Below are 56,077 nucleotides of genomic sequence, written 5' to 3'. Positions count from 1 at the left end.
CAGCGGCATCGGCCGCGCCGTCGCCATCGCCTACGCCCGCGAAGGCGCGGATGTGGCGATTGCCTACCTGGATGAGCACGAAGACGCCCAGGAAACCGCGCGCTGGGTCGAAGCCGCCGGCCGGCAATGCCTGCTGCTGGACGGCGACCTGGCGCAGAAACAGCACTGCCATGCCATCGTCGACCAGACCGTGGCGAAGTTCGGGCGCATCGACATCCTGGTCAACAACGCGGCGTTCCAGATGGCCCATGAAAGCCTTGACGAGATCGACGATGACGAGTGGCTGATGACCTTCGACGTCAACATCACCGCCATCTTTCGAATCTGCAAGCGGGCCTTGCCGTCGATGCCCAAGGGCAGCTCGATCATCAACACCAGCTCGGTCAACTCCGATGACCCCTCGCCCAAGCTGCTGGCCTATGCCGCCACCAAAGGCGCCATCGCCAACTTCACCGCCGGGCTGGCGCAGTTGCTGGCAGACAAGGGCATCCGGGTCAACAGCGTGGCGCCTGGGCCGATCTGGACGCCTTTGATTCCGGCCACCATGCCTGACGAGGCGGTGAAGAACTTTGGCTCGGGCTACCCGATGGGGCGGCCGGGGCAGCCGGTGGAGGTCGCCCCGATCTATGTGTTGCTGGGCTCGGACGAGGCCAGCTACATCTCAGGCTCGCGGTATGCCGTGACGGGAGGCAAACCCATTCTGTGAACGGCACTACCGCTCGACTCTGCTGCACAAGGCGGGTTCCCATCCAGGAGAGCCCGGGTTCACGATCCGCGAAGAGGTTGCCCATGAACGCCATTGAACTCCTGATCCAGGACCACAAACTGGTCAAGAAGCTGCTCGAAGAACTGTCTTCCACCACCGAACGTGCGGTCAAACGGCGCGCCGAACTGCTCCATCGCATCGAACAGGAGCTGCAAGTGCACACTGCACTCGAGGAACAGATCCTCTACCCGGCCATCAAGCAGGCCGGTGGCAAAGAGGAAGCGAAGATGTACTACGAGGCCAAGGAAGAACACCGCACCGTCGACTCGCTGGTGCTGCCTGACCTGCTGCACACCGATACCGGCACCCTCGAATTCGCCGGCCGGGTCAAAGTGCTGAAGGAGCTGCTCGAGCACCACATCGAGGAAGAAGAAGACGCGTTGTTCCCCACGGCCAAGACGTTGCTGGGCAAAGACCTGCTGGAGGAATTGGGGCAGACCATGCAAGCGCAGAAGAAAGTGCTCAAGGGTGAGCAACGCGCCGCTTGATCGGGGATCGGCGATGGGACTTTGCGCAGCTTTGGCTGCGCTTTTTTTATTCAGGCAGGTGGCGGCTCAATTGAACACCCAGAGCACGCGAGTAGGTTTGTCGGTGAGGTTGGCGTAGCGAAAGCTGGCGTGGGATTGCAGCTGAAAGCTGTCATTGGCGCGCAGGGTCACCGGCTCGCCTTCGTCCAGCCACACCGTAAGCTCACCTTCGAGCACGAAACAGCCCTGCTCGGAGCTGTCATTGAGAAACTCCTCGCCGCTGGTGGCGCCGGGTTCGAGGTGGCTGTCGAGCATGGAGAAACCACCGGTGATGGTGGGCGAAACCAGCACATCGGTGATGCCGCCGGCAAGGTGCAGCGTGCGCCGCTCGTGGGGGCGGGTTACCCAGTCCAGCTCGCGGGGCTTTTCCAGGTTGTAGAAATAGGCGGTTGACACGCCGAGCGCTTCGCTGATGGCGGTCAGGTCCGCCACGGTCGGGCGCGAGACGCCGCGTTCGACCTGGGACAGAAAGCCCACCGAACGGCCGATGCGTTGTGCCAGCTCACCGAGGGTCAGGCCTTTGAACTTGCGCAGGTCGCGAAGCAGGGTTGCCAGTTGTTCGATTTCTTCGTGAACCATGATCGAGCGCGGCCAGAGGTTGCGAAATTATTGGCATGGAAAATACCTGAATAATTCCACAAATCAAGCGCATGCCCGGCGGGCACCGCGGCAGGGTTTGGCGCCCTGCCGAGGTGCCATGGCCTTACTGGAGCGCCTGGTAGGTCAGGTCCAGGCACTTGCGGGCCTTTTCCACCAGCTCGTCGATCTCTTCGAGGCTGATCACCAGGGGCGGCGCGATGATCATGGTGTCGCCCACGGCGCGCATGATCAGGCCGTTGTCGAAGCAGTGCTGGCGGCAGATCATGCCCACGCCCTTGCCCTGGTAGCGGGCGCGGGTGGCCTTGTCTTGCACCAGCTCGATTGCGCCGAGCATGCCCAGGCCGCGCACTTCGCCCACCAGCGGGTGGTCGGCCAGCTCGCGCAGGCGCTGCTGCAGGTAGGGTGCGGTTTTTTCGTGAACCTGCTCAATGACCTTTTCCTCGCGCAGGATGCGCAGGTTCTCCAGGCCCACCGCCGCCGCCACCGGGTGGCCGGAATAGGTGAAGCCGTGGTTGAAGTCGCCGCCTTCGCTGATCACCTTGGCCACGCTGTCACGCACGATCACGCCGCCCATGGGGATGTAGCCGGAGGTGAGGCCCTTGGCGATGGTCATCAGGTCGGGCTTGAGGCCGTAGTAATCGGTGCCGAACCACTCGCCGGTACGGCCAAAACCGCAGATCACTTCGTCGGCGACGAACAGGATGTCGTACTTGGCGAGGATCTCCTTGACCTTCGGCCAGTAGGTCTGCGGCGGGATGATCACGCCGCCGGCGCCCTGGATCGGCTCGGCGATGAAGGCCGCGACCTTGTCCTCGCCCACTTCCAGGATCTTCTTCTCCAGCTGCTCGGCTGCCCACACGCCGAAATCGGCCTCGGTCATCTCGCCGCCTTCACCGAACCAGTACGGCTGCGGGATGTGCACGATGTCCGGCAGCTGGCCGCCCTGCTCGTGCATGCCGCTCATGCCGCCCAGGCCTGCACCGGCCACGGTGGAGCCGTGGTAGCCGTTGATGCGGCCGATGATGACCTTCTTGTCCTTCTGGCCCTTGATCGCCCAGTAGTGGCGGACCATGCGCAGCACGGTGTCGTTGCCTTCGGAGCCGGAGCCGGTGAAGAACACGTGGTTCATGCCCTGCGGGGCCACGTCGGCAATCGCCTTGGCCAGCTCCAGCGCCGGCGGGTGGGCGGTCTGGAAGAACAGGTTGTAGTACGGCAGTTCCTTCATCTGCTTGCTGGCCACCTCGGCCAGCTCGTCGCGGCCATAGCCAACCGCCACGCACCAAAGGCCGGCCATGCCATCGAGGATCTTGTTGCCTTCGCTGTCCCAGAGGTACACGCCTTTGGCCGAGGTGATGATGCGCGGGCCCTTCTCGGCCAGTTGCTTGACATCGCTGAACGGTGCCAGGTGATGGTCACGGCTCATGGCCTGCCAGGCCAGGGTCTGCGAGCTCTTGTCAGTCATTGTTCTCTCTCCATCAAGTCGAGCAGCCGGGCTGCGGGAAATGTCTGTTGTCTATTCAGGCGGTCTTCAACATCAGTTGGCGCAACACCGAGCGTTGCCGGCAGGCTTTGCCGAACGCCTGGAACATCTTCAGGTAATGCGGGTTGTCCATGACCTGGAACTCCGGGTGCCATTGCACGGCCAGGGCGAAGCTCTTGGCGTGCTCGACCGAAATCGCTTCCACCAGGCCGTCCGGGGCAATGGCTTCCACGCGCAGCCCGGGCGCCAGTACATCGATGCCCTGGCCATGGATGGAGTTGACATCGATGAGCGCCGGTATGCCCATGCGGTCCATCAAGCCGCCAGGCTGGATGTGCATCTTGTGGCGCGGGCCGTATTGCTGGGCCAGGGGCTCGTCCTTGCCTTCGCGGTGGTCCATGAACGTGCCGGTTTCATGCACCTTCTGGTGCAGGGTGCCGCCCAGCGCCACGTTCATCTCCTGAAAGCCCCGGCAGATGCCGAACACCGGCACACCGGCGGCGATCGCCGCACGCATCAGCGGCAAGGTCGTGGCATCGCGCAGGCGGTCGTGATGGGTGCCTGGCGCACTGGCCGGGCCGTTGTAGTGCAACGGTTCGATATTGGACGGCGAGCCGGTGAAGATCAGGCCATCCACCGTGTCGAGTATGTCGGCGGTATCCATCAACTCAGCGAGACTGGGAATCACGATGGGCAGGCCACAGGCCGCATTGGCGGCAGCGCGTGCGTACTTTTCGCTGATCGTCTGGGTTGCATGCTGCTCAATCATGCTGGTGCATGCAGTAATGCCGATAACAGGCACACGTGGCATATCAATCCTCCGGCAAATCACTCTTGCAAGTCAGGGTCAAACTTGTGGTTGGAAGGTGCAGCGCGGGTCACAGGAACCAGCGGTACTCGCGTGCATTGATTTCATTCAGAAAATCCAGCTGCTCCTGGCGCTTGTTCTCGCAATAGACCATCACGAACTCACTGCCCAGGCCTTGGTTGACCACCGGGTGGTGGCGCATGGCGGCCACTGCGCTCAGGGCATCCTTGGGGAAGTCGATGCCGCTCTGGCGGTTGTCGTTGAGCGGGGCGATGGGCTCCACGCCACGCTCCAGGCCGTGCTCCATGCCGGTCAAGATCGCCGCCAGCACCAGGTACGGGTTGGCATCGGCGCCGGCCAGGCGGTGTTCGATGCGCAGGTTGCGCGGGTCGGACTCGGGGATGCGAATGCACGCATCGCGGTCTTCGAAGCCCCAGCTGGCGCGGCTGGCGGCGTTGACCATGGCGCCGTAGCGGCGGTAGGCATTGTGGTTGGGGGCGAAGATCGGCATGCAGTGCGGCAGCAGCTCCAGGCAACCGGCCACGGCATGGCGCAGGTTGCGCTGCTCGCGGCCCGCCAGGAGGTTGTTGCCGTCGTTGTCGTACAGGCTCACATGCACGTGCATGCCGCTGCCCGGGGCGTCCAGGTAAGGCTTGCTCATGAAGCTGGCGCGGTGGCCGTGCTTCATCGCCACGCCGCGGGTGCTGCGGCAGAACAGCGCCGACCAGTCCGCCGCACTGAGCGGGTCGTCGCTGTGGGAGAAGTTGATTTCGAACTGGCCCGGGCCGAGCTCGGCGGTGATCACGTTGGCCGGCACGCCCTGCTCGTTGGCCACATCGACCATCTCGTGCAGCACCGACGAGAAGCGCGAGAGCCGCTCGATGTGCATGTTCGGCTGGTCGTCCTGATCCTCGGTGGCAGCATCGCGCGGGAACTGCGGCAGGCCGTCCTTGAGCTTGCGGTCGAACAGGTAGAACTCAAGCTCGAACGCCACCACCGGGCGGATGCCACGCTTGGCAAGGCGCTCGATCACCCGCGCCAGCACTTCGCGCGGTTCGAATTCGATGGGCTTGGCGGTGCCATCGGAGGTGATCAGCATCTGCGCGATCACTTCCTGCTCCCAGCGCACCGGCTTGAGGGTGCCCGGCACCAGGCGCCGCGGGGCATCCGGGTCGCCGTCGGCAAAGCAGTAGTCGCCAATCGGGTACAGGCCGCCCTGGGTGCCGAGCAGCACGCAGTTCTGCGGCAGCTTCAGCGGGGTGCCGGCGGCGACCTTCTCGAGCATGTCCATGGGGTAGCGCTTGCCATAGAAGTGCCCGGGGATGTCCAGTGCAATCAGGTCGACGTAACGCACCTGCGGGTATTTGGCGCGAAAGGCACGTACTTCAGTCAACAGATCCGCAAAGATGACACTCATCTTCTTATCCTTGTTATGTGAACGAATTCAATTGAAAACCCAGAGCACGCGGGTCAGCTTGTCCGTCAGGTTGGCGTAACGGAAATGCGCGTGGGGGTTGAGCTGGAAGCTGTCGTTGGCCTGCAGGGTCACCGGCTCGCCATCGTCGAGCCACACCGTCAGTTCGCCCTCGAGGACGAAGCAGCCCTGCTCGGAGCGGTCGCTCAGGTACTGCTCGCCACTGGTCGCGCCTGGCTCCAGGCGGCTGTCGAGCATGGAAAAGGCGCCCGCGATGGTCGGCGAGGCCAGCACGTCGGTGATGCCCGAGGCCAGGTACAAGGTGCGCCGCTCGTGGGGGCGGGTGACCCAGCTGACTTCACGCGGCTTGCTCAGGTTGTAGAAGTACGCGGTGGAAACACCGAGCGTTTCGCTGATGGCGGTCAGGTCGGCCACGGTGGGGCGCGACACGCCCCGCTCGACCTGGGACAGAAACCCCACCGAACGATCGACGCGCTCGGCCAGCTCGCCCAGCGTCAGGTTCTTGAACTTGCGCAAGTCGTGAATGAGGATCGCCAGGGCTTCGACCTCTTCGTGCATCGTCATCGCTCAGCACCACCGTGAAATTATTGGACTTATTTTTCATGAAAAAATACATGAAAAATTTCACGAGTCAAGCAAGGGATGCGAACACGCAGTGGCGAGCGCGCAATGGGATGCGGGCGCTCGCCACTAGGGTCATCAAGATTGTTTCAAGCGCGATGGGCTTGTGCCTCGTGGCTAAGCAGGGATGATCTGCAGGCACGAATGCAGGCCGTACACCTGGGCAGATGAAAATCTACCCGCAGCTAACGCCCTCTGTTTTTTTGCCACCGATTCAAATCTGCAGTGCACTCGGGCCTTTCAAACCAAGGATCTGACGAGCGTCATCGGGGGTGGCAATCTCTAAGGCCAACTCTTCTAGAATGCGCCGAATCTTCCGGACTTGATCGGCGTTCGATTGAGCTTTTACGCCCTTGGACAAATAGATACTGTCCTCCAGGCCTACGCGCACATGCCCACCCATGATCGCTCCGATGGTAAGCAATGGCATTTGATGGCGCCCTGCGCCGAGGATGGAAAACTCATAATTGGCCCGACCAAACAGGCGATCGGCTATACCGCGCATCATGACCAGGTTTTCCGGATCAGGCCCCATGCCTCCGAGAATCCCGTAAATTGATTGAATGAAAAATGGCGGCTTGATCAAGCCGGCGTCCACGAAATAAGCCAGGTTGTACAGATGGCTCACGTCATAACATTCAAGCTCGAACCGAGTGCCCGCCTCGCCGAGCTGTTGCATGATGCGTTTTATATCCTTGAAGGTATTGCGAAAGATCAGGTCTTCCATGCCTTCAACAAAGGGCTTTTCCCAGGCATGTTTCCAATCACGGATTTTCCCGGCGATGGGATGCAGCGAAAAGTTCATCGATCCCATGTTCAAAGAACACATTTCAGGCAGCAGCTTCAAGGGATAGGCAAGCCGCTCCTCGAGGGTCATTCGGGTACTGCCCCCGGTGGTAATGTTCACCACCGCCCCTGTGCGATTGATGATCTCTGGAACGAACTGATCGAACAATGCCGGGTCCGGCGATGGTCTTCCATCGCTGGGATCCCGGGCATGCAGGTGCACGATGGCGGCGCCGGCTTCGATGGCGCCGATGGCTTGTTCGGCAATCTGCTCGGGGGTGATGGGCAAGTACTCGGACATCGTGGGCGTGTGCATGGCCCCGGTAACGGCACAGGTGATGATGACTTTGCGACTTGGGTTGTTCATGGCAAGCTCTCTTCAGATAAGTCAAACCGCTTGAGACTTGATGGACTCGATGAGCTTCAGGGCCAGCATCCTGTGCACGCCCTGAACTTGCTCTTCGCTCCAGTTGCGAAGGCCTCGTCCGTTTTTCATGCCCAGGTGGCCCTGTTCCATCAGGCTCGTGACCCATGGATTGGGTACCTGGTCATTGCACAAATGGGGGAAGATCACTCCGTGTACTTGTTGCGTCAGGGTCAGGCCCACCAGATCGGCGTTTTCCAATGGCCCGAGGAAGGGCAAGCGCATACCAAAGCTTTGCTTGACCACGGTGTCGATGGTTTCAGCGCTGCACACCTGTTGCGAAACCAGGTGCAGCGCTTCTCGCCACATCGCGTGCTGTAGCCGATTGCCGATGAATCCCGGCACATCGCGCATGACTTTTACCGGGGTCTTGCCCAACGCTTGCACCAGGTCGAAGGTGGCCTCGAAAATCGCTTCGTCGGTAAAGTCGGTGCGGATGATTTCAACCAGCGGTATCAGATGCGCAGGGTTCCACCAATGCGTCCCTACCAGCCGTGCGCGCGCTTGCCGATCCAGTTTTTCACCGATGCTGGTGATCGGAATGACAGAAGTGTTGCTGGCCAGGATCGCCTCCGGCGGCGCTAGATGTGCCAGTGCCTGGAACAGCTGTTGTTTGAGTTCCAGGCGCTCTGGAATCGCTTCGGTCACGATATCTGCTGATGCCACCGCCTGTTCCAGCTCGGCGCATAGCGTGATATTGGCCAGTACCGATTCGGGCTGGACACCCATTTGCATCAGGTTGTGTGCAATCCGCGAGGGTGCCAGTTCGAGCGTATTGGCGTCGGGATCATGCAGCGATACCCGATGGCCGGCTTGTGCGAAGGCCTGCGCAATACCATGCCCCATCAACCCTGCACCGATGATGCAGGCATGAACTGTCTTGTGTGCCATGTTGAAGTTCTCCGCAGGTCTCAGAGCTTGATCCAAGTCGCTTTGAGCTCTGTGTACTTGTCGAACGCGTGCAGCGAGCGATCGCGTCCGTTGCCGGACTGCTTGTACCCGCCAAAGGGCGCCGTCATGTCACCGCCTTGGTATTGGTTGATCCAAACGCTGCCAGCACGCAGGGCCTTGGAAGTGAGCAGGGCCTTGGACAGGTCGCGGGTCCATACCGCCGCGCCCAGCCCGTACTGGGTGTCGTTGGCAATGTCGATCGCTTCCTGGGTACTGGTGAAAGCGATGACCGACAACACGGGACCGAAGATTTCTTCCCGTGCGATTTTCATGGCATTGGTGACGCCATCGAAAAGGGTCGGCTGCACATAGATGCCACCGGTCTCGTCGAGGATCTGTGCGCCTCCTATGAGTAGCTGAGCACCTTCGGCGTGGCCGGCTTCGATGTACGAGAGCACCGTATCCAGCTGTTGCCGGTCGACCAGGGCGCCCACGCGTGTCTGCGGATCGAGTGGATTGCCAACTCGCCACTGCTTGAGAGCCTCGACCACCATGGGCAGGAACGTGTCCTTGATCGAAGCTTCTACCAGCAGACGCGAGCCGGCGGTGCAAACCTCTCCCTGATTGAAGGCAATCGCCGTTGCGGCGGCTTCGGCGGCGGCTCGCAGATCTGGAGCATCGGCAAACACGATGTTGGGACTTTTGCCGCCCGCCTCCAACCAGACGCGCTTCATGTTCGATTCGCCCGCATAACACAGCAACTGCTTGGCGATTCGGGTAGATCCGGTGAAAACCACCGTGTCGACGTCAGCGTGCAGGGCCAAGGCCTTGCCGGCGGTATGGCCGTACCCCGGCAGCACATTCAAAACACCGGCGGGCAAGCCTGCCGCTACCGCCAGCTGGGCAATGCGTATCGCCGTCAGCGGCGACTTTTCCGACGGTTTGAGCACCACGCAATTGCCGGTTGCCAGCGCAGGGCCCAATTTCCAGCACGCCATCATCAGCGGAAAGTTCCAGGGCACGATTGCCGCCACCACGCCGACCGGCTCACGGGTAACCAGGCCAAGTTCGTGATGGGGCGTAGGCGCGACTTCATCGTAGATCTTGTCGATGGCCTCGGCGCTCCAGGTGATAGCGTCGATTGCGCCTTCGAGGTCAACGCCCAGGGCATCGCTGATAGGTTTGCCCATGTCCAGCGTTTCCAGCAACGCCAGTTCCTCGGCATGAGCGCGCATCAAGCCGGCGAATCGCAGCAATGTGCGTTTGCGCTGCGCTGGCGCCAGGCGTGCCCAGGCCCCGGAGTCGAATACCTGGCGGGCATTGGCGACCGCGTCGTTGACATCTGCTTCGTCACAGCTCGCAACCGTGGCCAGACAGCGTCCATCGATGGGGCTCAGGCATTCGAACGTGCCCGCCGAAAGCGCGGCCCGGTAGGTGCCGTTGACAAAAGCCCGACCTTCGATGACCAGCGCCTCTGCGCGAGCGCTCCAGTCTGCCAGTGTGGAATCGTTCATCTCGTGTTCCTTTTCATGATGGGTATTGGCTGCTGCAACGACCTCAATGGCGCTGCCCGAGAGGCCAGCAATCAAGGTCTGCCTGTTCTTGCGGGTGATAGGAACTACAGGCGTCGGGGCTCGTCAGAGGGGTCGACGCCTGCGCCGATCAGCCGATGAAGTGCCGAATCAGTTCGTTGACCACATCAGCCGCCTCCATCTGCACCATGTGCCCCTGATTTGGCAGGACCTTGACCGTGGCTTGCAGGTCATTGGCGTGGTGACAAGGAATGATCTGGTCATTGCTTCCCCAGATGATCAGGGTTGGCTGCGCCGCCACTACCGCGCGCAGGTTGTGAACCTGACTACCGGCGGCAAAGTTCTGCTCGATTATTTTCGCCAGAGCCTCATCCACGCCGTCGAGTCGCTTGTACTTCAGCAGGTCATCCACCAATTGCCGGCTGACCAGCTCCTTGTCGCAGAACAGTTTCAGCAGATGCGGCTTGAGTGCATTACGGCTGGCAGCTTGGGCGAAGCCATCAAGGTATTCTTGGTCGATCCGTTCGCCCAAGCCGGCACTGGCGATCAATACCAGGGCATTCACACGTGAGCCGAGATTCTGCGCGACCTTCAACGCAACGGCGCCGCCCATGGAGTGGCCAACCAGCGTTGCAGAGTCAATGCCCAGATAATCGAGCAACCCCACCACTGATTCAGCCATTTCATCGAGGCTGCCGCTGTGCAGCTGCTTGCCTGACTCACCGTGCCCTGGAAGGTCCAGGGAAATCACCCTGCGGTCCTGAGCCAAAGGCGCCTGATTGAACAACCAGTTGTTCAAGTCACCGCCAAATCCATGGATCAATAGCAGCGGTGCACTACCGCCCCCCTGATCGAGGTAACGGATCGACTTGCCAGCGATTTCCACCTTTTGCGTAGACTGGGCTGCGCCTTCTCCATCCTGCGAAACGTCATCGCGCCTTACCTCGAACCCGGAAATGAATGCATCGACCTCCTGATCCGACACATCGCCGTCGGTCAAGACCGCGAGCAACGCACCGATGGGCAGGGTTTCATCGCACTGCGCCACAATCCGACGCAGCACACCGCCATGGCTGGACTCCACACCACTGGCAATCTTGTCGGTTTCGACTTCAACGAATGCCTCGCCCTTCTCGACGTATTCACCTTCTTTCTTCAGCCACTCATCAACGCGGCCTTCCGTCATCGAAAGGCCCCACTTTGGCATTGTCAGCGAAAAAATCTGGCCCATGGTCAAGCCTCCATCGCACGCTGCGCGGCAGCCACGATATCCGCCGGGGATGGGATGAACAGGTCTTCAAGAGCGTCCGAGAAAGGCACCGGGCAATGCGGCGCCGTCACCATCTCGACTGGTGATTTGAGTGACCGGAAGCCTTTCTGGGCCACCAGCGCGGCAATATCAGTGGCAATCGAACAGCGCGGATGGGCTTCATCAACCACGATAAGTCGCCCGGTCTTTTCAACGCTTTCGAGAATGGTGTCCTCATCCAGCGGGCTGGTCGTACGCAAGTCGATCACTTCGCAACTGACACCCTTTTTGGCAAGTGCAGCAGCTGCCTCCAGCGCGATATGTACCATCCTGCCGTATGACACGATGGTCAGGTCACGCCCTTCACGAACATAGGCGGCCTCACCGAAAGGAATCGCATACATCTCCTGCGGCACTTCGCCCTGCATGCCATAGAGCATCTTGTGCTCGCAGAAAATCACCGGGTCGTTGTCTTTGATGGCCTGGATCAGCAAGCCCTTGGCATCGTAGGGGTTGGACGGGCACACCACCTTGATGCCGGGAATGTGCGTCCACATCGGTACCAGCGTCTGGGAATGCTGTGCTGCCGCGCGCAGCCCGGCGCCATACATGGTTCGCAAGACCAGCGGGGTTTGTGCCTTGCCACCAAACATGTAGCGGAACTTGGCTGCCTGGTTGAGGATCTGGTCCAGGCAGCATCCGATGAAGTCAGTGAACATCAGCTCGCAGATCGGACGCATCCCGCGCGTGGCAGCACCTACAGCGGTGCCGACGTAGGCGATTTCCGAGAGGGGCGCATCCAGTACCCTGCCCGGATACTTGTGATACAGCCCTTTGGTCACACCCAGCGGGCCGCCCCAGGCGTCCTGTTCGCCGGCGGCCCCTGTGCCCCCGGCAACGTCCTGACCAATGACGAAAATGCTCGAGTCACGCGCCATGGTCAGATCCATGGCTTCATTGAGCGCCTGTCTGTAAGTGATTTGCCGTGCCATAACACGCTCCTTCAATTGTTCTTGTCGGTTTAGGGGTAGGAGATGTAAACGTTTTTGAGCAGCGCATCGGCAGTGGGCTTGGGCGCCGCCTTGGCCTGCAGCACCGCTTCATCGATCAGGCTCAGCACCTCTTCATCGATGGCATCGAGTTGGCTAGCCTTCAGTTCTCCGCACGCCAGCACGCGCTCACGGAACTTCGTCAGGCAGTCGCGGGTTTCTCTGTAATGGCTCACTTCATCAGGGGCGCGATAGGTTTGCCCGTCCCCTTCGAAATGCCCGTAGTAACGGGGCACAGTCACTTCCAGCAGGGTCGGGCCTTGGTGACTTCTGGCACGCTCGACCGCCGCGCCGACGGCCTCATAGACGGCGAAAAAGTCGCTGCCGTCGACCGTGATGCCCGGCATACCGAAACCGATGCCTCGATCGGCGATACGCTCGCAGGAAAGCGCCCATTTCGAAGCCGTTGCCTCACCGTAGCCGTTGTCCTCGGCGACGAAGAGGCAGGGCAACTTCAGGATGGAGGCTAGGTTCATCGATTCCAGAACAGCCCCCTCGTTGGCGCCGCCGTCACCGAAGAACGCCACGCTGACGTTGTGGGTGTCTTTCATCCTGGCGGCCAGCGCAGCCCCCACGGCCAATGGCGCACCGGCCCCGACGATGCCGTTGGCCCCGAGCATGCCTTTGGACAGATCGGCGATGTGCATCGAGCCGCCCTTGCCTTGGCAAACGCCAGTAGCTTTGCCGTAGATCTCCGCCATCATCCCCACGACGTCGACACCCTTGGCGATGCAATGGCCATGACCCCGGTGGTTCGAAGCAATACAGTCGTTATCACCAAGGTGCGCCATGACACCGGCGGCGGCCGCTTCCTGGCCCGCATACAGGTGAACAAAGCCGGGAATATCACCCGTCGCAAACTCGGTATGAAGCCGCTCCTCGAAAACCCGGATGGTCTTCATGACGCGATAGGCACTCAATAACGTCTTACTTGGAATGTGCATTTTTATTTTCTCCAGAGTGAATTCAAAACTGATCTTTCAACACTCAAACTTCGGGCAAGCGAATCCCGCGCAGGGCACGCTGAATAGCGCCCCGGATATTGATGGGATCAAATCTTTAAAGCAGAACCGCTGACTACGCCACGCCACCTCGCCAGCAAACTATTACGCCAGCCCTTTCAACCCCTCAAAACGAAGCGGCGCCCAACGTTTGAATGAAGCGGCAACGAGATAGCCAAATGCAAAACCTGCCATCACCACCACGACCATTGCGATCGCCAGGGCATAGGCGCCCTCACCCCCAATGAGGTCAGGCAAATTCTCCAGCGCAATCCATAAGCAGATGGCCAATCCGATCAAGGCACCGACAGGGGCGATGCAGGTATGCCAGCGTGACCCACCGATAGCTTTGTTCCTGAAGAAGAGCACTACCGAAATACAGGTCAAACACAGCAGTACCATGTAACCCAATGTGCCTGCCGTCGCACCCCATGCATAAATCTGGGTAACGGGATCAACACCCAAAAGCAGAAACACTAACAATGTCACGGCCGAAGTGGCTGTTTGTACGAAAGAAGAAACATGGGGCGCACCGTGGTATTTGTGAACGCTCGCCAAGTGGCCGCTCAACACACCGAAGCGCCCCATTACATACTGATAACGCACGATCACGTTATGGAACGATAAGGCGCAGGCAAAGAGGCTGGTGACCAGCAGCACTTCCACAAGGTCGCGAGCGACCACCCCCACCACCTTCGAAGTCAGCTCGTGATACAAGTGAGCAGGATTAACAATGGCCGCCTGTTTCACCTGGGCAACGCCATAGCCATCGACCAGGCACCACATGGAGAGCGCATAGATCGCCCCGATGATCAGCACGGAGGCATAGGTGGCGCGCGGAATCGTCTTGTCTGGGTCGCGCGCTTCTTCCTTGAAGATCACCGTTGACTCCAGGCCGACAAAACAATAAACCGCGAAAAGAATACCCAGGCCTGGGGAGCCCGAGGTAATGACTTGTGGGCTGAACGCGGTGGTGTCCAGTGTTCCACCGTTGCCAATGATCACTGCCGCATCGACCACCACTACCAGGAGAATTTCCAATAGCAAGGCCACCCCCAGAAAGCGGGAACTCAACTCGATGTGCCGGTAGCCTAACAAGCCAATGATCGCTACCACACAAAGGGTATATACCCACCAGGCAATCTCGATGCCTGTCCAATAGCGAACCATGTCCCGTAATGCACAGCCTAGATAGGCCTCAATCGCCAACAGGATCAGAAAGTACGACACCAGTGCCAACGTCGCCGAGCCCAGGCCAACTTTCCTGCCCAGGCCCTTCTGGATATAGGTGTAAAACGCACCGGCGTTATCCACACACTTGGACATCGCGACGAAGCCCACGACAAATAGCAACATGATGGCCGTCGCCACCAGCGCGTCGAACGGAGCAGCGCCACCATTGCCGATGGCGATCAAGGTCGGGGTGTTGACGGCAACGACGCCTAACGGCCCCGCTGCGGCAATGACCATCAGCACGATGGAAGTAACACCCAGCGAACCTTTCAATTGCCTGGAGGGGCTGACCGTGACCTTACTATTATCGATTGAAGTATAAGTGTCGCACATGATGGCCTCTCAGATAGCCGAACGCTATTGTGATAATTGTTGCTTTCACGGTTTATCTTGGGCAAATCAGATCCTTCAGGGTCGCTTTCTATTATTCAAGCGACCGACCACTTACTTCCCTGGGTTGAGCCAACGAAATGATCAACTCCGCGCCGTCAGGTACTCCGGCAGATAAAGCCGCAAGTAAGCGATTGCTGCGCGAATCCCTTCCACCCGAAGTTCAGGCGTAATCGATCCATGCTTACAAAACGACAACGCCCATACGCTGTCGCAGATAACAACTGCAACGCTCAGGCGATTTTCCAGTTCCTCATGGAATGGAAATACAAAGCGACGCTGAAGCATGCGCCGGTAGGTCGCGGCAATATTGCTGTTACCCGTGAGGTCGGCATTCTTGATTTCCGCACTGACGCCTGGCCCGAGAAACAGCTTCATGACGCAAGCATGTGAAGTGTGATAATCGGCCCCCACGTTGAACACATAGGCCACCAGTTCCTGCCAGGAGGTGAATTGCTCTGCGTCACAGCGTTCCATGTGCGTCATCAGTTCATCATGAAAGCGCATGGCCAGTGCCTCGAGCAAGGCGGTTTTATTCGGAAAGAAGTTGTACACCGATGGCAGAGGTACTCCCGCTTTGGAGGCCACGTCCGCCAGGCTGATTTCATCAACGCTCAGCACGTCCAAGAGTGCCTCGGTGGTGCCGAGCAACAGGTTGATTCTTTCCAGACTGCGCTTTTGTTGCGACCGGGCAGTGGGCACTTTCTGAGCCATGGTATTTGCGTCCTCTTGGTCAAGCGATGGAGACACGTTACAGCGTCCGTTTCTTGGCGATTTCAATGAAGGCCTGTTCCGTCGCCTCCAGAGTACGTGCAATGTCGTCGGCCGAGTGAGCGGAAGACAGGAACATGTTGTGATAGGGGTGCAAGTAGACACCTTTTTGCATCGCCGCGCCCGTCCAGGCATTGCCAAGTTGCAGATCGGTGTCACCGGCAAACAGCATCAGCGGCATTTCCACGGGGCCGGTCTGGCGCAAGTCGAACCCATAGCGCTGAGCTTGCTCGCCAATGCCCGAGCGCAACTGCTGGGCCAAAGCACTGATGCGTTCAAGGTAATCCGTGGTCCTGATCAGGTTCAAGGTGGCAAGGCAGGCCGCCATGGGCACAGCGGAAAACCAGTAGGAACCCGTCACGAAAATGGCCTGGGCAGCCTGGCGCGCCTTCTCCGATCCCAGCAATGCCGAGATGGGATAACCGTTACCGATCACCTTGCCCCAGCAGCTCAGATCCGGCTCGACACCGAACATTTGCCAGACGCAATCACGCGACAAGCGAAAACCGGTACGCACCTCGTCCACCACGAGCAGTGCGTCATGCTCATCGCACAAGCGCCGCGCCGCTTGTGCATAGTGCGCTTTAGCCAGAACCTGGTCTTCGAAGACCTCGTGGCGAAACGGTGTGGCGAACACACCGGCGACATCCCCTTTAGCTTCGACAAAGGCTTGTTGCAGGCTGTCAGGGTCATTGAAGCGGAAATAGATAACATTGGCCCGGTCCTCCTGAGTGATGCCCTGAAGGATGGGTGTGTTCCAATGCGACGCCCCGTGATAGGTGCCGGACGCCACCAATATTTTCTTCTTGCCGCGGTAGGCACGTGCGCACACCACGGCCATCGAGGTGGCATCGCTGCCGTTTTTGCAGAACATGGCCCAGCTGGCGTGATTGATCATGCCGACAAAGGTTTCTGCCAGTGTGACCATGACTTCAGCAGGCCCCGTCATGGAATCGCACAGCATCTGTTGAGCCAATGCCGCACTGTCTACCTGCTGATTGCGATACCCAGCAGATTGGTTCCGTAGCCGCAGAGGTAATCGATATAGCTGTTGCCATCGACATCCCACAGCTTTGCCCCGTCTGCCTTGGCAAAGAATTGCGGAACCGATGAAGAGAGTTTCGCTACTGACTGATGACCATACATACCTCCAGGTATGACTGCCTGCGCACGCTCCATCAGCTCTGCATTTTTCTTGAAGGCCACCATTAGACCACCCCTAAAGTGATATGAATTTCGACTTAGCACCTCCAATTCTCATGCCAGAGCCGGAAGAATTTCGATTTTCATATCATTTTTTGAACATGAATTGAGATCTATTTGCATGTTCGCGTACGCTCGATGCGTCTATCTTGCCGTTCCGAGCAGCTGAGGGGGTAGTGAAGATGACTGGGCCTGGGACTCCAATGATTCGAGGCTTTACTCTCTATCCCCAAGAATCCGTTTGGTGGCTGAAGGTTCAGCGTTACCAATCGCAACGGCAGGGGATACCGTGACGGGTAAAAGGGTAGCAAACCGGAAGCGACAACCAAATTCGAATCCGATAAATTCGAATTTCATACCTATTAGCATCTATGTATCTTCCGTGTAACGCACCTTGTCGAGCAGCAACCGGAATGCCGGCTTCGGTTGTCGCCGGCTTGGGTAGTACAGGTGGTAGCCCGTAACGGTTGTGCACCAATCATCCAGCACCCGCACGAGGCGCCCCTGGTCCACGTAGTTGGCAACGACATCCTCAGGCAAATGCGCCAGCCCTACCCCCGCCAGGGCATATTCGACGATCAGCGATATCGAATTCCCGATCACATGGCCTTCAGGCCTTACCCTTACTTCTCGCCCTTGCTTCCTGAACGGCCAACCCCACAGCCCTCCCGATGTAGGCAATCGCAGGTTGATTCCTACATGGGCAGTCAAGTCATGCGGGGTCAAGGGTATTGGTTTATCTGCGAAGTAGGCCGGTGAACCCACAACCGCCATGCGAAAGTCAGGACCGATGCGCACGCTGATCATGTCCTGTGCCACTTGTTCGCCCCAGCGAACTCCCGCGTCGAAGCGCTCCGCGACGATGTCGACGAGCGCATAGTTGTCGTTGATTTCCACGGAGATTTGCGGGTAATCAAGCCTCAACTTGCATAACGCCGGTACCAATATGCTGGTTGACGCATGTTCCAATGACGAAATCCGCAAAGAACCCGCAGGTTTTGTGCTCATCTCAGAGAGTTCTGCGAGACCGGCCTCGATACCTTCGAAATGCGGCCCAATGGTTTCGAGCAATCGTAATCCTGCATCTGTTGGCGCGACACTACGGGTGTTGCGTATGAGCAACGTTACTCCCAAGCGCGCCTCGAGTTTACGGATGGTGCGGCTCAAAGCCGGTTGCGATATGCCCATCTGTGCAGCCGCTTTGGTAAAGCTGCGCTGGCGCGCCACTGCCAGGAACGCCAGCAGATCATTAACGGCGTCAAGCACGATTAATACCCTGTTGTTATAAGTCCATTCCTATCATACCCCCTAATCATGAATTGAAAAAGCCGATACATTGGTGCAGCGAAAGACGAGGCAATGCCTTTCGATTTTCTTACTGATGAAGGTGAACCATGACCAAAGTCTTGATATTGGGCGCGACGGGCAACTTGGGAACCGTCACTGCCAAGGCACTGACCGATGGCTATCCGGAAGTTAAGCTGCGCTTGGCAAGTAGTCGACCCGCAGGCGTCGCCAAGTTGCAAGCGGCTTTCCCACATGCCGAGGCGATTCAGGCCGACTGGTACGATCTTGAGAGCGTGCTGAAAGCGGTGAAGGGTGTTGATAAAGTCTTTATTGTTACCCCTGACTTTGTTACCAACGAACTGCAGGTGACGCCTAACATTATCGATGCTATCAACCGCACCGGCAGCGTCGCTCAAGTCATTCGTTTCATCGCCATCCCGCCTGGGCTCACAGCGGAGGATCTATCACCCGAGTTCCTCGCCACTCGCTGCGGGGCCAATCTACACACGCTGGCAAAGCCACTGTTGGACGCCAGTCGCTTACCGGTGACCTACATAAATGCCGCGTGCTGGATCATGTTTAACTTACCGTGGTTCGTCGCCGACGATGTCAAAAGCAAACGTGAGTTCATCATGCCTTCGGTCAGTGATGCGCCACGGTTATACCTCTCGGAGCAAGACATCGCCGACGTGGTCGCGCGCGTCATTGCAGATCCTGTCGAACATCATGTCGGTCAGCATTACCTGATGACCGGGACAGAGCGTTTAGATTATCGGCAAGTGACCGAACTCTTGAGCAACGTACTAGGTGAAACCGTCACTTATGTCGACAGCGACAGTTCGTTGCGTGAAAACCTTGGCGATCACTTTGCACCGCTAATGACCTACTATCGCCATGAAGTAGAAGCGTACAAAGAGGTTCCCGTCACCGACACCGTACAACGCCTTCTTGGTCGACCCACCACAACACTCCGAGAATACCTGGAAGCGAGAAAACATCTGTTTCTCTAACAGCCAAGTTTCCCGCAGGCACGCGTAAATTCCATTCAGCATAGTGGCACCTCCCTGCCGGCGAAATCTCGGCGCCGCCGGCATTCAGGCCCAGGCGCCATAAGATGGCATTGCTGACTATCGGATAATTCAATGAAGAAATTACTTGTTGTCATCAGCATTGCTTCAGCACTTACTGTTTCCAGCGTCGGCTATGCCGCGGATGGTGCAGAAGCGATCAAACGTTTTCATGAGCGTCACAAGGCATTGATGCAGCAGCAGAAGGCGGAGCCCTTACAAACCGATACTGTAAAGAAAGACACACTGGAGCCTGAAAAAGCACAGCCGGTAAGCACGCCTACGGAAGAACCTCAACGTTCAACATGAGCGAATGGGTAGCAACATCGGCGCGTTGGAGTGTGGCAAGCGCCGTCACCTGCATTGAAATACCCGGTACCCATACCCACTGAAAACTGCGTGAGATTTACAAAATACCGGCTTCACGCTCGATGATGCGGGTGATGATCGGCACCGGGGTCATCAGGTGCTCCAGCATCATCTTGCTGGCCTTGGCCGCATCGCGCCCGAGGATGGTGCCGACCAGTTCGGCATGTTCCTCGCGCTTGAGGCGCAAGGCCTCTTCCGACAGCACCGTGCGCTTGAGCCAGATCTGCCGGTAGCGCTCGGCCTGGTCCTGGAGGAACGCCCGCGCCTGCAGCAGGCTCTTGGACCCGCAACCACTGGCAATGGCGTTGTGGAAGGCCTTGTGCCGGGCATCCCAGACATCGACCATTTCCTGCGGGGTGTGCAGCTCGACCACCTTCGACAGCGTGTGCGAGGTGGCCACGATGGACGCCTCCCAGGCTTCGTCGCCCTTCTCCACCGCCAGGCCGACGATCAGCGCCTCCAGGTGGGCCCGGGCCTTGTAGACATCGACCATCTCGTCCAGCGACATGGTCGCCACCCGGTAGCCCTTCTGATTGATGGCGCTGACCAGCCGCTCGCCCACCAGCCGCGCCAGCACCTCGCGCATCGGCCCGACGCCGACGGCATAGCGGTCTTTGAGGGCGCTCATCAGCAGCTTTTCGCCGGGGCGGTAGGCGCCACGGAGAATGTCGCTCTTCAAGCGCGCATAGGCAGCATCGGAGGTGGTTTCAGCGAGATCGGTCAGGTCCATCCACAGGGCTCTCTTGCAAGGCGCGCCTATCATACCGAACTCGACCAGGCAACGCAGAACGTTAACAAAAACATTTAATTATTACGTTTTACGAAAATGTAGACATTTTGAATTTTCAGCGATATTTTGGCGCCATCACTTGACCAGTTGATCCCCAGGAGCCGCCATGAACGCCATCACCCGCATCGATATGCCTGTCCTCGAGCAACCTGCCCTGTTGCACGGTTTCACCCTGCAATCGACGCCGCAGTCCGACCGCCTGCTGGAGCTGCGTTTCAGCAAGCAGACCGTCGAGGCCTTCGTCGCGGCAGTCGCCGAGTGGCCGGTGCAGGCGCTGGAGTACAAGTCGTTCCTGCGCTTCCAGGTGGGCAAGATCCTCGATGACATCTGCCAGGGCACCCTGCGCCCGGTCATCGTCAACACCCTGCTCGACCGCGGCACCGGCGGCCTGCTGGTGGTGCCCGAGGGCCTGGACAGCGTTGCCCAGGCCGAAGACATGGTGAAGCTGTCCACCGCCGTGGCGCACCTGCTGGGCCGTTCCAACTTCGATGCCATGAGCGGCCAGTTCTATGCGCGCTTCGTGGTCGAGAACATCGACAACTCCGACAGCTACCTGCGCCAGCCGCACCGGGTGATGGAGCTGCACAACGACGGCACCTTCGTCAACCAGATCACCGACTACGTGCTGATGATGAAGATCGACGAGCAGAACATGGAGGGCGGCAACTCGCTGCTGCAGCACCTGGACGACTGGGCTGAGCTGGACACCTTCTACAAGCACCCGCTGGCGCGCCGCGTGATGCGCTGGACCGCACCGCCGAGCAAGAACACCCGCGAGGACGTGTTCCACGCGGTGTTCGACACCGACGCGGTAGGCCGCCCGACCATGCGCTACATCGACCAGTTCGTGCAGCCGGACAACTTCGAGGAAGGCACCTGGCTGTTCCAGCTGGGCGAATCGCTGGAGAACAGCGTGAGCAAGGTGTCGATCCCGGTGGCGGTCGGCTCGTTCCTGCTGATCAACAACCTGTTCTGGCTGCATGGCCGTGACCGCTTCGTCGCCCACCCGGGCCTGCGCCGCGAACTGATGCGCCAGCGTGGCTACTTCAGCTTCCCGAAAATGGAACACCACCGCGGCCAGACCTCCAACTAACGTGCCAGCTGGCCTCGGCGTAAAAGCGCCGAGGCCAGCTTCAAGGAACACACCCATGTACGATTTCGTGATCATCGGGGGCGGCATCGTCGGCATGTCGACGGCGATGCAGCTGGCCGACCAGTACCCGCACGCACGCATACTGCTGCTGGAAAAGGAAAGCGGCCCGGCGCAGCACCAGACTGGCCATAACAGTGGCGTGATCCACGCCGGCGTCTACTACACGCCCGGCAGCCTGAAGGCGAAGTTCTGCCTGGAGGGCAACAAGGCCACCAAACGCTTCTGCGATGAGCACGGCATCGCCTACGACGAGTGCGGCAAGCTGCTGGTCGCCACCAACGAGCTGGAGATGGAGCGCATGCGCGCGCTGTGGGAGCGCACCGCGGCCAATGGTCTGGAGCGTCACTGGCTGTCGGCTGGCGAGCTGCGCGAGCGCGAGCCCAATATCGTCGGTTTGGGCGGCATCTTCGTGCCTTCCAGCGGCATCGTGAACTATGCCGCCGTAACAGCGCAGATGAGCAAGGAATTCCAGAACAAAGGCGGCACGGTGCAGTTCGACACCGAGGTCACCGGCCTGGTCGAGCGCGCCGACTCGATCGTCGTCAGCAGCAACCGCGGCACCTACAGCACCCGCTACCTGGTGTCGTGCTCGGGGCTGATGGCCGACCGCATCGTGCGCATGCTCGGCGTGCAGCCGAGCTTCACCATCTGCCCGTTCCGGGGCGAGTACTACCTGCTGCCGCCGGAGCACAACCAGATCGTCAACCACCTGATCTACCCGATCCCCGACCCGTCGATGCCGTTTTTGGGCGTGCACCTGACGCGGATGATCGATGGCACGGTCACGGTCGGGCCAAACGCGGTGCTGGCGATGAAGCGCGAGGGTTATCGCAAGTCCGACATCTCCTTGAGCGACCTGGGCAGCATGCTTGGCCACCGCGGCATCCGCAAAGTGCTGCGCGATAACCTGCGCCCGGGGCTGATCGAGATGAAGAATTCGCTGCTCAAGGGCGCCTACCTCAAGACCGTGCAGAAGTACTGCCCGAGCCTGACCAAGGCAGACTTGAAGCCCTACCCGGCGGGGGTGCGGGCGCAGGCGGTGTCCAACGAAGGCAAGCTGATCGACGACTTCCTGTTCGTGAACACGGCGCGCAGCGTGAACGTGTGCAATGCACCGTCGCCGGCGGCGACCTCGGCGATACCGATCGGGGCGTACATCGTGTCCAAGGTTCAGGAGCAGGTGGGCGGTGACCTGAACAAGACCACGGTGCAGGTGCCGCACGCACAGGCGGTGTGAGCACCGAGCCGTTCGCCCGGTCGGCATTAAGACCGGGCGAACGGCGCGGCGGGTCAGTTATCCAGCTCGTCTTTGGTGATGGCCCCGGTGTGCGGGTCGACGTGGAATTCGTAGCGTTTGCCGTCCGCCTTCATGCCTTCCCCTTCCCAATGGCCGTCATCGGCTTCGATCTTGGTGATCTGGGTGTAGCCGGCGCCCTTGAGCGTGGCTTCGGCCTGGTCCTTGGTCACGGTCCAGTCGGCGCCGGGTTGATCGGCCCAGGCTGCAGAAGCGCCCAGTGCGCCGACCAGGGCGAGGCCGGTGAACAATCGAGTGATGGTTTTCATTGCCGACATCCTTTTTTTGCGGGGGTTAAAGGATGCGACTCGGGTGGGGTTGGGGCAGTTCCATTGCGTTGGGATTTGTGTTGGCTGGGCGGGCCTCATCGCCGGCAAGCCGGCTCCCACGGATACCCCAGGGCCGCAGAGATCCCTGTGGGAGCCGGCTTGCCGGCGATGAGGCCGGTACAGCCGCCTCAAACACTCCCCACCACACTCGCCTCATTGGCATCCTGGCAACCATTGCGGCATGCACAGTCGAACTCCGCTTCAGCACGCGTCGGGAAATTTAGGCTCAGGCGAACCTTGTCCTGCGTGTCATACAGGTCATACCCCTCCCCCAGCACGCTGGGAAAGCCGATGCGTCGCGGAAATACCTCCTTCTGGCGGGGTACGGCGGGCACCACAACGAATCGAATCTGCATGACCATCCCTCTTCCGGCAGTGCTTAAGTATTAGTCTGCTTATGGGAAACACTCAAGTTCACTCATGCAAAGATTTCATTTGCGGTTTCAAACAGTGCTGAAACGACCTGACGATCTGGTTATTACTGCGCTCGACCAGGTGATACAGGTAGGTTTCGGTGCAGACCGGGTCGCCCTCGATGCGGATCATCTTCAGCTGCGGGTCGGCGATGTACTCCGCCTCCGACACCGCCCCAATGCCCAAGCGCCGGATCACCGCCTCGCGCAAGGCCTCGCGGCTGCCGATTTCCATGGCCACCTTCGGCGTCACCTGGGCCCGCTCCAGTGCCCGCTCCAGCGCCAGGCGGGTGGTCGAACCGCTTTCGCGGCGCAGCAGGCGCTGGCCTTGCAAGGCCTGCAACGGCACCTGGTCATGGCGCGCAAACGGGTGCTCGACATGGGCGAACAGCACCACCGGGTGGCGCGCGTAAAGGTGCGCGACGAAGTTGGGGTCATCGTGCAGCCCCGCCAGCACACCGATGTCGATCACGTAGTTTTCCAGGTCTTCGAGCACCGAGGCCGAGTTGCCGATGCGGATCGAAACCTCGATCTGCGGGTACTCCCGGCAATAGTGGTCCACCATCTCGATCACATGAAACGGGCCCACCGCGCCAAGCTTCAAATGCCCGCGGTTGAGCTTGCCCGAGTCCTTGAGCAGCCCCGCCGCCTCGGTCTCGAGCATCGACAGCTGCTGGGCGATCGGCAACAGTGCCCGGCCCACGTCGGTCAGCTCGATGCGCCGGCCGCGCCGATGGAACAGCTCGACGTTGAACTCGCGCTCCAACCCCTGGATCTGGTTGGTGGCGGTCGGCTGGCTCAAGCCGATGGCTCTGGCACCGGCACTGAAGCTGGCATGGCGGGCAACGGCGAGAAAGGTGCGCAGGCGGGCCGTGGACATCCATAGATCCTTTGAATGGTTGGCTGGGAAAACCGATATTGAACTGATGCGGTGACTGTCACATGACAGCCCTAGTTTGGCGTTACCGACAACAACCCCTCCGGTAACCCCATGACTTCCTTCGCTCGTCTGTTCCGCTTTGCCCAGCTCGCCCTGGTTCCGCTGCTGCTCGCACCAGCGGTGCAGGCCCAGCAGGTGCTCACCGTCGGCCTGATCCCCTCGGAGGATTCCCAGGCGATGATCAAGAGCAGCCAGCAGGTGCTCGACCAACTGCAACAGCGCCTGGGCATGCCGGTAAAGCCCTTCGTCGCCACCGACTACAACGGCGTGATCGAAGCCCTGCGCGCCGGCAAGCTGGATGTCGCCTACCTCGGCCCATTCTCCTATGTGCTGGCCAACCAGGTCGCCGGGGCCGAAGCCTTCGCCGTGGCCGTGACCAAGAAAACCGCCAGCAGCGCCTACCACAGCCTGATCATCGCCCGCCAGGACAGCCAGATCCGCACCCTCGATGACCTCAAGGGCCATACCTTCGCCTTCGTCGACCCAAGCTCGGCCTCGGGCCACCTGTTCCCCAAGGCCGGCCTCGAGCAGGCCGGCCACGACCCGCAGGCGCTGTTCTCGCGGGTGATCTTCTCCGGCTCCCACGACGCCAGCATCCTCGCCGTGGCCAACCGCAAGGTCGACGCCGCCGCCGTGGCCGATCGCATCCTCAGCGGGGCGATCAGCAGCGGCCAGGTCAAGCAGGATGACCTGCGCGTGGTGTGGACCTCGCCCGACATCCCCGAGTCGCCCATGGTCTGGCGCAAGAACCTGGACCCCGAACTGCAGCAGAAGCTGCGCGGCGCCTTTGCCGCGATCAAGGACGTGCCGTGGGGCGACCAGGGCCTGCTCAATGGCTTCCAGCCCACCAGCGACGCCGCCTACAACGTGGTGCGCGACACCGCCAAGGTGCTCGACCTGAACCTGCGGAGCCTGAAATGATCCGCATCCAGCGCCTGAGCAAAGGCTACGCCGACAACCCGGTGCTCAAGGGCATCGACCTTGAAGTCGAGGCTGGCGAATTCGTGGTCATCCTCGGCCGCTCCGGCGCCGGCAAATCGACCCTGCTGCGCTGCATGAACCGGCTGGCACAGGCCGATGGCGGCCAGTTGCAGGTCGCCGGGATAGACGCCATGGGTACCGGCGATGTGCGCGAGCTGCGCCGGCGCGTGGCGATGATCTTCCAACACCACAACGTGGTGCCGCGCCTGTCGGTACTGAAGAACGTGCTCACCGGCCGCCTCGGCTACTGCAGCACCCTGGCCTCGCTGCTGCAGGTGTTCAGCCGCGAAGACGTGGCCCTGGCGCGCGACTGCCTGCGCCGGGTGGAGCTTGAGCACAAGGCGCCGGCCCGCACCGATTCGCTGTCTGGCGGGCAGATGCAGCGCGTGGGCATCGCCCGCGCCCTGGCGCAGCGCCCCCAGGTGATCCTGGCCGACGAGCCGGTGGCCAGCCTCGACCCCAAGACCGCGCACCTGGTGATGCACTACCTGCGCGACGCCGCCCGCAGCCTGGGGATCACCGTGGTGTGCAACCTGCACCAGGTGGACCTGGCCATGGAGTTCGGCGACCGCATCATCGGCCTTGCCAGTGGGCGCCTGGTGTTCGACGGCCGCCCGGCGCAACTGGACGAGCAGGCCCTGCAGCGCATCTACGAAAGCCCGGCGGCCAGCGAGCCGCTGCCTCAATTCACCGCCAGCGCCCGCTGCGCCGGTGCCGGAGCCTGAACATGAACCTGCAGACCCATCAATGGCTGGTCAACACCCCGCGCAGCGCGCGCGGCTGGCTAAGCAGCGGCGTGCTGCTGGTGCTGGCGCTCGGCGTGCTGCACTGGAGCGCCGAAGGCGCGCAACTGAGCTGGGCCGACCTGGCCAGCGGCCTGCCGCAGATCGGCGACTTCCTCGGCCGTTCGCTGCCACCGGACCTGAGCATCCTGCCAAGCCTGTGGCGCCCGGCGCTGGAAACCCTGCAGATCGCCCTCTGGGGCACCTTGCTGGGCATCCTGCTGGCGGTGCCGCTGGGCTTTCTCGCCGCCCGCAACCTGCACCGCAACCGCTGGCTGCACCAGGGCACGCGGCAGATGCTCAACGTGATCCGCAGCATCAACGAACTGATCCTCGCCCTGGTGTTCGTCTCGGCCGTCGGCCTCGGGCCGTTCCCCGGCGTGCTGGCCCTGGCGCTGCACGGGGTGGGCATGCTCGGCAAGTTCTTCGCCGAGAGCATCGAGGAGATCGACCAGGGGCCGATCGAAGCCCTGCGCGCAACGGGTGCCAACGCCTTGCAGGTGATCGCCTTCGGCGTGCTGCCGCAGGTGGTCACGGCGTGGATTGCCGTGGTGCTGTACCGCTTCGAGGTCAACCTGCGTTCGGCCACGGTGCTGGGCATGGTCGGCGCGGGTGGCCTTGGCTTTGAACTGGTGAGCAGCCTGAAGCTGTTCAAGTACCAGGAAACCGCCACCTGCATCCTGGTCATCACCCTCATGGTGGTGCTTGCCGACTTGCTTTCGAGCCGCCTGCGCTACGCCATCCAGGGCACTGCCCGTCACTGATCACGTGCCTTTGCCATGACCTCATCACTGCAAGCTAGACGCCCCGTGCCTCTCCCTATCGGCCCAGCCGATGGATACCTGCAAACAATCGATTTGAGCTATGCGAGGGCGGCCCCGACGATGGCGACAACCTCCAACAACAAAAACCAGGGAGTCGCCATGACTGCTCGTTTCCACAACCCGGTCGATACCCGCTTCGGCTGCGCCAGCCTGCTCGAGCTCGATGCCCTCACCGCCGGCCAGCAGGTCGCGCTGGTGATCTTCCCCGAGGCCCGCGGCCTGGGCCTGCTGGCGCGTATCCAGGCACTGCTCGGCGAGCGCCTGGCCTACATCGTCGAGGATGTCCAGCCCAACCCCGACGTCGCGCAGCTGCGCGGCACCTACGAACGCTTCTGGCGTGAGGCGCCGGGCTGTGAAACGGTGATCGCCGTCGGCGGCGGCAGCGCCATCGACACCGCCAAGGCGCTGATCGTCGGCACCGAGAACGGCAGCTTCGACGAGCTGCTGCGCGGCTTGTCGTCTGCCAAGCCGTTCGTGCCGGCGCGCTGCAAGGGCCTGATCGCCGTGCCGACCACGGCCGGCACCGGCAGCGAAGTGACGCCATGGGCGACGATCTGGGACAGCGCCAACCACAAGAAGTACTCCCTGCACCTGGACTGCACCTGGCCGAAAGTGGCGATCATCGACCCGCAACTGATGCTCACCGTGCCGGCCGGCGTGACCGTTTCCACAGGCCTGGACGCCCTGTCCCACGCCCTGGAGTCGATCTGGAACATCAACGCCAACCCGCTCTCCGACAGCTTTGCCATCTCCGCGATCGGCGACATCCTGGAGTGCCTGCCCAAGCTGCGCAGCGACCTGGCCAACCAGGAACTGCGCGCACGCATGGCACTGGCAGCGCTCAAGGCCGGCATGGCGTTCTCCAATACCAAGACCGCCCTCGCCCATTCCATCTCCTACGAAATGACCCTGCGCCACGGCCTGCCCCATGGCATCGCCTGCTCCTTCATCCTGCCGCTGGTGCTGGGGCTGGCCTGGGGCCGCGATGCAACCCGCGACCGCACCCTGCGCCAGGTGTTCGGCGACGACCTGGCCCTGGCCCAGGTGCAGCTGCGCAGCTTCCTCCATGGGCTTGGGGTGAAGACCGATTTTGCCGACTACGGCGTGTCGGCGGCCGAGGCCGAGCAGATCATCGCCTATGCCCTGCAAGGGGCGCGCGGCAAGAACTTCATCGGCGCCCAGGCCGCTTGAGGGCAAGGCAACCCACCGCCACGGCCTGCCGTGGCATTTCCTGATGCACCGCAAAAGAGTGCCCACCTGCGCGGCCTGGCCGGCGGGAACGAACAACAAGGAAAACCACCATGAACCGTGCGCAAACCTATGCAAGCCTTGCCGTACCTGCCTCCTCGTTTCGCCTGGCACAGTGGCGCATGCTGCTGGCCGCGATGTTCTGCTACCTGTTCTTCTATACCGGCCGGCAGACCTTCGGCTTTGCCATCCCCGGCATCCAGGCCGAGTTCGGCCTGAGCAAGGAAACCCTGGGCTGGGCCTCGGCGGCCATGTTGTGGGCCTACGCCATCGGCCAGGCGATCAACGGCAACCTCGCCGACAAGTTCGGCGGGCGGCGCATCATGAGCCTGGGCGCGGTGCTGTCGTGCGCCGCCAACTGGGTCACCAGCTTCGCCGGCGGCTTTGCCAGCCTGATCCTGCCGTGGGGGCTCAATGGCTACTTCCAGGCGCTGGGTTGGGCGCCGGGCAGCCGCCTGCTGTCGAACTGGTGGAGCGCCGGTGAGCGCGGCAAGGTCTATGGCTTCTATGTGTTCGCGGCCGGGTGCGCGTCGATCCTGTCGTACATCACCTCGATCGTGGTGCTGGAAGTGCTGCAACTGGAGTGGCGCTGGATCTTCCGCCTGCCGGTGCTGCTGATGCTCGCAGGCGGCATCCTGTTCTACCTGATTGCCCGTGAGCGCCCCCAGGACATGGGCTTCGAGCCCCTGGCCGATACCGGCGTGGCCAATGCCAACGACAAGGGCCAGGAAGCCGTGGGCGAGCAGGAAAGCTCCCTGCATCGCTACAAGGCGGTGCTGAAGAACGCCCGCCTGATCATCGCCGCGTTGTCGCTGGGCTTCCAGAACGCCGCACGCTATGGGCTGATCGTCTGGGTGCCGGTGCATTTCCTCGGCGCCGACTGGAAGCACGGCGACGGCTTCATCGACCCCAAGTGGATCACCGTCGCGCTGCCGGTGGGCATGGCCATCGGCGCACTGAGCAACGGCTGGGTGTCCGACCGCCTGTTCGGCTCCAAGCGTTACCTGGCGATCATGCTCTACATGCTGCTGGGCGCTGCCACCAGCCTGTGGATGTGGAGCCTGCCGGCCCACAGCGCGATCGGCCTGGTGGCGCTGTTTCTCTGCGGCTTCTTCGTCTACGGCCCGGCGTCCAGCTTCTGGGCACTGTGCCCGGACCTGGTCGGCGCCAAGCGCGCCGGCACCGCCACCGGCATCATGAATTTCTCTTCCTACCTGTTCGCCGGCCTGGCCGAGCCATTGATCGGCTCGATGCTCGACAGCACCGGCAACACTTCGCTGATTTTCATCGTGGTGACGGCCGCGTGCCTTTCCAGCGCCGCCGTCGCCTTGTTCATCCGCCGCTAGGCAGCCCCTTCGCCCCCTTGAAAGTGGAGTATCAACATGCACTACACGCAACCCACCCGGCTTCAGGCAGTCGTCCTCGACTGGGCTGGCACCGTCGTTGATTTCGGCTCGTTTGCGCCTACCCAGATCTTCGTCGAAGCCTTCGCCGAGTTCGGTGTCGAGGTGTCCCTGGAAGAAGCCCGCGGCCCGATGGGCATGGGCAAGTGGGACCATATCCGCACCTTGTGCGACCTGCCGCAGATTGCCGAGCGCTACCGCGCCGCCTTCGGCCGCACGCCCACCGACCTTGACGTGACCGCGATCTACGAGCGCTTCATGCCGCTGCAGATCGAAAAGATCGCCCTGCATTCGGCGCTGATCCCAGGCGCCCTGGAGGCCATCGAGGCCCTGCGCGGCAAGGGCCTGAAAATCGGCTCGTGCTCCGGCTACCCGGCCGTCGTCATGCAAAAGGTGGTGGCCCTGGCACGCGAGAACGGCTATGTGGCCGACCATGTGGTAGCCACCGACGAAGTGCCCAATGGCCGCCCCTACCCGGCCCAGGCCCTGGCCAACGTGATCGCGCTGCAGGTCGATGATGTGGCCGCCTGCGTGAAGGTCGACGATACCTGGCCGGGCATCCTCGAAGGGCGCAAGGCGGGCATGTGGACCGTGGCGCTGACCTGCTCGGGCAATGCGCTGGGCCTGACCTACGAGCAGTACAAGGCGCTGCCTGCGGCAGCGCTCGAACACGCCCGTTCGCGCATTGGCCAGGCCTTCGAAGGCTCGCGCCCGCATTACCTGATCGACACGATCGCCGAGCTGCCGGCGGTGATCGAGGCCATCAACCAACGCCTGGCGCGCGGCGAGATGCCCCAGGGCTGCTAGCACGCAGGGTCGGCCCGCCCTCGCGCTGGGGCGGGCCGATGGCGAGTGGCGGGCCCGATGCTCTATGCTGGCCCGCCTTTGTTCACGCCTTCTGGAGCTGCCCTGCATGTACCAGTACCACAAGTGGCTGCGCTCGTTTCACGCGGTGGCCAGCACCGGCAGCTTCACCCAGGCCTCACAGCTGCTGAACATCGGCCAGCCGACCATCAGCGAGCAGGTCAGCGCCCTGGAGAAAACCTTCTCCGTCGAGCTGTTCCACCGCCGCGGGCGCTTCATCGAACTCACCGCCGCAGGCGACAAGCTCCACGACATCACCCAGGGCCTGTTCGGCCAGGAAGACGAAGCGATCCAGCTGCTGCGCAGCTTCCGCCAGCGCAAGCACGGCATGCTGCGCATCGGCGCGGTGTCCCCGCCCATTGCCATGAGCCTCACCTACGCGCTGATGCAGCGTTACCCCGACATCGACGTGGAAACCTCCTTCAGCAGCGAAACCGGCACGCTGGAGCGCCTGTACAACTTCGATATCGACCTGGCGATCCTGGCGCTGTCGGAGTTCGACCCACGGCTCACTACCCAGCTGTACCGCACCTGCCCCATCCTTGCGGTGGTGCGCGACGACCACCCCTGGGCCAGCCAGGCGCAGGTGGGCGTGGCCGATATCGTCGGCCAGCCGGTGGTGTTGCGCGAGCAAGGTTCGCGCACGCGGCAGCTGGTGGAGGAAGGGTGCGCGGCCCATGGCATCAAGCTCAATTGCAAGATGCAGCTCAACAGCCGCGAGGCCATCGTGCATGCGGTGGTGCAAGGCATTGGCGTGGGGTTTGTATCGGCTGTGGAATATGCGGACCGGCCAGGGACCAAGGCGATCGACTTCGTCGAACAGCCTTTTCATATCAGCTATTACTTGTGTTGCCTGGAAACGCGGCGTAACCGGCCGATGATCGCAGAGATCTTCGACGGCCTTCCATGAACAGGGCAAAACGGCCAAAAAAGCCGCATCAAAAACCTGTTTGAGGCAGTCCGACGTTTGGCCCTACAAAATGATGGCAATTAAATACTATGCTGAGCTAGGATTCGCTCATTCCCCACGGTAATCGCCCGTATTGCCTGGGTCTTGCCAAGCTTTGCCTCCCCGCTAACAAGGAAGGAACGCACCCCACAACACGGACTGTTGTACACGGCTTCCCCAGCCAAGACGCTATCTCCACATTCTTATGTTTGGTTGTAACCGTCGCCTGCCTCGCGCCTTGAGGTGGGTATCACAGTGCGCGCAGTTCGAGTCATGGAGTATTGAGAGCATGGATAACTTCCTGGGCGAGATCCGCCTGTTCAGCTTTACCGTCATTCCCAGAGGCTGGCTACCGTGCAATGGCCAGGTACTGCCTATCCAGACCTACGCCGCGTTGTTCTCGCTGCTGGGAGCGCAATTTGGCGGTGATGGCAAGACTACCTTTGCCCTGCCCGACCTGCGGGGGCGAGTCGCCATGGGTAAGAGCCCGTATACACCCACCCAGAAAGGTGGCTCGGAGACGGTCATGCTGCCCGCATCGGCGATTTATGCACATTCGCACACCGTACAAGTCAGCAACTCGACCATGGGCAATGGCGCACCAGCAGGCCGCTTTCCGGCAACCAACGTCAGCAGCACCAACAGCACCCCTGCGCAGCCGACCTACGTCAACGCCGACACCAGCAAGCTGGTGGCCCTTCACCCCGACACCATCGCCAGCACCCCGGCCCAGACGCCAGTGCCGAACATGCAGCCTTCGATCTGCCTGAGTTACTGCATCGCAACCACGGGTGTCTACCCTCCGCGCCAGTAACGAACCCACTCAACTTTGCCAGGGGCACCCCATGACTGACTACTTCGTTGGCGAAATCCGCCTGTTCGCAGGCGACTATGCACCCGTCGACTTCGTCATCTGCGACGGCAGGCCGTTACAGATCAATGACTACCAGGCCCTGTACTCGCTCATCGGCACCACCTATGGCGGCGACGGGCAAACGACCTTCAATGTGCCTGACTTGCGTGGCCGGGTTGCCGTGGGTACCGGCACGGGCACCAGCGATAGCGGCGCGCTGACACCGCGCTCGATCGGGCAGATCATGGGCACCGAGCAGGTGGCCCTGACCCCCACCAACACCCCTTCGCACTCCCATGCCTTCAATGTCACCAACAGCCCCGCCAACAGTGCCGAAGCAGCAGGCCCATCGGCCACCAACCTGCGCACGTTCGGTGCCTTCACCAAGCAAGGCGCCGTCACGGGGCTGTACAGCACCAGCAGCCCCAGTAATGCCGTTGCACTGAACCCAGGCGCCCTGGTCAAGGCAGGCGGTTCTGGCGCGCCGCACAACAACATGATGCCCTCACACGCCATCAACTACATCATCGCCGTCCAAGGGCTCTATCCGAGCCAAGGCTGACGCAGCGCACTTGCCCGCCCACTTGCAGGAAACCATTCATGGACGCATTCTTCGGCGAAATCAGGCTCTTCCCCTTCAATTACGTTCCCCAAGGTTGGCAGCTGTGCGATGGAACATCGCTACTCGTGCAGACATTCCCGGGTCTGTACGCAGTGATTGGCAACAAGTACGGCGGCAACAGCGTCAACTTCAACGTGCCCAATCTCCTCGGCGAAGTAACCATGGGGGTAGGCTCGGGGCCGGGCCTGACCCCGCGCAAACTCAACGATGTTGCGGGTGCCAACTCAGTCCAGTTGCAGCCTGACAACTTTGCCCCTCACACCCATGAGCTTAGGGCTCAACCGGGCAACAGCTTCAGCGAAGGTAAGGACGTACCGTCCAATGCAACATTCCTCTCGCAACCGCGCACTACGCTGCTGTACAGCGCCAACGCGGGCAACCCGGAGTACACCCTGGCCGACGCCAGCGTCGGCGTCACCGGCAGCAGCGGACTCATCCAGCGCTCGACCCAGCAGCCCTACCTGACCTTTGCGTACTGCATCTGCGTGGACGGGATCTTCCCGCAAAAACCTTGAACGATGCGATGCTGACAGCGCACTTGCAGGCCAATACCCACGCCAGCCTCAGCCTGCGCCCGCAGGCCGAGGCCGACGTGGCTTTGCTGCGCGCCCTGTTCGTCGCCCGGCGCGCGGGGGAATTTGCCGCGATGCCCTGGAGCGATGCCGAGCGCGAAGCCTTCCTGCACGCCCAGGCCGACTTGCAAAGCCGCCACTACGCACAGCACTACCCACACGCCTGCATGCTGGTCATCGAACAGCACAGCCAGGCGATCGGGCGCCTTGGCGTGAATGAAGGCGCAGACGAGCTGCGAGTGATCGATATCGCGCTGCTGCCCGCCTGGCAAGGCAAGGGCATCGGCAGCAGCCTGCTGCACGCGCTGCTGGCCTGGGGCGACCGCCATGGCAAGGCCTGCACGCTGAGCGTCGACCAGGCCAACCCGGCACAAGCGCTTTACCGCCGCCTGGGTTTCGACGCCTGCGCCGACCCTGGGCTGTACCTGCAGATGCGCCGGCCACCGATGCCTGCCCGGCCCTGAATAACAACGTGATGGAACACGCACATGGACAGCTAGCCACCTGCCTCACCTCGGTTACCCAAGCATCGCTGGCAATGCCGGCGGTTGATTCTCTTTGACACCGTAGACGATCGCCGATCGGCATATGGCTGGAAGCCTCCCATGACTCGCTCCCGCGTGCTCCCGCGTTCCCCGCTGTACACCCTGCTCTGCTGCCTGTGGCTGCTGGCCCTGGCGTTTATCCTGCCGGCACAGGCCAGCGCGATGACCGTAAGCCCCCCCGCCGGCAGCAATCTGGGCAGTTTTCCTGCCGGCGTGGACCTGAGCGTCGCGCTGAGCGCCAGTGGCGGAGACCTGCCGATGACCGGCTGGTACGACTGCGACCTGAGCAATGCCAACTGCTTGCCGGGCGATCTGGTCATCGAGGAGTCGAACGGCAGTGCCAGCACCACCATCCACGGTGTGCCGAACGTGTCGCCCGGCACCTACAACTTCTCGATCACGGTGTTCGACAACTCCTCCTGGCAGGTCGTGCCCTACAGCATCACCATCACCGGTGCAGGGCCGACCGTCACCGGCCTCAGCCCGTCGTCCGGCAGCACCGCCGGCGGTAACACCGTGACCATCAGCGGCACCGGCTTCACCGGCGTTAGCGCCGTGCGTTTCGGCGCGTCAGCGGCGTTGGCCTTTTCGGTCAACAGCAGCACCCAGATCACTGCGACCGCGCCCTCCGGGTCTGCGGGCGTAGTGGACGTCGTGGTGACGACAGCAGGCGGTACATCTCTCATCAGCAGCGCCAGCCGCTACAGCTACGCCACATCCCCCACCGCCGGCCCGGTGAGCGCCACCGTGGCCGCCAACAGCAGCAACAACTCGATCACCTTGAACGTCAGCGGCGCCGCGGCCACCAGTGTGGCGGTCGCCAGCCAGGCAAGCCATGGCACGGCCAGCGCCAGCGGCACCAGCATCAGCTACACCCCAACGACTGGTTTTTCCGGCTCGGACAGCTTCACCTATACCGCCACCAACGCCAACGGCACCTCGGCAGCGGCCACGGTGAGCGTGACCGTGTCGCCCCCCAGCCTGACCATCACCCCCGGTGCCCTGGCGAACGGCACGGCGGGCGTTGCCTACGACCAGACGCTGAGCAGCGCAAATGGTACCGCGCCCTACACCTATGCACTGATTTCCGGCTCGCTGCCCCCAGGCGTGACATTATCGAGCGCCGGCGTGTTCAGCGGTACGCCCAGCAGCGCCGGCACCTCCAACCTGACTATCCGCAGCACCGACCAGTACGGTGCCATCGGCACCATCAACTACACGATCAGCGTCGCCGCGCCGGCCATCTCCGTCATGCCGCCCACGCTGCCCGCTGGCACGTATGGTGCCCCCTATAGCCAGGCCATCAGCGCCACGGGGGGCAACGGCAGCTACAGCTTCAGCGTGCTCGCGGGGGCTCTGCCGGACGGACTGAGCCTGAGTGGCGGTACCTTGAGCGGTACGCCGACCAACGCCGGCAGCTATTCGTTCACCCTCCGCGCCACTGACGGCAACAGCTTCACCGGCACGCGGGCCTACACGATGACGATCGCCACCCCGACCTTGAGCCTGACACCGCTCTCGGTAGCAAATGGCATCGCTGGTAACGCCTACAGCCAGGCCTTCAGCACCAGTGGCGGCATCGCGCCGTACAGCTACGCCATTGTCTCCGGCAGCTTGCCCAGCGGCATGACCCTGGCCCCCGGTGGCCTGCTCAGCGGCACGCCGACTGCGACGGGTATTTCCAACTTCTCGCTCAGAAGTATGGATGCCAACAGTGCGAGCATCACGCAAAGCTACAGCCTGGCGATTACCGCCCCGGGCATCAGCCTCACGCCGGCCGCCCTCAGCCCCATGCAGGTAGGCTCAGCCTCCAGCCAGAGCTTCAGCGCCAGCGGCGGCTCCGGCCCATACACCTACGCCGTCACCAGCGGTGCATTACCCGTCGGCATGATGCTCAACACCAGCACTGGCAGCCTCAGCGGAACACCGACCATCGCTGGCGGCTACGCCTTCACGATCACCGCCACCGACCGTATGGGCTTCACTGGCTCGCGCAGCTACGGCGGCACCATTGACCAGGGCGCCCCCGTTGCCGGGCCCATCAGCCTTACCGTCTCTGCCAACAGCACCGCCAACCCGGTCACCCTGAACCTGAGCGGTGGCACGACCACTTCGGTGGCCGTGGTGGTCGCTGCCAGCAACGGCGTGGCCGTCGCCAACGGAACCAGCATCACCTACAAGCCCAACGCAGGCTTTTCTGGCAGCGACAGCTTTACCTACAACGCCACCGGCCCGGGCGGTACGTCGAACGCCGCGACCGTGAGCGTGACCGTCATGGCGCCGACCATCGTGCTGACCCCCACCAGCATTCCCAGCGCGACCGTGGCCACGGCCTACTCGGTGACGCTCGGCGCCAGCGGCGGCAGCGCTCCCTATACCTACAGCCTGACCGGCGGCACCCTGCCGGCCGGCCTCTCGCTGTCTGCGGGGGGCTTGCTCAGTGGCACGCCGACGGCGGCCGGCAGCTTCAACTTCACGGTCACCGCCACCGACAACAACGGCATGACCGGCACACAAGCCTACAGCTTGAGCGTTGGCCAGGCCGCCCCTGTGGCCGGTAATCTCAGCTTCTTCGTCCCCGCTAACAGCAGCGCCATCCCGGTCGGCCTGATCCTCAGCGGTGGCCCGGCGACGTCGGTGGCCGTGGTGAGCAATGGCGGCCACGGCGTGGCCAGTGCCAGTGGCACCAGCATCAGCTACAAGCCCAACCCAGGCTTTGCCGGCAGCGACAGTTTCACCTACACCGCCACCGGCCCAGGCGGCACGTCGAATACGGCAACCGTGAGCGTGACCGTCACCGCACCGACCATCGCGCTGACGCCCACCACCATCCCCGGCGCCACCGTGGCCACAGCCTACTCGGCGACGCTGACGGCCAGCGGTGGCAGTTCGCCCTATACCTACAGCCTGACCACCGGTACCCTGCCGGCCGGTATCTCGGTGTCTACGGCGGGCGTGCTCAGTGGTACGCCGATGGCAGCCGGCAGCTTCAACTTCACCATCACCGCCACCGACAGCACCGGCTTCACTGGCACACAGGCCTACAACCTCAGCGTTGGCGAGGCCGTACCCGTGGCAGGTAACATCAGCCTTACCGTCGCCGCCAACAGCAATGTCAACCCCGTCACGCTGAACCTGAGCGGTGGCCCGGTAGCCTCGGTGGCCGTGGCGAGCAATGCCAGCCACGGCGTGGCCAGCGCCAGTGGCACCAGCATCACCTACAAGCCCACCCCAGGCTTTGCCGGCAGCGACAGCTTCACCTACACCGCCACCGGCCCAGGCGGGACTTCGAACACGGCAACCGTGAGCGTGACCGTCACCGCACCGACCATCGCGTTGACGCCCACCAGCATCCCCGGCGCCACCGTGGCCACAGCCTACTCGGCGACGCTTACTGCCAGCGGCGGCAGTTCGCCCTATACCTACAGCCTGACCACCGGCACCCTGCCGGCCGGTATCTCGCTGTCTACGGCGGGCGTACTCAGTGGTACGCCAACGGCAGCCGGCAGCTTCAACTTCACCATCACTGCCACCGACAACACCGGTTTCACCGGCACACAGGCCTACAACCTCAGCGTTGGCGAGGCCGCACCCGTGGCAGGTAACATCAGCCTTACCGTCGCCGCCAACAGCAATGTCAACCCCGTCACGCTAAACCTGAGCGGTGGCCCGGTAGCCTCGGTGGCCGTGGCGAGCAATGCCAGCCACGGCGTGGCCAGCGCCAGTGGCACCAGCATCACCTACAAGCCCAACCCAGGCTTTGCCGGCAGCGACAGCTTCACCTACGCCGCCACCGGCCCAGGCGGCACGTCGAACACGGCAACCGTGAGCGTGACCGTCACCGCGCCAACCATCGCGCTGACGCCCACCAGCATCCCCGGCGCCACCGTGGCCGCAGCCTACTCGGCGACGCTTACCGCCAGCGGCGGCAGTTCGCCCTATACCTACAGCCTGACCACCGGCACCCTGCCGGCCGGTATCTCGCTGTCTACGGCGGGCGTACTCAGTGGTACGCCAACGGCAGCCGGCAACTTCAACTTCACCATCACCGCCACCGACAACACCGGTTTCACCGGCACACAGGCCTACAGCCTCAGCGTTAGCGAGGCCGTACCCGTGGCCGGTAACATCAGCCTCACCGTCGCCGCCAACAGCAGCGCCAACCCGGTCACCCTGACCCTGAGCGGTGGCCCGGCAGCTTCGGTGGCCGTAGCGAGCAATGCCAGCCACGGCGTGGCCAGTGCCAGCGGAACCAGCATCACCTACAAGCCCAACCCAGGCTTTGCCGGCAGCGACAGCTTCACCTACACCGCCACCGGCCCAGGCGGGACTTCGAACACGGCAACCGTGAGCGTGACCGTCACCGCGCCAACCATCGCGCTGACGCCCACCAGCATCCCCGGCGCCACCGTGGCCACAGCCTACTCGGCGACGCTGGGTGCCAGCGGCGGCGCTGCGCCTTATACCTTCAGTGTGACCGCCGGCACCCTGCCGGCCGGTATCACGCTGTCTACGGCGGGCGTGCTCAGTGGTACGCCGACGGCAGCCGGCAACTTCAACTTCACCATCACCGCCACCGACCACACCGGTTTCAGCGGCGCACAAGCCTTCAGCGTGGCGATCGCCAATCAGGCACCGGTGGCCGGCGCGGTCAGTGCCTCGATCGCCGCCAACAGCTCGGCAACGCCCATCGACCTCGTGCTCGACGGCGGCGCGGCCAGCAGCATCGCCGTCAGTACCGCGCCAAGCCACGGTACCGCCACCGTCAGCGGGCTTCGCCTCAGCTACACGCCGAAGGCCGGTTACTCGGGCAGCGACAGTTTCGCCTACACGGTCACCGGCCCAGGTGGCACCTCGGCACCGGCCACGGTGACCATCACGGTGAGCGCGCCGACGCTGGCCATCACCCCGACCACGCCCAACCTGCCGCCCGCCATCCAGGGCCAGGCCTACAGTGCCAGCCTCGGCGCCAGCGGCGGCACGCCGCCTTACCGCTACGCCGTGGCCGGCACGCTGCCAGCCGGGCTGACCCTCGACAGCGCCAGCGGCAGTGTCAGCGGCACACCGACGACGGTGGGTGACAGCAGCTTCACCATCAGCGTGACGGACGCCAATGGCGCCACCGGCAGCCAGCTGTACAACCTGTCGACCGCCGCGCAGGCCGTGGTGGTGCCACCGTCCAGCGAGACACTGGCACCCGGCCAGGCCGCAACCGTCGACCTGACCCGCGGCGCCAGCGGCGGCCCGTTCCTGCGCGCGCGCCTGCTGTCGGTAAGCCCCGCAGCGGCGGGCTCGGCCAGCCTCAGCGGCCCGTTCACCCTGAACTTCACGCCTGCTGCCGCCTTCGCCGGCACCGCCGTGGTCGCCTTCAGCCTGGAGAACACCGGCGGCAACAGCACCAGCAGCACCGTGACCTTCACCGTACAACCACGCCCCGACCCCACCCGCGACGCCGAAGTGATCGGCCTGCTCAACGCCCAGTCGCGGGCCGCCGAGCGCTTCGCCAGCACCCAGATGGACAACTTCAACCGCCGCCTGGAACAGCTGCACCGCCCCACCTGCGACCGTGATTCGTTCAATGCCAACGTGCGCCATGGCCGTGACGACGTCAGCCTCGGCGGCCTGGGCAAGGCCTTGCGCGACGAACTCGAGGGCAATGGCAAAGGCCAGGAGCAAGAGGATGAACGGCGTCGCCAGGAAAAGGACAGCGCCCAGGCCACCTCCGGCGAGTGCCGCGAAGAGGCCCTGGCGTTCTGGACCGATGGCTTCGTCAATACCGGCTCCAACCGCGCCCGCGGGGCCAAGGACAACAGCTTCACCACCTTTGGCCTGAGCGCGGGCATGGACTATCGCTTGTCACCCCGCGCGGTGGTGGGCGTGGGCATCGGCTACGGCAATGACCGCACCGACGTCGGCGAGCAGGACAGCCGCAGCGATGGCGACGCCCTGGGCCTGGCGGCGTACCTTTCGGTCAACCCGTTGTCGGAGATGTACGTCGATGCGCTGCTGGGCTACAACCGCATCCGCTTCGACTCGCGCCGCTATGTCACCGCCAACCCATCCGAAGGCTACGCCCACGGCTCGCGCGACGCCGACCAGTTGTTCGCCTCGCTGACCGCCAGCTACGAGTACCGCCAGGGCGCCCTTTCGCTGGCGCCCTATGCGCGGGTCAACAGCAGCTACACCCGCCTGGACGCCTACAGCGAACGCGGCGGCGGCATCTATGGCCTGTCGTATGACGAGCAGAACCTGCGCAACGTGACCTCGTTCCTGGGGGTGCGCTCCGCCTACGACATCCAGACCGGCCTGGGCGTGCTGACGCCTCGTGTGGGCCTGGCGTGGGGCCACAACTTCGAGCGCAACGAGGACTACCGCATGCGCTATACCGACCAGGGCAGCGACGGCATGCTCTACCGGCTGTCGCCCGACCCGCAGGACAGCAACTTCATGGACCTGGACCTCGGGCTGGACCTGAGCGTGGGTCGCGCCTGGCGCGTTGGCTTCTCGTACAAGACCGCGCTTGGCACCGACGAGCGCAGCGAGATGTTCCGCCTCGGGTTGGAAGGCAGGTTCTGACAATGCGTTGAAATGAAGCAGGCCTGGCTGGGGCACGTCAGTTGACCCCGCCAGGCCTGCCAACCCATTGTCTAGGTTGGGCTAGAGTCCTCCCTGCATGAAAAGTGCCTCGAACGCGCAAGGTGTGAGGGGCCACTCCCCTCGCCACCGGCTTTGACAAACCTCGGGGCTGCCAGCCAGACTCGCCGGTTCATTCAAGGAGCGCACCATCAAAGCCCTGTCAATCGTCCGCCCCAGCGGCAGCCGGATCGCTGCTGGCGAGAAAACCCTCGAAGTTCGCCGCTGGCCCGCTGACCTCGCCCCCTCCGAAGACCTGCTGATCGTGGAAAACGGCCGCTTCCTGCATGCCGAAGGCGAGGAAGATGCCGACGGTATCGCCGTGGCCATCGTCCGCGTGAAGGCGGTGCGGCCATTCGTGCTCGCGGACATGCAGGCGGCCTGCGCCAGTTACTTCGAAGAAGGCTGGCTGGCCTGGGAGTTGAGTGACGTAAGGCCCATCGAAAGCGCCATGCCCGTGCGTGCTGCCCGCAGCATCTATGAGGTGGATTTCGCCCACGATGTTTGACCAGTACCTGAAACGGTGGGGCCTGACCCGCGACGGCGAGGCCTTCGCCTCGCTCAATGGCAACCTGCTGCCCGTTCGCCAGGGCGATGTAGCCGCCATGTTGAAAATCTCCCAATCGCCAGAGGAGTTGGCAGGCAATCAGCTCATGGCCTGGTGGCAAGGCGACGGCGCAGCGCCCGTGCTGGCGCTTGATGGCGGAGCGTTGCTGATGGAACGCGCGCAAGGCTCGGCAGCGCTTGCGCAGTGGGTCGAGGGTGGCCGCGATGATGAGGCCACGCGCACCCTGTGCGCGGTAGCCGCCCGCCTGCACCGCCCTCGCGCCAGGCCGCTGCCGACATTGGTGCCGCTCGAACACTGGTTCGAGGCGCTATGGCATGGCGCCGCAACCCATGGCGGCATCCTGGCACACAGCGCCCGGGCTGCAACCGAGCTGCTGGCGGCGCCGCGCGACGTGGTGGCGCTGCACGGCGATATCCATCACGCCAATGTGCTCGATTTCGGCCCGCGCGGCTGGCTCGCCATCGACCCCAAGGGGCTGCATGGCGAGCGCGGCTTCGACTACGCCAATATTCTCTGCAACCCGGATGATGCCAGCGCCCTTGCGCCGGGGCGCTTTGCGCGGCGCATAGCGCTTATCGCCGAAGCCGCCGCAATCGATCGGCCACGGCTGTTGCAATGGGTGCTTGCCTGGGCCGGGCTCTCGGCAGCCTGGATGCTCGAAGCGGGTGATGAAACCGGTTGCAGGCTCGAGATTGCGAAACTGGCCGCAGCGGCGCTCACGCACGCTTGAAAACTGCCTGAAAACGACCTGCACCTAGGCATGTCCGTCATCATCCTGCCGCTCGGGCGGATGACGGACCTTTTGCTTGATCCGGGCTGAAAATGAGTGCTAATTTTTTTTCATTGAGCAACCAATGAAAAAAAGGAAAGCGGTCATGCCCAAGGTCGGAATGCAGGAAATCCGCAAGAAACAGCTGGTCGAAGCGACGCTCAGCCTGATCGGTGAGCAAGGCCTGGCGGGCACCAGCATGGCCCAGGTCAGCGCGCGCTCCGGCATGTCGAACGGGATCGTGCACCACTACTTTTCCGACAAGAACGCCCTGCTCGAAGCCACGTTGCGTGAACTGAACAAGCGCATCAACGCAGAGATCTTCAACCACCTGCGCGCCGCGCAGACACCTGACGAACGTGTCCAGGCATTCGTGCTGGGCAACGTCAGTGCACTGAACCTCACCCGCGAAAACGTCGCCGCCTGGCTGGCCTTCTGGGCGCAGGTTCCCCAGCACGCCCAGTTCCAGCGGATTCAAGACATCGTGGCGCGGCGAAGCCATTCGCTGTTGTTCCATGCCCTGGCAAAAACGATGGACGCCCAAGCGGCGCGCGCAAAGGCGCGGATGATCGCGGTATTCATCGACGGCATCTGGCTGCGCGCAGCCATCGACCCAACGCAGGAGGCCCTCAGGGAATCTCGACAACTGGCTTATGAGTTTCTCAACAACTTACTTGGCTACAACCTCAAGGTGCAGTAATGACTCGCGACGAATACAAGAACAATGATGCGGTTGGCCTCAAACAACTGATTGACGCAGGCGAGGTCAGCGCCTTGCAGTTGGTGGAACTGGCGATCAGGGAAATCGAAGCGCAGGACTCGCAACTTGGAGCACTGGTGTCGGTCGATGTCGACGGCGCCCGACAATCTGCGGCGCAGCGCAAGTCAGGCCCGTTGGCAGGGCTGCCGGTGCTGATCAAGGACACCAATATCGACGTCTGCGGCTTGCCTACGCGCCATGGCTCGCGCCTGTACAAGGACGCCCCTGCAGCAACGGCCGACAGTGAGTTCGTGAGGCGCTTGCGCCAAGCCGGTGCGGTCATCCTGGGTAAAACCAAGACGCCCGAATTTGCCGGCGACTTCGTCACCGAGCCCGAATATTTCGGCCCTTGCCGCAACCCCAGAAACCCACGCTACGCATCCGGCGGCTCCAGCGGTGGCTCGGCCTGCGCGGTGGCGGCCGGCATGGTGCCGGTTGCCCATGGCACCGATTGTGGCGGGTCGATCCGAGTGCCAGCAGCGGTATGCGGGGTGGTGGGGTTGAAGCCTACCCGTGGGCGCAACCCGGTCGGCCCGCACGTTGGCGAGTTTGTCGGTGGCCTGGATTGCGAGCACGTGCTTACCCGAACGGTTCGCGACACCGCACTGATGCTCGATGTACTGGCGGGCTACGAAGCCGGCGCCCCTTATGCCGCGCCGCCAGGCCCTGGCTCCTGGCTTGCCAGCCTGCAGGCCAAGTCCGCGCCGCTGAAGATTGCCTTCAGCTGCAACAGGCCCGACGGCAGCGATATCGACGACGCCATTCGCGGGTCGGTGCTGGCCGTGGTCGATTTCCTCGGCGCTGACGGGCATCGCCTGCAGGACTTCAAGTGGCCCGATATCACCGGCGCCGGGGATGCGGCGGCGGTGTTCTGGCAGCTGGAGATCGAGGCGCTGATGACCCAGCGCTCGCTCGACCTTGGCCGCCCGCTACAGGAAGACGATGTCGAGTGGGTCACCTATGCCATGTACCAGGCATCGAAAGCGCGCTCGGCGCTGGATGTGTACAACGCAAGGCAGGTGCAGAACCGGCTGTCGCGGCACATGGCGGCGCTGTTCGAGGACATCGACGTGCTGGTCACCCCGACCGTGGCCCTCGCCCCACCCCTGATCGGTGGATTTACCGCGGCGAAAGCGCAGGAACTGCAAGTCTGGTACGACAACGCCTATGCCTTCTCGCCCTTCACCGAACTGTTCAACCTCACCGGGCAACCCGCAATCAGCGTGCCCATTGGCGTGATGGGTGACGGGCTGCCAATCGGTTTGCAACTGGTCGGCAAGTTTGGCGACGAGGAAACCATTCTAAGGCTGGCGAGCGAAATCGAACGCAGTTTCAGCGCGAAGTATTGAATCTATGAAGTTGCAGTGAACACCGTGTATCCCGAGTGGTTCACGCCTTGATTGCGTGGCCCGCTCGCCTGTTCATAGATCAGCAGCAAAGTTACACCGCCCGTTTGCGACGCCCTAATAAAACGGATTCCCTACCCTGACAGTGAAGTTCAACGTCTGCGGGCTTTTGCATCGTCTCTCTCCAATCAATACATGTACTAAACAATAACTACAGGTACTGTAATCATGTCAACGAAAGCACCTGGCTCGCCCGCTGGACGGTTTACTTTCGAAGTACGCTCCATCGATCATGTTCCCCATTCGGAACGCCACGGCAAAGCCTGGCACCTGTGGCCGATCTGGTTTTGCGGAGGCGCGCAGCTCACCACGCTGGCTGTCGGGATCATCGGCATCGCGATGGGCGCCAACCTGATCTGGTCGGCCATAGCAATCGTGCTGGGTTGCGCGTTCGGCACGCTGTTCATGGCCGGCCATTCCACCCAGGGGCCGCAGATGGGGTTGCCGCAACTCATCCAGTCGCGCCCGCAGTTCGGCTATATCGGCGCCTTGCTGGTGTACCTGGTGGCGATCGTCACCTACATCGGCTACAACGCGTTCAACCAGCTACTGGTCGGCCAGACCTTGCACGAACTCACCGGAGTTTCCGCGCAAGGATCGGCCATGGCCTTCTCGCTGCTGGCCATTTTCATGGCCATCGTGGGGTACAACTCCTTCCACAAGGTTCAGCGAGGCCTGGCCTTCGTCATGGTGGCCATGATGGCGGTGCTGACCATTGGCCTGGCGGTGTGGCTGAAGCTGCCCGAGCGCCAGCTGGCCTTGCAGGACTTCAACTTAAATGCGTTTCTCGCGCAGTTTTTCGTTGCCGCCGCCTACCAACTCAGCTGGGCAATCTACGTGTCCGATTATTCGCGTTACTTGCCGGCCGAAGTCAGTGTGCGTGCGTCGTTCTGGTGGACCTACCTCGGCGCCATGATCGGCGGCGTCTGGATGATGTTGATCGGCGCGGCCGCAGCGGCTTTGAGCCCCGGGCAAAACCTGGCAGCGGGCTTGATCATGGTCGGCGACATGGTGTTTGCCGGCTTCGGCAAAACCCTCGTGGTGGTGTCCGTGCTGATTCTGATCACCAGCGCCGCGCAGAACTTCTACGGCGCCTCCATCACATTGCTCAGCATCATCGACACGCTCAAGACGCAAACCTCGACCTTGTTCAAACGCATCATGGCAATGCTGGTGGTGGGCAGCGCGGCCATGCTGCTGGCGTTGCTGGCAAATGACAACTTCGTGAAGGAGTTCGGTGATTTCCTGGCGATATTGCTCTACCTGTTCACGCCGTGGACCGCCATCAACCTGGTGGACTTCTACGCCGTCAGGCACGGGCGCTACTCGATCACGGAAATCTTCAACCCCAATGGCATCTATGGCCGCTGGAACTGGAGGGGCATCGGCGCCTACCTGGTGGGCTTCATCGCCATGCTGCCGTTCTCCAACACGGGCCTGTACACCGGTTACATCGCCGAGCAGCTGGGCGGTGCTGACATCAGCATGCCAATAGGCCTGGCGGTTTCGGCCTTGGTCTATCTGGGGCTGTGCCGTACCCAGAACATCGAGTCGGAACTGACCGCGCTCGGCACGGCAGATTTGCGCCTGGACAACGGCACGGCCGGTTGATTGACCGCCAGCGGCGGTGCCGGGTCAATGCCGGGCATCCTCCAGCACCTGCCCCACCACCGCCCGCATCGCCCCACGCAAGTCGAAACCTTGCGTGCGGGCCTGCTCGAATGCCGCCAGCTGGCGTTCGGCACTGGTGCCCTCGGCGATGATCCGCGCCGCGTGCCTGAACGAGCGCTCGGCATCCACGCAGGCCGCAGGCAGCAATGCCTCGAACTGCGCCAGCCAGCCTGCGGCAGTCACCGGTTGCTCTTGGTGAAGCCCAATGAAGGTGCCTTGGCGCCCATAGCGGCAGGCCCGCCAGTAGTTCTCCTGGGTGACCCAGCGCAGCTCCCGGGTCATCGGCCGCCAACCCGCGTGGGGCTGCAGTTCATGCTCGACCAAGTGGCGGAACAAGCCCGCGATTGCCAGCCCATCCTCCAGCCGCGGGCAGGCGTCGCAGATGCGCAACTCGACCGTCGGGTAGCGCCGCGACGGGCGCAGCGCCCACCAGAAATCCCCTTTGGCATCCAGCGCTGCGGTGCGTTGCAGCAGCGCCCGGTAGCGCAGGTAGGCGTTCCAGTCCGGCAGCGCTTCGGGCAGCCCCATGTACGGCCATTCGCCACAGATCACCCGGCGATAGCTGCGGTAGCCGGTAACCTCGCCACTCCACAACGGCGACGAGGTGCTGAGCAGCAGAAACAACGGCAGCCAGTACAGCACGCGGTTGATCAACTGCATGCGGTCGCACCCGGCAGGCACGCCGACATGCACGTGCAACCCCGACAGCAGGCTGCGCCGGGCCACGGCCTGGTAGTCGTCGAAGAGCTGGCGGTAATGCCCGCTACTGCGGGGTTGCTGGCGTCGCCACTGGGCGCTGGGGTGGCTGGCGGCGCCATACAGGCCCAGCCCGTGCTCGGCCAGCGCGCTGTTCAGGCGCTGGCGGTGCTCGCCGAAGAAGCTGCGGGCCTGGTGCAGGTTGCCGAGCACCGGGGATACCAGCTCGATCTGGCTGCAGAACATCTCTTCGGCAAAATGCGCGCCCAGAGCCTCCCTGCAGCAACGGGCCACGGCCTTCGATGGCCTGGCCTGCACCTGGCCGCTGGCAAGATCGACCAGCAGGTATTCCTCCTCGATGCCGAACGTGCAGCTCGCAGGCATGGCCCGATCAGCCATTGCGGGTGAGGGTCAAGGCGACAGCGGCAATGCGCTCGACCTGCTCATAGCCAGGCTCTAGCAACTGTTCGCCGAACACGTCGGGGTCCACTTCGCGGTAGGCCCAGCTGAAGGCCGACCCGTGCAGGCGCTGCTGCACCGCCTCATGCAGGGCATCGCGGCCTTCGACCATGGCGACACCGCTGTACAGCAGCAACGTGCCGCCCCGCGCCAAGCGCTGGCACGCCTGTTCGACGATGCGCAACGACAGCTCGGCGCCCAGGGCGCCGCCGCCATGGCGGTAGGTGCGTTGGCCGGCATCGAGCATGTACGGCGGGTTGGCCACGATCAGGTCGAAGCTACCGGTGATGCCGGCCAGCAGGTCGCTGGGCTCCACCGACACAGTGGCGATGCCGGCCAGCGCCGCATTGATGGCGGTATAGCGCAGCGCCAGGGGGTTGATGTCCAGCGCACTGACCTGCGCATGGGGCGCGGCGCGGGCGATCAGCAGCGCACCGATGCCGCTGCCGCAACCGATGTCCACGGCATGCTGCACCGGCGTTGCGCGGTGCTGCAGGTGGTCGCCGATAACCTGGGCGAAGCGGTAGCTGTCGGGGCCGAAGAACACCGCGTCGCTGCTGTCGGTGGGCCAGGCCGAATGTACCAGTAGCAGGTCATCGAGGCTCGACCAGCGCACCGTGCTGCGCAGCAGGCCACCCTCCTCTTTCAGCACGCCGGCCGCTGTCAGTTGCCGCAGTTCGTCAGCGCTGAGCAACGCCGGTGAGAAGGGCCGGCTCCAGCCGAACACGCCGCGCAGGTCATGGGCCTGGTGCAGCTCGGGCCGGGCATTGACCCGCGCCTGCGTGGCCGGTGTCGGGCAGGTGAAGCGATAGCCATCGGCGCGCAGGCGCCGCCCCAGTTGCAACAGCGCGTGGTCGGCCTGGGCCTGCTGCTGGTCGAGCAACATCAGTGCGGCCCTCCGTGGGCCAGGCCCGTGGCGCGGATGAAATCGCGGGTAGCACGCAGGCCCTCGGGCTCGGCATGGCGGCCGGCCGACATCTGCTCGATCATGCGCTCCACGCCTGGCAGGCCCTGCGAAGTGTCGTGCTCGGGCTCCAGCGCCAGTTCCTTTTCCCACTGCCCGGGTGACACGCGCCGGTAGGTCACGCCCGGCCAGTCGTTGGCGATCCAGTCGTACCAGAGCTGTTTTTCATAGGCGTTGAACACGCCGAACATGGCGGCCACCGGGCCGTCGATCAGGGTCCAGAAACGGCTGTGCTGCGGGTCTTCGCCGCGCCGCACCCAGCGCTGCGCCTCTAGTGCGCGCAAAAAGCCCGGCATCCCGGCAGGCTCGGCAAGCCACTGGTTGATGGTGCGGCCTTGCAGCAGGCAGTGGTCGCCGTGCATGCACTGGCCGAATACCCGTTTGCGCTCCAGTGCGGCCACCAGTTGCGCTTGCAGGTCGAAGCTGGCAATCAGCGACGGTGTATCGATGCCCATTTCGTTGAGGCGATAGCCCTGTCGAACCCGCGCATAGAAGGCCTGCGCATCGTCGACAGGCATCAGCAGGCGCAAGGCGTCCAGCGCGCGGCGGGCATGGCCGCTGGCGGCATTGTCGATGGTCACATGCAGGCGGAAGTAATGAGCGTCGATGCCGAGTTCGGCCAGCTCGTGGGTGGTAATCAGCAGGTGCAGTGGCGGTTGTTCGTAGCCCAGGTTGTAGCCGATCACCTCCGGCAAAAAGGCCTCGCCGTGCTCGCCGAGCGCCAGTTGCAAAGCGCCCTGCAGGTACCTGGCGGGCTCCAGCGGCATGACCTGGGTGCAGCCGAGGCGGCCCAGCAGCCGCTGGTAGATCAGCACATGGTTGCAGCGGGGGTCGCCGTCGCCGAGTTCTTCGAGGAAGGTGCGGATCAACCCGTGCCAACGGGGGTCGCGCCAGTGGCGCAAGGTGGCGTGCAGCCAGGCGCCATCGACCAGCTTGGTCGGCGCGACCTGTTGCACGAACCACAAGGCCTGGGCGCGAGTGGCGAAGTAGCGCCGGGGGGCGCCATCGGCGCGCTGGCGAAGATAAGCCGCGTGCTCGCCGGCCACCTTTGCTGCATGGGCGCTGGCCCACTGTGCAAGCGCTGCGGGCGTATCGGGCAGGTCGTCGGCCAGCGTCTCGGTACGGCGCAACTGCCAGGCAAGCCACTCGCGGCCCCCTGGGTAGGGGCCTTGCAGCATGGCCTGGTAACGCGTTTGCGGGTCATCGACTGCCAATTGCGCCAATTGGCGAGTGCCTGCAGGGCTCATCACCGTCATACCGGGTGCCTCCACCGTGACTACAAACTGTGATTTCGCCAATCGGCAGGGATTCGATCCGGATAGCCAACGGGGGGACCAACGGTGGGTGTAGAAAAATTAAACCTTTGCCCGCCAGCGCCGCTCAACCGAATGCGACATCGAAGTCGCGTCCCTTTGAGGAGTGAAAGATGAGCAAGCCATTTTTCAAGATCGCCGGCGTTACCTTGTTGATGAGCATGGCCTCCTTCCACGTGATGGCCGCCAGCTCCAATGACTTCGTCGATGCCGCCACCGAGGCCGGGATCGCCGAAGTGGTGACCGGCAACCTGGCCATGGAAAAGTCCCAGGATGCCGAAATCAAGACATTCGCCCAGCAGATGGTCACCGACCACACCAAGGGAAACCAGAAGCTCGGCGACATCGCCCGCTCCCTGGACATCAGCGTGCCCGATGACGCGGCGCTGACCGACAAGGTCAAGAAGATGATCCTCGAATGGCGCGACGAGTCCTTCGACAAGTCCTATGTCAACAACCAGGTCGATGCCCACGAAAAAGCGGTGGAGCTGTTCACGAAGGAAGCGGCGTCTTCCGACAAGGCTGAACTCAAGGCCTTCGCCAGCGACGCCTTGCCGACCCTGCAGCACCACCTGGAGCAGGCCAAGGCCCTGCAGGCCAAGCACGGCAAGTAAACGCGTGGAGCCCAATCGCCGGCAAGCCGGCTCCCACACAGGGCGATGCAGCTTCTCCTGTGGGAGCCGGCTTGCCGGCGATTTGGCCGCGCAGCGGCCCCTCGGACAGAGAAACGCATGAACCTGATGTATGGTTACCGGACCGGCGCGCCGTCGACGTTGCCCCAAGCGCGCCCAGCTGATCATTAGGGAAATCACCATGCTGCGTATCTTCGAACGATGGCTCGACCCATTTCCGCCCGACGAAGCCCCACCGCCCCCGGCGGGCCTGGTGCGGTTCATGTGGGCCTGCACCCGCGGCGCGCGCGGCTACATCCTGGCGCTGGCGCTGTTCAGTGCCGGCGTGTCGATCTACGAAGCCTGGCTGTTCTCCTTCCTCGGCCAGGTGGTCGATCTGCTCTCCACCTGGCAGTCGGGCGGTGCGGTCGGCGCTGAGGAAATGCGCGTGCTGTGGGGCATCGGCCTGGTGCTGCTGGCGAGTATCGTGCTGGTGGCGTTGCGCACCCTCATGCAACACCAGGTGCTGGCGATCAACCTGCCGCTGCGCCTGCGCTGGGACTTCCACCGCCTGATGCTGCGGCAAAGCCTGTCGTTCTTCTCCGACGAATTCTCCGGGCGGGTCACCACCAAGGTGATGCAGACCGCGCTGGCGGTGCGCGAGGTGCTGTTCACGCTGATCGAGATCGTGCCTGGCATCGGCGTGTACTTCATCGCCATCATCGCCCTGGCCGGTGGCTTTGCCCTGAAACTGATGCTGCCGTTCATTGCCTGGCTCGCCCTGTTCGGGCTGGCCATGCTGTACTTCGTGCCGCGCCTGGGCCGGGTCGGGCAGGAGCAGGCCCACGCCCGCTCCTCGATGACCGGCCGGGTCTCCGATGCCTACACCAACATCACCACCGTCAAGCTGTTCTCCCACTCCAAGCGCGAGGCGCATTTCGCCCGGGCGGCGATGGAAGACTTCAAGCAAACCGGCTTTCGCCAGATGCGCCTGGTCAGCCAGTTCGAGATCGTCAACCAGGCGCTGGTGGTCGGCCTGATCCTGGGCGCCGGCGGCTACGCCTTGTGGCTGTGGCACCAGGGCCAGGTCGGCACCGGCGCGGTGGCGGCGATCACCGCCATGGCCCTGCGCATCAATGGCATGTCGCACTGGATCATGTGGCAGATGACCTCGCTGTTCGAGAACATCGGCACGGTGCAGGACGGCATGGCCACCCTCACCCGCGGCCCCAAGGTGCAGGATGCGCCGGATGCCGGGGTGCTGGTGACCGCAGGCGGTGCGGTGACCTTCGACAACGTCAGCTTCAACTACAACGGCGAGCGCCAGGTGCTCGATGGCCTGAGCCTGCACATTCGCCCGGGTGAAAAGGTCGGCCTGGTGGGCCGTTCCGGTGCCGGCAAGTCCACCCTGATCAACCTGCTGCTGCGCTTCTACGACGTCGACAGCGGCACCATCAGCATCGACGGCCAGAACGTCGCCAAGGTGACCCAGGACAGCCTGCGCAGCGCCATCGGCATGGTCACCCAGGACACCTCGCTGCTGCACCGCTCGATCCGCGACAACATCGCCTACGGCCGCCCGGATGCCACCGATGCGCAAATCCGCAGGGCCGCGTTCAATGCCCAGGCCGATGGCTTCATCCAGCAGCTCAGCGACCGCCAGGGCCACAGTGGCTACGACACCCTGGTCGGCGAGCGCGGCATCAAGCTGTCCGGCGGCCAGCGCCAGCGCATCGCCATTGCCCGGGTGATGCTCAAGAACGCGCCGATCCTGCTGCTGGACGAAGCCACCAGCGCGCTGGACTCGGAAGTGGAAGTGGCGATCCAGGAAAGCCTGGATGAAATGATGCAAGGCAAGACCGTGATCGCCATCGCCCACCGGCTGTCCACCATCGCGGCCATGGACCGGCTGATCGTGATGGACGAAGGGCGCATCATCGAGCAAGGCACGCACAGCGAGCTGCTGGCCCGAAATGGCACCTATGCGCGGCTCTGGCAGCACCAGAGCGGAGGCTTTTTGGGCGAGGACCAGGGGCTGGCCGAGGCGGTGGAGTGAGCGCTCGGCCACCGCAGGGGCAAAAGCCGACTACAGTAGCTGCAAAGCTGCGCGGGGGCAGAGCCAGGTGACGATCGATCCGCAATCCGTGCCAAACAGCACAGCCACGGCGCAGAACCTGCTGTTGCAGGCCTGCGCCCAAGGCAACCGCCTGGCATTCGAGACCCTGTACCACGCCACTTCCGCCCGCCTGTTCGGCATCTGCCTGCACTATTTGGGCAACCGCGCCGAGGCCGAGGAAGTGCTGCAGGAGGTGTACACCAATGCCTGGCTCAAGGCGGCCACGTTCAACCCGCAACTGGCCAGCGCCGTGACCTGGCTGGCCAGCATGGCCCGCCACAAGGCCATTGACCGGCGCCGTGTGCTGCACCCTTGCGAAACGCTCGATGCGGTGCACGAATGGCCGCAACAGGAAAGCGTCAGTGAAACCGTCGAGCGCGAGCGCCAGGGCAGCCAGCTGGACCGCTGCCTGGAGACGCTGGACGCCGACCAGCAACGCTACATCCGCGTGGCCTTCTTCGAAGGCTATTCGTACGCAGAACTGGCCCAGCGCCATGGCATCCCGCTGGGGACCATGAAAAGCTGGATTCGCCGCGGCTTGCTTCGACTTCGAGTGTGCCTGGGCCTATGAGCGACAACCAACAGCCGGATGACAATGACCCCGACCTGCTGATCGCCGAGTACGTGCTGGGCGTGCTGCCCCGCGAGCAACAGCTGCAGCTGCAGGCCCGCGCCGCGCAGGACCCACGCCTGCAGGCCAGCATCGCCGCCTGGCAGCGGCACTTCGACAGCTGGCAGGCACAGATCGCCCCGGTCCAGGCCCCGCAGGGCACATGGCGCGCCATCGAGCGCCAATTGTTCCCCGCCGGCACCGCCAGCAAACCCCGCGGCGGCTGGAACGACATCCGCCTCTGGCGCTGGACCGCAGCGGCACTGTGCGCCGCCCTGCTGGTGGCCTCCCTGGCGCTGCTGCAAGCGCCTTCTGCACCGCCCTCGGCACCCGCCCTGCTCGCCCGGCTGCAACAGAACGACGGCAATACCCTGTTCGCCGCCACGGTATTGGCCGAGGGCCGCGCCGTGCTGTTCGTGCCGACCCGCAGCCATGACTGGCAAGGCAAGAGTGCCCAGGCCTGGTTGATCGGCGCCGATGGCAAGCCGCATTCCCTGGGCCTGCTGCCAACCGATGATGCCGTCAGCCTCGACGTGCCGCCCGGGCTGGATGGCGCGCTCATCGACGGCGCCGTGCTGGCCGTGTCGCTGGAGCCGCCCAACGGCTCGCCCACCGGGCTGCCGACAGGACCGGTCGTCGCCCAGGGCAAGATATCGTCGCTGTGATGCATCCGTTTCGGCGCCTGACTCGTACATTGCACACCTTCATTCGAAGGCACGAACGATCGAGGAGTCGCATCATGCTTACCTTTGTTCAACGCATTGCCGCAACGTGCCTCGCAGCCCTCTGCCTTGCCGCATCACCGAGCTTTGCCGGCGATACCGTGATGGTCGGCGGGGCCGCCATGTACCCCAACAAGACCATCGTCGAGAACGCCGTCAACTCCAAGGACCACACCACCCTGGTGGCCGCCGTGAAGGCCGCGGGCCTGGTCGACACCCTCAACGGCAAAGGCCCGTTCACGGTCTTTGCGCCCACCAACGAAGCCTTCGCCAAACTGCCGGCAGGGGCGCTCGACAACCTGGTGAAACCGGAACACAAGGCCGACCTCACCAAGGTGCTGACCTATCACGTGGTGGCCGGTACCCACACCTCCAAGCAGTTGATGGCCGATGCCAAGATGCACGGTGGCAAGGCCATGCTCAAAACCGTCCAGGGCGAGCCGCTGACCGTCATGCTGCATGACGGCAAGCTGTGGGTGGTGGATGCCAATGGCGGCAAGGCCGCGATCACGATTGCCGACGTGATGCAGGCCAACGGCGTGATCCACGTGATCGACACGGTATTGATGCCTAAATAGAGCCCGGGCAGCTGGCGGGCACTGGCTGCCGTGTCCGTCAGGCCCCTGTCATGAAAAGACAGGCACCTGTCACCCGATGTGAAGCGCCCCGTTGCACCCCCGCCCTACAGTCTGTTCCAGCGTGATCCAACGCTCACAACAACAATGCAGACTGGAGAACACACCCATGGCCAAAGCCGTGCGCTTCTACGAAACCGGTGCCCCCGAAGTCCTTCGCTACGAAGATGTCGAGGTGGGTGAACCAGGCCCGGGCGAGGTCCTGCTTCGCCACGAGGCCGTGGGCCTGAACTACGCCGATACCTATTTTCGCAATGGCACCTACCCGATCCCCATGCCCAACGGCATCGGCGTCGAGGCAGCCGGCGTCGTGGTGGCCCTGGGCGCGAGCGTGAGCAACGTCGCAGTCGGTGACCGCGTCACCTACACAGGCTTCATCAACACCCTCGGCGCCTACAGCACCGAGCGCATCATCCCGGCCGCACCGCTGATCAAGCTGCCAGCCAACATCAGCTGCCAAACCGCCGCGGCCATGACCATGCGCGGCCTCACATCGTCCTACCTGCTGCGCCGCATCTACGCCTTCAAGCCGGGTGACAGCGTGCTGCTGCATGCCGCTGCTGGCGGTGTCGGGCTTATCGTGTCGCAGTGGGCCAAGCTGCTCGGCCTGAACGTGATCGGCACCGTGTCCACCGAGGCCAAGGCCGAGCTTGCCCGTGCCCATGGCTGCAGCCACATCATCAACTACAGCCGCGAGGACGTGGCCAGCCGCGTGCGCGAAATTACCGACGGCGTGGGCGTGAACGTGGTGTTCGACAGCGTCGGGCGCACCACCTTCATGGGCTCGCTCGACTCGCTCAAGCGCCGTGGCCTGATGGTTTGCGTGGGCACCGCCTCGGGCACCATCGAACCGTTCGACCCGCAGATCCTGGCGATGAAGGGCTCGCTGATGCTGACCCGCCCGGCCCTGGCCGACTACATCGCCGACCCGGCCGAGAAAGCCGCCCTGGCCGGCGAGCTGTTCGACCATGTGGCCAGCGGGCGGATCAAGATCGAGATCAACCAGCAGTACGAACTCAAGGACGCCGTGCAAGCCCACCGCGACCTGGAGGCACGCAAGACCACCGGTTCATCGATCTTCTGCATCTAAGGGCGGGCCACATCATGCAAGTCGAACAACTGACCTGCACCATCGGTGCCGAGCTGGTGGGCCTGAACCTGGCCGACGCCATCCACGACGACGGCCTGTTCGCCGAGGTTCGCCAGCAGCTGCTCAAGCACCGCGTGCTGTTTCTGCGCAACCAGGACATCAGCCACGCCGAGCACGTGGCGTTCGCCCGGCGCTTCGGCGAGCTGGAGGACCACCCGGTGGTCGGCAGCCACCCCGAGCACCCGGGCCTGGTGCAGATCCACAAGTCGCCAGAAACGCCGGTAGACCGCTACGAGAACGCCTGGCACACCGACACCACCTGGCGCGAGAACCCTTCCATGGGCGCGGTGCTGCGCTGCCTCGAATGCCCGCCGGTGGGCGGCGACACCGTGTGGGCGAACATGGTGGTGGCCTACGAGCGCCTGCCGGCGGACGTCAAGGCCAAGATCGAAGGCCTGCGCGCGCGGCACAGCCTCGAGGCCAGCTTTGGCGCCGCCATGCCCATCGACAAGCGCCTGGCGCTCAAGGCGCGCTACCCGGATGCCGAGCACCCGGTGGTGCGCACCCACCCGGAAACCGGCGAGAAGGTGCTGTTCGTCAACAGTTTCGCCACCCACTTCAGCAACTACCACACGCCTGAGCGGGTGCGCTTCGGGCAGGACTTCAACCCAGGGGCGTCCGAGCTGCGTTACCTGATCAGCCAGGCGACGATCCCCGAGTATCAGGTGCGCTGGCGCTGGAAGCCCAACAGCATTGCCATCTGGGACAACCGTAGCACCCAGCATTACGCGGTCATGGACTACCCGCCCTGCCACCGCAAGATGAACCGCGCCGGTATTATTGGTGACAAGCCCTATTGATGGGCTTGCCGTGAGGGTTGCGGTGGGCCCTATGGGTTTGCCGTGAGAGTTGCGGCGAACCCTATGGGCTAGCCGTGAGAGTTGCGGCGAACCCTATGGGCTAGCCGTGAGAGTTGCAGCGAGCATGAGATCGAGCGCCGCCC

General features: G+C 63.0%; 53 protein-coding genes. 30 read left to right on the top strand and 23 right to left on the bottom strand.

All coding sequences use genetic code 11. The annotated features are described in order from the left end of the window. Window positions 1–706 (top strand): SDR family oxidoreductase (locus B3E94_RS11095; protein WP_286913527.1); only part of this gene is annotated, 706 nt, incomplete at its 5' end. An 83-nt stretch (window positions 707–789) separates the two neighbouring features. Beyond that, window positions 790–1,254, top strand: a complete 465-nt coding sequence (locus B3E94_RS11090) for a hemerythrin domain-containing protein (RefSeq protein ID WP_286913526.1) — start codon at window positions 790–792, stop codon at window positions 1,252–1,254. Window positions 1,255–1,320: 66 nt separating this feature from the next. Here B3E94_RS11090 and B3E94_RS11085 read toward each other — a convergent pair whose 3' ends face one another. The 16 genes from B3E94_RS11085 to B3E94_RS11010 all read right to left on the bottom strand — a co-directional run bounded on the left by B3E94_RS11085 (window position 1,321) and on the right by B3E94_RS11010 (window position 18,035). Next, window positions 1,321–1,875: a helix-turn-helix domain-containing protein gene (locus tag B3E94_RS11085; RefSeq protein ID WP_176511523.1), complete on the bottom strand. Its 555-nt coding sequence runs from the start codon at window positions 1,873–1,875 to the stop codon at window positions 1,321–1,323. A 121-nt stretch (window positions 1,876–1,996) separates the two neighbouring features. Next, window positions 1,997–3,355 carry an aspartate aminotransferase family protein gene (locus B3E94_RS11080; protein ID WP_286913525.1) on the bottom strand — a complete coding sequence of 453 codons (1,359 nt, stop codon included), beginning with the start codon at window positions 3,353–3,355 and terminating at the stop codon, window positions 1,997–1,999. A 55-nt stretch (window positions 3,356–3,410) separates the two neighbouring features. Next, window positions 3,411–4,184, bottom strand: coding sequence for a gamma-glutamyl-gamma-aminobutyrate hydrolase family protein (locus B3E94_RS11075; protein WP_176511469.1), 774 nt, complete (start codon window positions 4,182–4,184; stop codon window positions 3,411–3,413). A 67-nt stretch (window positions 4,185–4,251) separates the two neighbouring features. Then, on the bottom strand, window positions 4,252–5,598 hold the full coding sequence (locus tag B3E94_RS11070; protein ID WP_176511468.1) for a glutamine synthetase family protein: 1,347 nt from the start codon (window positions 5,596–5,598) through the stop codon (window positions 4,252–4,254). Between the two features lie 27 nt (window positions 5,599–5,625). Further along, window positions 5,626–6,180 (bottom strand): helix-turn-helix domain-containing protein, encoded by a 555-nt coding sequence (locus B3E94_RS11065; RefSeq protein ID WP_176511467.1) that lies wholly within the window; start codon window positions 6,178–6,180, stop codon window positions 5,626–5,628. Between the two features lie 271 nt (window positions 6,181–6,451). Then, the gene (locus B3E94_RS11060) at window positions 6,452–7,390 is read right to left on the bottom strand and encodes a 3-keto-5-aminohexanoate cleavage protein (protein WP_286913523.1); all 939 of its coding nucleotides are present in this window, start codon (window positions 7,388–7,390) and stop codon (window positions 6,452–6,454) included. Window positions 7,391–7,411: 21 nt separating this feature from the next. Then, window positions 7,412–8,338, bottom strand: coding sequence for a 3-hydroxyacyl-CoA dehydrogenase family protein (locus tag B3E94_RS11055; protein ID WP_286913522.1), 927 nt, complete (start codon window positions 8,336–8,338; stop codon window positions 7,412–7,414). A gap of 20 nt (window positions 8,339–8,358) precedes the next feature. Beyond that, on the bottom strand, window positions 8,359–9,852 hold the full coding sequence (locus B3E94_RS11050) for an aldehyde dehydrogenase (protein WP_286913521.1): 1,494 nt from the start codon (window positions 9,850–9,852) through the stop codon (window positions 8,359–8,361). Window positions 9,853–10,000: 148 nt separating this feature from the next. Continuing rightward, the gene (locus B3E94_RS11045; RefSeq protein WP_286913520.1) at window positions 10,001–11,101 is read right to left on the bottom strand and encodes an acetoin dehydrogenase dihydrolipoyllysine-residue acetyltransferase subunit; all 1,101 of its coding nucleotides are present in this window, start codon (window positions 11,099–11,101) and stop codon (window positions 10,001–10,003) included. A 2-nt stretch (window positions 11,102–11,103) separates the two neighbouring features. Then, window positions 11,104–12,111: an alpha-ketoacid dehydrogenase subunit beta gene (locus B3E94_RS11040; protein WP_286913519.1), complete on the bottom strand. Its 1,008-nt coding sequence runs from the start codon at window positions 12,109–12,111 to the stop codon at window positions 11,104–11,106. A 29-nt stretch (window positions 12,112–12,140) separates the two neighbouring features. Next, window positions 12,141–13,112, bottom strand: a complete 972-nt coding sequence (locus tag B3E94_RS11035; protein WP_286913517.1) for a thiamine pyrophosphate-dependent dehydrogenase E1 component subunit alpha — start codon at window positions 13,110–13,112, stop codon at window positions 12,141–12,143. A gap of 162 nt (window positions 13,113–13,274) precedes the next feature. Next, window positions 13,275–14,735 (bottom strand): APC family permease, encoded by a 1,461-nt coding sequence (locus B3E94_RS11030; protein ID WP_286913516.1) that lies wholly within the window; start codon window positions 14,733–14,735, stop codon window positions 13,275–13,277. A gap of 141 nt (window positions 14,736–14,876) precedes the next feature. Beyond that, entirely contained in the window at window positions 14,877–15,506 is a 630-nt protein-coding gene (locus B3E94_RS11025) for a TetR/AcrR family transcriptional regulator (RefSeq protein WP_286913515.1), read from the bottom strand. 37 nt (window positions 15,507–15,543) lie between these two features. Then, window positions 15,544–16,527: an aminotransferase class III-fold pyridoxal phosphate-dependent enzyme gene (locus tag B3E94_RS11020; RefSeq protein ID WP_286913514.1), complete on the bottom strand. Its 984-nt coding sequence runs from the start codon at window positions 16,525–16,527 to the stop codon at window positions 15,544–15,546. A gap of 23 nt (window positions 16,528–16,550) precedes the next feature. Beyond that, the gene (locus B3E94_RS11015) at window positions 16,551–16,769 is read right to left on the bottom strand and encodes a hypothetical protein (protein WP_286913513.1); all 219 of its coding nucleotides are present in this window, start codon (window positions 16,767–16,769) and stop codon (window positions 16,551–16,553) included. 366 nt (window positions 16,770–17,135) lie between these two features. Next, a complete protein-coding gene (locus B3E94_RS11010; RefSeq protein ID WP_286913546.1) occupies window positions 17,136–18,035 on the bottom strand; it encodes a LysR family transcriptional regulator in 900 nt (299 codons plus the stop codon). 125 nt (window positions 18,036–18,160) lie between these two features. Between B3E94_RS11010 and B3E94_RS11005 the strand changes: the two genes are divergently transcribed. Together B3E94_RS11005 and B3E94_RS11000 are read left to right on the top strand one after the other, a co-directional pair. Beyond that, window positions 18,161–19,063, top strand: coding sequence for an NmrA family NAD(P)-binding protein (locus tag B3E94_RS11005; RefSeq protein ID WP_286913512.1), 903 nt, complete (start codon window positions 18,161–18,163; stop codon window positions 19,061–19,063). 132 nt (window positions 19,064–19,195) lie between these two features. Then, window positions 19,196–19,429: a hypothetical protein gene (locus B3E94_RS11000; RefSeq protein WP_286913510.1), complete on the top strand. Its 234-nt coding sequence runs from the start codon at window positions 19,196–19,198 to the stop codon at window positions 19,427–19,429. Between the two features lie 97 nt (window positions 19,430–19,526). Here the strand turns inward: B3E94_RS11000 and csiR are convergent, their stop codons facing one another. Continuing rightward, window positions 19,527–20,219, bottom strand: a complete 693-nt coding sequence (gene csiR, locus B3E94_RS10995; RefSeq protein ID WP_286913509.1) for a DNA-binding transcriptional regulator CsiR — start codon at window positions 20,217–20,219, stop codon at window positions 19,527–19,529. Between the two features lie 166 nt (window positions 20,220–20,385). Between csiR and glaH the strand changes: the two genes are divergently transcribed. Beyond that, entirely contained in the window at window positions 20,386–21,372 is a 987-nt protein-coding gene (gene glaH, locus B3E94_RS10990; protein ID WP_236237216.1) for a glutarate dioxygenase GlaH, read from the top strand. A 55-nt stretch (window positions 21,373–21,427) separates the two neighbouring features. Beyond that, window positions 21,428–22,669, top strand: coding sequence for an L-2-hydroxyglutarate oxidase (gene lhgO, locus B3E94_RS10985; RefSeq protein ID WP_286913508.1), 1,242 nt, complete (start codon window positions 21,428–21,430; stop codon window positions 22,667–22,669). 53 nt (window positions 22,670–22,722) lie between these two features. Here lhgO and B3E94_RS10980 read toward each other — a convergent pair whose 3' ends face one another. From B3E94_RS10980 to B3E94_RS10970, 3 genes are all read right to left on the bottom strand, one after another. Beyond that, on the bottom strand, window positions 22,723–22,995 hold the full coding sequence (locus B3E94_RS10980; protein ID WP_176511463.1) for a PepSY domain-containing protein: 273 nt from the start codon (window positions 22,993–22,995) through the stop codon (window positions 22,723–22,725). Between the two features lie 188 nt (window positions 22,996–23,183). Beyond that, window positions 23,184–23,417, bottom strand: a complete 234-nt coding sequence (locus B3E94_RS10975; protein ID WP_176517476.1) for a hypothetical protein — start codon at window positions 23,415–23,417, stop codon at window positions 23,184–23,186. A 52-nt stretch (window positions 23,418–23,469) separates the two neighbouring features. Further along, entirely contained in the window at window positions 23,470–24,348 is an 879-nt protein-coding gene (locus B3E94_RS10970; protein WP_176517477.1) for a LysR substrate-binding domain-containing protein, read from the bottom strand. A 111-nt stretch (window positions 24,349–24,459) separates the two neighbouring features. Here B3E94_RS10970 and phnD point away from each other — a divergent pair, with 111 nt between their 5' ends. From phnD to B3E94_RS10885, 17 genes are all read left to right on the top strand, one after another. Continuing rightward, entirely contained in the window at window positions 24,460–25,329 is an 870-nt protein-coding gene (gene phnD / locus B3E94_RS10965) for a phosphonate ABC transporter substrate-binding protein (protein WP_286913505.1), read from the top strand. Further along, window positions 25,326–26,114, top strand: coding sequence for a phosphonate ABC transporter ATP-binding protein (gene phnC / locus B3E94_RS10960; RefSeq protein ID WP_286913504.1), 789 nt, complete (start codon window positions 25,326–25,328; stop codon window positions 26,112–26,114). The genes phnD and phnC overlap by 4 nt, the downstream gene beginning before the upstream one ends. A 2-nt stretch (window positions 26,115–26,116) precedes the next feature. Continuing rightward, window positions 26,117–26,935 carry a phosphonate ABC transporter, permease protein PhnE gene (phnE, locus tag B3E94_RS10955; RefSeq protein WP_176517480.1) on the top strand — a complete coding sequence of 273 codons (819 nt, stop codon included), beginning with the start codon at window positions 26,117–26,119 and terminating at the stop codon, window positions 26,933–26,935. 159 nt (window positions 26,936–27,094) lie between these two features. Then, a complete protein-coding gene (gene psrA / locus B3E94_RS10950) occupies window positions 27,095–28,186 on the top strand; it encodes an iron-containing alcohol dehydrogenase PsrA (protein ID WP_176517481.1) in 1,092 nt (363 codons plus the stop codon). A gap of 110 nt (window positions 28,187–28,296) precedes the next feature. After that, window positions 28,297–29,589, top strand: coding sequence for an MFS transporter (locus B3E94_RS10945; protein WP_286913503.1), 1,293 nt, complete (start codon window positions 28,297–28,299; stop codon window positions 29,587–29,589). A 36-nt stretch (window positions 29,590–29,625) separates the two neighbouring features. After that, window positions 29,626–30,453, top strand: a complete 828-nt coding sequence (phnX, locus tag B3E94_RS10940) for a phosphonoacetaldehyde hydrolase (protein WP_286913501.1) — start codon at window positions 29,626–29,628, stop codon at window positions 30,451–30,453. Between the two features lie 106 nt (window positions 30,454–30,559). Beyond that, window positions 30,560–31,420: a LysR substrate-binding domain-containing protein gene (locus B3E94_RS10935; protein WP_286913500.1), complete on the top strand. Its 861-nt coding sequence runs from the start codon at window positions 30,560–30,562 to the stop codon at window positions 31,418–31,420. Window positions 31,421–31,748: 328 nt separating this feature from the next. Beyond that, on the top strand, window positions 31,749–32,273 hold the full coding sequence (locus B3E94_RS10930) for a phage tail protein (protein WP_286913499.1): 525 nt from the start codon (window positions 31,749–31,751) through the stop codon (window positions 32,271–32,273). A 31-nt stretch (window positions 32,274–32,304) separates the two neighbouring features. Beyond that, on the top strand, window positions 32,305–32,874 hold the full coding sequence (locus B3E94_RS10925; RefSeq protein WP_286913498.1) for a phage tail protein: 570 nt from the start codon (window positions 32,305–32,307) through the stop codon (window positions 32,872–32,874). 38 nt (window positions 32,875–32,912) lie between these two features. Further along, complete coding sequence (locus B3E94_RS10920) at window positions 32,913–33,449, top strand: phage tail protein (RefSeq protein WP_286913497.1); 537 nt, start codon at window positions 32,913–32,915, stop codon at window positions 33,447–33,449. An 8-nt stretch (window positions 33,450–33,457) separates the two neighbouring features. After that, complete coding sequence (locus B3E94_RS10915) at window positions 33,458–33,970, top strand: GNAT family N-acetyltransferase (RefSeq protein ID WP_286913495.1); 513 nt, start codon at window positions 33,458–33,460, stop codon at window positions 33,968–33,970. A 141-nt stretch (window positions 33,971–34,111) separates the two neighbouring features. Then, on the top strand, window positions 34,112–40,627 hold the full coding sequence (locus tag B3E94_RS10910; RefSeq protein WP_286913493.1) for a putative Ig domain-containing protein: 6,516 nt from the start codon (window positions 34,112–34,114) through the stop codon (window positions 40,625–40,627). Window positions 40,628–40,796: 169 nt separating this feature from the next. After that, on the top strand, window positions 40,797–41,192 hold the full coding sequence (locus B3E94_RS10905; RefSeq protein WP_313393655.1) for an ASCH domain-containing protein: 396 nt from the start codon (window positions 40,797–40,799) through the stop codon (window positions 41,190–41,192). Beyond that, the gene (locus B3E94_RS10900; RefSeq protein WP_286913492.1) at window positions 41,185–41,982 is read left to right on the top strand and encodes an aminoglycoside phosphotransferase family protein; all 798 of its coding nucleotides are present in this window, start codon (window positions 41,185–41,187) and stop codon (window positions 41,980–41,982) included. Before B3E94_RS10905 ends, B3E94_RS10900 begins: the two co-directional genes overlap by 8 nt. A gap of 145 nt (window positions 41,983–42,127) precedes the next feature. Then, a complete protein-coding gene (betI, locus tag B3E94_RS10895) occupies window positions 42,128–42,721 on the top strand; it encodes a transcriptional regulator BetI (protein ID WP_286913490.1) in 594 nt (197 codons plus the stop codon). After that, entirely contained in the window at window positions 42,721–44,130 is a 1,410-nt protein-coding gene (locus tag B3E94_RS10890) for an amidase (protein ID WP_286913489.1), read from the top strand. The genes betI and B3E94_RS10890 overlap by 1 nt, the downstream gene beginning before the upstream one ends. Window positions 44,131–44,355: 225 nt before the next feature. Continuing rightward, the gene (locus tag B3E94_RS10885; RefSeq protein WP_286913488.1) at window positions 44,356–45,798 is read left to right on the top strand and encodes a purine-cytosine permease family protein; all 1,443 of its coding nucleotides are present in this window, start codon (window positions 44,356–44,358) and stop codon (window positions 45,796–45,798) included. A gap of 24 nt (window positions 45,799–45,822) precedes the next feature. Here B3E94_RS10885 and B3E94_RS10880 read toward each other — a convergent pair whose 3' ends face one another. Genes B3E94_RS10880 through B3E94_RS10870 form a run of 3 tightly spaced genes read right to left on the bottom strand, consistent with a single transcriptional unit; the run spans window position 45,823 to window position 49,233 of the window. Continuing rightward, the gene (locus tag B3E94_RS10880) at window positions 45,823–46,938 is read right to left on the bottom strand and encodes a carboxylate-amine ligase (RefSeq protein WP_286913487.1); all 1,116 of its coding nucleotides are present in this window, start codon (window positions 46,936–46,938) and stop codon (window positions 45,823–45,825) included. A 7-nt stretch (window positions 46,939–46,945) separates the two neighbouring features. Beyond that, window positions 46,946–47,899, bottom strand: coding sequence for a class I SAM-dependent methyltransferase (locus B3E94_RS10875; protein ID WP_286913486.1), 954 nt, complete (start codon window positions 47,897–47,899; stop codon window positions 46,946–46,948). Next, window positions 47,899–49,233 carry an iron-containing redox enzyme family protein gene (locus tag B3E94_RS10870; protein WP_286913485.1) on the bottom strand — a complete coding sequence of 445 codons (1,335 nt, stop codon included), beginning with the start codon at window positions 49,231–49,233 and terminating at the stop codon, window positions 47,899–47,901. Before B3E94_RS10870 ends, B3E94_RS10875 begins: the two co-directional genes overlap by 1 nt. 170 nt (window positions 49,234–49,403) lie before the next feature. On the opposite strand from B3E94_RS10870, the gene B3E94_RS10865 reads away from it, so the two are divergent. The 7 genes from B3E94_RS10865 (at window position 49,404) to B3E94_RS10835 (ending at window position 55,934) form a co-directional block, all read left to right on the top strand. Next, window positions 49,404–49,904, top strand: coding sequence for a DUF4142 domain-containing protein (locus tag B3E94_RS10865; protein WP_286913484.1), 501 nt, complete (start codon window positions 49,404–49,406; stop codon window positions 49,902–49,904). 199 nt (window positions 49,905–50,103) lie between these two features. Beyond that, entirely contained in the window at window positions 50,104–51,957 is a 1,854-nt protein-coding gene (locus B3E94_RS10860; protein WP_286913483.1) for an ABC transporter ATP-binding protein, read from the top strand. Between the two features lie 88 nt (window positions 51,958–52,045). Continuing rightward, window positions 52,046–52,588, top strand: coding sequence for a sigma-70 family RNA polymerase sigma factor (locus B3E94_RS10855; RefSeq protein ID WP_219824873.1), 543 nt, complete (start codon window positions 52,046–52,048; stop codon window positions 52,586–52,588). Continuing rightward, window positions 52,585–53,292, top strand: a complete 708-nt coding sequence (locus B3E94_RS10850) for an anti-sigma factor (RefSeq protein ID WP_286913481.1) — start codon at window positions 52,585–52,587, stop codon at window positions 53,290–53,292. Before B3E94_RS10855 ends, B3E94_RS10850 begins: the two co-directional genes overlap by 4 nt. 74 nt (window positions 53,293–53,366) lie before the next feature. After that, complete coding sequence (locus B3E94_RS10845; protein ID WP_176517497.1) at window positions 53,367–53,927, top strand: fasciclin domain-containing protein; 561 nt, start codon at window positions 53,367–53,369, stop codon at window positions 53,925–53,927. Between the two features lie 166 nt (window positions 53,928–54,093). Next, a complete protein-coding gene (locus tag B3E94_RS10840; protein ID WP_286913479.1) occupies window positions 54,094–55,074 on the top strand; it encodes a quinone oxidoreductase family protein in 981 nt (326 codons plus the stop codon). Window positions 55,075–55,088: 14 nt separating this feature from the next. Beyond that, complete coding sequence (locus tag B3E94_RS10835) at window positions 55,089–55,934, top strand: TauD/TfdA dioxygenase family protein (protein ID WP_286913478.1); 846 nt, start codon at window positions 55,089–55,091, stop codon at window positions 55,932–55,934. Window positions 55,935–56,077: the final 143 nt, after the last annotated feature.

This window comes from Pseudomonas sp. UBA6315 (assembly GCF_002438125.1).
Taxonomy (GTDB): Bacteria; Pseudomonadota; Gammaproteobacteria; order Pseudomonadales; family Pseudomonadaceae; genus Aquipseudomonas; species Aquipseudomonas faucium.
The sequence above is the reverse complement of the archived record's forward strand: the minus strand, read 5'-3'. Positions and strand labels throughout refer to the sequence as shown.

Bases quoted from the DNA above. Each gene is read 5' to 3' on its own strand.
- B3E94_RS11090 (WP_286913526.1), top strand. From the start codon at position 790: ATGAACGCCATTGAACTCCTGATCCAGGACCACAAACTGGTCAAGAAG.
- B3E94_RS11080 (WP_286913525.1), bottom strand. From the start codon at position 3,355: ATGACTGACAAGAGCTCGCAGACCCTGGCCTGGCAGGCCATGAGCCGT.
- B3E94_RS11075 (WP_176511469.1), bottom strand. From the start codon at position 4,184: ATGCCACGTGTGCCTGTTATCGGCATTACTGCATGCACCAGCATGATT.
- B3E94_RS11070 (WP_176511468.1), bottom strand. From the start codon at position 5,598: ATGAGTGTCATCTTTGCGGATCTGTTGACTGAAGTACGTGCCTTTCGC.
- B3E94_RS11065 (WP_176511467.1), bottom strand. From the start codon at position 6,180: ATGACGATGCACGAAGAGGTCGAAGCCCTGGCGATCCTCATTCACGAC.
- B3E94_RS11060 (WP_286913523.1), bottom strand. From the start codon at position 7,390: ATGAACAACCCAAGTCGCAAAGTCATCATCACCTGTGCCGTTACCGGG.
- B3E94_RS11055 (WP_286913522.1), bottom strand. From the start codon at position 8,338: ATGGCACACAAGACAGTTCATGCCTGCATCATCGGTGCAGGGTTGATG.
- B3E94_RS11050 (WP_286913521.1), bottom strand. From the start codon at position 9,852: ATGAACGATTCCACACTGGCAGACTGGAGCGCTCGCGCAGAGGCGCTG.
- B3E94_RS11045 (WP_286913520.1), bottom strand. From the start codon at position 11,101: ATGGGCCAGATTTTTTCGCTGACAATGCCAAAGTGGGGCCTTTCGATG.
- B3E94_RS11040 (WP_286913519.1), bottom strand. From the start codon at position 12,111: ATGGCACGGCAAATCACTTACAGACAGGCGCTCAATGAAGCCATGGAT.
- B3E94_RS11035 (WP_286913517.1), bottom strand. From the start codon at position 13,112: ATGCACATTCCAAGTAAGACGTTATTGAGTGCCTATCGCGTCATGAAG.
- B3E94_RS11030 (WP_286913516.1), bottom strand. From the start codon at position 14,735: ATGTGCGACACTTATACTTCAATCGATAATAGTAAGGTCACGGTCAGC.
- B3E94_RS11025 (WP_286913515.1), bottom strand. From the start codon at position 15,506: ATGGCTCAGAAAGTGCCCACTGCCCGGTCGCAACAAAAGCGCAGTCTG.
- B3E94_RS11020 (WP_286913514.1), bottom strand. From the start codon at position 16,527: ATGCTGTGCGATTCCATGACGGGGCCTGCTGAAGTCATGGTCACACTG.
- B3E94_RS11005 (WP_286913512.1), top strand. From the start codon at position 18,161: ATGACCAAAGTCTTGATATTGGGCGCGACGGGCAACTTGGGAACCGTC.
- B3E94_RS11000 (WP_286913510.1), top strand. From the start codon at position 19,196: ATGAAGAAATTACTTGTTGTCATCAGCATTGCTTCAGCACTTACTGTT.
- csiR (WP_286913509.1), bottom strand. From the start codon at position 20,219: ATGGACCTGACCGATCTCGCTGAAACCACCTCCGATGCTGCCTATGCG.
- glaH (WP_236237216.1), top strand. From the start codon at position 20,386: ATGAACGCCATCACCCGCATCGATATGCCTGTCCTCGAGCAACCTGCC.
- lhgO (WP_286913508.1), top strand. From the start codon at position 21,428: ATGTACGATTTCGTGATCATCGGGGGCGGCATCGTCGGCATGTCGACG.
- B3E94_RS10980 (WP_176511463.1), bottom strand. From the start codon at position 22,995: ATGAAAACCATCACTCGATTGTTCACCGGCCTCGCCCTGGTCGGCGCA.
- B3E94_RS10975 (WP_176517476.1), bottom strand. From the start codon at position 23,417: ATGGTCATGCAGATTCGATTCGTTGTGGTGCCCGCCGTACCCCGCCAG.
- B3E94_RS10970 (WP_176517477.1), bottom strand. From the start codon at position 24,348: ATGTCCACGGCCCGCCTGCGCACCTTTCTCGCCGTTGCCCGCCATGCC.
- phnD (WP_286913505.1), top strand. From the start codon at position 24,460: ATGACTTCCTTCGCTCGTCTGTTCCGCTTTGCCCAGCTCGCCCTGGTT.
- phnC (WP_286913504.1), top strand. From the start codon at position 25,326: ATGATCCGCATCCAGCGCCTGAGCAAAGGCTACGCCGACAACCCGGTG.
- phnE (WP_176517480.1), top strand. From the start codon at position 26,117: ATGAACCTGCAGACCCATCAATGGCTGGTCAACACCCCGCGCAGCGCG.
- psrA (WP_176517481.1), top strand. From the start codon at position 27,095: ATGACTGCTCGTTTCCACAACCCGGTCGATACCCGCTTCGGCTGCGCC.
- B3E94_RS10945 (WP_286913503.1), top strand. From the start codon at position 28,297: ATGAACCGTGCGCAAACCTATGCAAGCCTTGCCGTACCTGCCTCCTCG.
- phnX (WP_286913501.1), top strand. From the start codon at position 29,626: ATGCACTACACGCAACCCACCCGGCTTCAGGCAGTCGTCCTCGACTGG.
- B3E94_RS10935 (WP_286913500.1), top strand. From the start codon at position 30,560: ATGTACCAGTACCACAAGTGGCTGCGCTCGTTTCACGCGGTGGCCAGC.
- B3E94_RS10930 (WP_286913499.1), top strand. From the start codon at position 31,749: ATGGATAACTTCCTGGGCGAGATCCGCCTGTTCAGCTTTACCGTCATT.
- B3E94_RS10925 (WP_286913498.1), top strand. From the start codon at position 32,305: ATGACTGACTACTTCGTTGGCGAAATCCGCCTGTTCGCAGGCGACTAT.
- B3E94_RS10920 (WP_286913497.1), top strand. From the start codon at position 32,913: ATGGACGCATTCTTCGGCGAAATCAGGCTCTTCCCCTTCAATTACGTT.
- B3E94_RS10915 (WP_286913495.1), top strand. From the start codon at position 33,458: ATGCTGACAGCGCACTTGCAGGCCAATACCCACGCCAGCCTCAGCCTG.
- B3E94_RS10910 (WP_286913493.1), top strand. From the start codon at position 34,112: ATGACTCGCTCCCGCGTGCTCCCGCGTTCCCCGCTGTACACCCTGCTC.
- B3E94_RS10900 (WP_286913492.1), top strand. From the start codon at position 41,185: ATGTTTGACCAGTACCTGAAACGGTGGGGCCTGACCCGCGACGGCGAG.
- betI (WP_286913490.1), top strand. From the start codon at position 42,128: ATGCCCAAGGTCGGAATGCAGGAAATCCGCAAGAAACAGCTGGTCGAA.
- B3E94_RS10890 (WP_286913489.1), top strand. From the start codon at position 42,721: ATGACTCGCGACGAATACAAGAACAATGATGCGGTTGGCCTCAAACAA.
- B3E94_RS10885 (WP_286913488.1), top strand. From the start codon at position 44,356: ATGTCAACGAAAGCACCTGGCTCGCCCGCTGGACGGTTTACTTTCGAA.
- B3E94_RS10880 (WP_286913487.1), bottom strand. From the start codon at position 46,938: ATGCCTGCGAGCTGCACGTTCGGCATCGAGGAGGAATACCTGCTGGTC.
- B3E94_RS10875 (WP_286913486.1), bottom strand. From the start codon at position 47,899: ATGTTGCTCGACCAGCAGCAGGCCCAGGCCGACCACGCGCTGTTGCAA.
- B3E94_RS10870 (WP_286913485.1), bottom strand. From the start codon at position 49,233: ATGACGGTGATGAGCCCTGCAGGCACTCGCCAATTGGCGCAATTGGCA.
- B3E94_RS10865 (WP_286913484.1), top strand. From the start codon at position 49,404: ATGAGCAAGCCATTTTTCAAGATCGCCGGCGTTACCTTGTTGATGAGC.
- B3E94_RS10860 (WP_286913483.1), top strand. From the start codon at position 50,104: ATGCTGCGTATCTTCGAACGATGGCTCGACCCATTTCCGCCCGACGAA.
- B3E94_RS10850 (WP_286913481.1), top strand. From the start codon at position 52,585: ATGAGCGACAACCAACAGCCGGATGACAATGACCCCGACCTGCTGATC.
- B3E94_RS10845 (WP_176517497.1), top strand. From the start codon at position 53,367: ATGCTTACCTTTGTTCAACGCATTGCCGCAACGTGCCTCGCAGCCCTC.
- B3E94_RS10840 (WP_286913479.1), top strand. From the start codon at position 54,094: ATGGCCAAAGCCGTGCGCTTCTACGAAACCGGTGCCCCCGAAGTCCTT.
- B3E94_RS10835 (WP_286913478.1), top strand. From the start codon at position 55,089: ATGCAAGTCGAACAACTGACCTGCACCATCGGTGCCGAGCTGGTGGGC.